The sequence below is a fragment of the Variovorax sp. Sphag1AA genome (assembly GCF_014192575.1).
Classification (GTDB): domain Bacteria; phylum Pseudomonadota; class Gammaproteobacteria; order Burkholderiales; family Burkholderiaceae_C; genus Variovorax.
The window spans coordinates 55,156-111,941 of the sequence record NZ_JACHYC010000010.1 but is presented as its reverse complement, the minus strand read 5'-3'; the positions used below and the strand labels follow the sequence as shown (position 1 = coordinate 111,941).

Genomic DNA, 56,786 nt, shown 5'->3' with positions numbered 1-56,786 from the left:
GACTTTCCCATGTTCGTTCAGATGCTTAAGAAGCTAGGAGTGCAACCCGCCGAACACCAGACACGGGCCGACGTGCTGCTTACGTTCGCAATGGACATTGCCGCCATCAACGAGCGCGTGCAAAGCCTTCGCGAGGTCTACCCGCAGCAGTTTTATGAACTTTCCTCGATCTTTACAGAGTTCGCTTTGAAGTCGATGAACCGCGACTGGAGCGCGCCTCATAGCGTTGAGGAGCAATTCCATCCAGGTGAGGAGGCGCTGCACAGCGCAAAGCTGTGCGAAACGTGGGAGCAGATCCGTCGGTTCATGATTGGTAAGGGCCTCAACCCACATGCGATGTCAGCCATCGCCTGATCTTCCGTGTGAGTCCGCGAAATTGAAGCAGCCGACGCTTACCCTTTGGCAAGATGAATGCGAGCGCTGACACGGTTCCACACAACAGCGAACGCTGTCGGCATTGATCGCCCGCTTTGGAACGGTCCGACAGTCGGCTTCGGGCATCTATGCGACGTCCCGCAGGGTCACCAGACGCGGGTGAAGGAAGTGACTGCAGCACGGGAGTTTCCGGACTTCCGCACTCACCACATTGAACGTCTGCAACCGCTGCCAAGCCGCTCACGCGCTCCCCCTAACTACGAGTGAAGGCCCCGACGTACAACCAGGGGTGGCCGCGAAACAAGGCAGAACTGGTTGGGCAGAAGGCTCCGTTGAAAACAAGCGTGTGCGCGACCCTAGCTAGCCCGGCGGCAGGCCTTCCTTTTTGAGCCGGTAGGCCAGTTGCGGCCGCGTGATGCCGAGCAGCCGCGCGGCCTGCGAGAGGTTGCCTTTGGCGCGCTGCATCGCCATCTGCATCAGGCGCTGCTCCAGCGAACCGATGTCGATCTTCTGGTCGAGCAGCTTTTCGCAGAACCCGTCGAGCGAGCCGTCGCCTGTTTCCACTTCCCCTGCCGGGCTGTTCGAAGCATCCGGTGGCGTGATCCACAGATGCGCGGCCTCGATGTCGGCATGGTCCGGCGCCAGCAGCACCGCGCGCTCGATGACGTTCTCCAGCTCGCGGATGTTGCCCGGCCACGAATGGCGCATCACTTCGCGCATCGCCTTGTCGGTGAGGCCCCGCAGCTTCTTGCTGTACAGCGCACTGAACTTGTCGACGAAGCGCATCACCAGCGGCGGAATGTCGGCCGTGCGCTCGCGCAGTGGCGGGATGGTGATCGGAAAGGTGTTGAGCCGGTAGAAGAGGTCGCTGCGGAAGCGCCCCGCCTTCATGGCCTCCTGCAGGTTGACGTTGGTCGCCGCGACGATGCGCACATCCACCAGCGTCGGTTGCTCGGCGCCCAGTCGCTCGATCTCGCCCGTCTGCAGCACGCGCAGCAGCTTGACCTGGGTGGCCGGCGGCAAGTCACCGGCCTCGTCGAGGAAGAGCGTGCCGCCGTTCGCACGCTCGAAGCGGCCGGCGCGGGCATGGTGCGCGCCGGTGTAGGCCCCCTTCTCGACGCCGAAGAGTTCGGCCTCGATCAGCTCGGCCGGGATCGCCGCGCAGTTGACCGCGATGAAGGGCTGACGCGCTCGCGGTCCGTTGTCGTGCAGCCAGCGCGCGAAGATTTCCTTGCCGACGCCGGTCTCACCGAGCAGCAGCACGGTGATCGCACTGTCGGCCGCGCTGCGCAGCAGGTCGAAGGCGGCGCGAAAGCCCGGTGACACGCCGACCAGCTTCTGGTCGTATTCGCGGCGCGGCTGCAGGCTGCGCACGTGCTCCAGACCGAGGTTGAATTCGATGAGCTTCTGCGCGACGTGGTGCTGGCGGAAGTAGTCGAGGTAGTGCTCGTCCTGCCAGGCCTCAGCCGCCTGCCCGACGATGCGGCAACGGCTGTCACCCATGCTCGTGCACTCGATTTCCTTGAAGACGACCAGCCGGCCCATGAAGGCGCTGGTGTAGCCCGAGGCGTAGCCGATCTGCGACCAGCACTGCGGGTCTTCGCCGTAGCCGAACTCGGCCACGTGGGACTCACATTCCCAGGAGTTCTCCCAGAGGAACTCGCCGTAGAAGTGCTTCGTCGCGAGGTCCATGTCGATGTGGACCTTCTCGACGCTCACGATGCCTTCGATGGAGTGCAGCCGGGGGCCCAGCATGAAGGCGTCCTCGGTGCGAAGGCCGCTGCGCCGCTCCTTGACGGCCAGTTCGCCGTCGCGCTGCCCGGAAGCGAATCCCATCCGCACAAGCAGGCCGCGCGCGCGTTCGACGCCCAGCGAATCCAGCAACTCCTTGCGCAGTTCGGCAAACGCCCTCGCGTGCAGCAGCAACATGCGCTGCTCGTCGAGCCAGATGTGGCCCGATCCGGCGCTGAAGCGCAGGAGAGAGAGCAGTTCTCCCACGTTGTCTCCTTGGAATGATGGTGGCGGGACCGCACTGCAGGTGCGCCGGGAATCCTAGCACCGGGTGCATGAGCCCTGCGCTTCGAGGCGTAGCATGCCGCCTCGAAAAGGACGCATCGAACCATGGCCACATTCGAATGGATCATCATCCTGCTGCTCGGCGCGGCCTTGCTCGCCGCGTTGGCGCGCAAAGTGGGGGCGCCGTACCCGACCCTGCTCGCGCTCGGCGGTGCTGCCCTGGCTTTCGTGCCCGCCAGTCCGAACTGGACGCTCGACCCCGAACTCGCGTTGACGCTCTTCGTCGCGCCCGTGCTTCTGGATGCGGCCTACGACACCTCGTTGCGCGACCTGCGGTTGAACTGGCGTCCGATTGCCGGTCTCGTCATTGCCGCGGTCGGCACGACGGTGGTCGCGGTCGCATTCACCGTTCGCTGGCTGATCCCCGAGATGCCGTGGCCGGTCGCCATCGCGTTGGGCGCGATCGTCGCGCCGCCTGATGCCGCTGCCGCCACCGCAGTCATGCGCCAGGTCAAGCTGCCGCACAAGCTGCTGAAGATCCTCGAAGGTGAAAGCCTGCTGAACGATGCGAGCGCGCTCTTGGTCTACCGGCTCGCGATCATGACCGTGCTGGCCGGCCACCTCGGGTTCGCCAGCTTCGCACCGGTGTTTCTCCTCACGGTGTTCGGCAGCCTCGCGGCGGGCGTGGGATGTGCCTTCGTGCTGCGGCCGTTGACGTCGGGGCTGCGCGAGGTGCCGATCGCACTGATCGTGCAGTTCTCCCTCACCTTCGGCGTGTGGATCGCGGCCGAGGCCATTGGCCTGTCCGGCATCCTCACGCTGGTGGCGTATGCCATGACGGTCGCGCGTCGTGGCGGCACACAGATGCCGGCGCACATGCGCGTGCCGATCTTCGCGGTGTGGGAGACGGTGGTCTTCGTGCTCAACGCCTTTGCGTTTGTCCTGATCGGCATGCAGTTGCGTCCGATCTGGGAGCGGCTCGAAACCGGCGGCTCCCGCACCGATGCGATGGTCACCGCGGCGGTGGTGCTCGCCGTGACCATCGCGGCGCGCTTTGCCTGGGTGATGAGCTACAAGGCGCTGACGCATCGTCGCGCCAACAGCACCAGCACCGTCGAAACTGGCGATGCGCGGCCTCGTCCGGTGGTCGGCAGCGCCGTGGTGCTCTCCTGGGCCGGCATGCGCGGCATCGTCACGCTGGCGGCGGCGTTCGCCATTCCCGAGACCCTGACGAACGGATCGCCCTTCCCGTATCGCGACCTGATCCTGCTGTGTGCGTTTGCAGTGGTGCTCGGCACGCTGGTGCTGCAAGGGTTGACGATCGGTCCGCTGATCAGGCGGCTTGGCCTGACCGACGACGACCCGGTCGCCCGCGAGGTTCGGCTGGGGCGTGCGCATGCCTATGGCGCGCTGCTCGATGCCATCAAGGACGACGACACGCTTTCCGCGAAGCTGCTGCGCAAGGAGTACGGCGCCATCGTCGAGTTGAACACCAGCGAGGCGCATGAGGTACGCATCGACGATGTGCCGGGCGGCCCACTCAGGCGCCGTGCCATCGCGGTCGCACGGCAGCGTGCATTCGAGATGCGGCGCGACGATGTGATCGGCGATGACGCATTCCGCGTGCTGGTCCAGGAACTCGATTGGGCCGAGCTGAGCGCGGGCGGCGCCAGGCGGGATTGAGCGCGTTCTTCACGACGCGGCGCCGCAAACGCCGCGTACCTGGGCCTTGACCGGCTGGATCGGGCGTGCCGGCATGGCAGCCCCTGCGCGGCTGCTTGCGGTGTGGATCAGCAAAGCGCCGACCACCATCGCCATGCCCACCAGTTCGTTGCCCGCCGGAAACTTGCCGAGCGCGATGCTCATCAGCAGTGCGGAGACCGGAACGAAGTTCAGGAAAGCCGTGCTGGTGATCGTGCCCATCGTGCGCACGCCGAAGTTGAACGCGAGCACGGCCAGCGCGGAAGACACCAGGCCCACGTAGGCCAGTGCGTGCCAGGACGACACCAGGCCCGGTGTGGTCGGTAGCCCTGCCACGCCCGCGGCGGTCGCGACGACGGCACCGAGCAGAAGCAGCGGCCAGGAAGCGAGCACTGTCAGCGCGCTGTATTCCACGACGTCGAGCTTGTTGGCGAACTGCGCGGCGCCACGCGTGTACCAGACCCAGCCCAGCGTGCCCACGAAGGCCATCGCATCGCCGAACGCGGTGGATTCGCCCGCGCTCGCGCCATGCGACGAGAGCGCTCCCGAGACGATCATCACGCCCGCCAGCGCCAGCAGGCTGGTCAGCAATGTGGTGCGGGAGGGGCGAACACCGTCGAGCGCCCAGCGCAGCAATTGCGTCGTCATGGGTGTCGTGGCCATGATGATCGCGCCGTGCGAGGGCACGGAGTGCGCAAGTCCGGTCAGCATCATGACGCTGAACACGCCGAAGCCCGCGACGCCTCGCACCGCCAGCGGCAGCGCGTGCGCCCGCAGCTTGAGCCACGGCGCAGCGCCGCGCGGTGCGAGCAGCGCAACGAAGAGCACGGCAGAAAGGCTGTAGCGGATCAGCGTGAGCCAGAAAGGATCGACGTGCTGCAGCACGCCCTTGCTGACGAGGAACATGCCGCCCCATGCAGATGTGGCGAGAAGCAGCGCGGCAATGCCGAGTGGGCGAGATTGCGTTGTCATGGAATGCCTTGGACGTTGAATCGATGTCCGAAGCATGGGCGCCGATGGCGACGCCGACCATTCGTTTCTTTGGACGGGGCCCTCAGGATTTGCGAATGGCCGCCAAGGGCCAACGCACGCACAATTTGCGGCATGGAGCTCTATCAACTCAAGACCTTCGTCGCGATCGCCCGGGAAGGCAGCCTGACCCGCGCGGCCGAGCGCGTCTTCACGAGCGCACCCGCAGTGAGCGCGCAGCTCAAGGCCCTGGAAGACGAACTCGGCGTCAAGCTCTTCGAACGCACGCCACGCGGCATGACGCCGACCGAAGCCGGACTGAGCCTTCTCGAAGAGGCCGAGCGCACGTTGGCCTCGGCGACGCGCATGCGCTCGACGGCGGAGCAGCTCCGTGGCGCGGCGCAGGGCGTGGTCCGCTTCGGCACGGTGGTCGACCCGGTGGCGCTGCGGCTCGGCAATGTGCTGGTCAAGCTGGCCGAGCGGCATCCGCAAGTGACGCTGCAACTGCAGCAGGGCTTGTCGCACCAGACGCTCGAAGGCGTGCGGCGCGGCGAACTGGACTGCGCCTACGCGTTGAGCGACAGCGAGGACATCGACGGCCTGGCCGTCCAGCGGCTCGGCGTCGTCGATCTGGTCGTCACGCTGCCGCCATCGCTTGCAAAGGCGCACCCCTCGCTCAGCCTCGAGACCCTTACCAGCCTGCCGTGGGTGGGCACGCCGCCGTCATGCATCCTGCGCGCGCATCTCGACGGTCTGTTCGCGAGCATCGGCCGCGAGTACCGACCGACGCAGACCGCCGACAGCGAAAGCGCCATGCGCGCGATGGTTGCGAGCGGACTTGGCGCGGGGCTGCTGCGTCTCGATCAGGCGGAACAGGCCGAGCGCCAGTCGGAACTCGCAATCTGGCAAGGCTGGCGGTCGCACACCTGGCTGTGCTGGGTGGCGCCGGCCGGCGGCAGCCGGAACGCGGCGGTCGAAGCGGTCCGCAGCGCGGTGCTCGAAGCCTGGGCTTGACGATCAAGGGCTACCGGTCACGGGCGGCCCGAGGCTCGCGGGCTTCGGTGGCGGCGGGATCATCTTCGTCAGACCAAAGGCCGACAGCTCTTGCGCGGAGAGCCAGTTCACACCATCCGGCGGTGTTCGCATCATTCGTTCATGCAATGACTTCGGCAAGCCCATCTCTTCGAGGTACTGCCTCGTCTGCGCATTGATGCCCTCGTACTGGGCTTTCTTCGCCCGGGCTGAAGTCACGCCATCGTTGGGTAGGTAGGGGCGATGAATGCCGACCCGTCCACCCACGTATCGCCCCTCCCCCGCTGCCAGCAGATACACGCAGGCGCTGACACATGAAGCGCCGACCTCCACTCGTGTCATGAACGAATATTTCCGGATGATCCGGCCGATGGACATGGCCACCCAGATGTTGCCGCCGCGGCTGTCGAGGGTCACGTTGACAAGGCCATTCGGCATGAAGGTCGCGGCGTCCTGTCGCGCGGTCTCGGCGATGGTCGCAAAGGTTTCGATATCCGTCTGGACAAGGTCACCCTTGATGGAGATCTGTGGAGGCCGATTGCCCGCGGCGGGCCGGTAGACAACGCTGGCCGCGGCGGGAAGGAAGCAGGCGTATGCGCTCAGCAACAAGGTGGACGTGCGCCAAATCTTGAGCCTCTGCATGACTGTGAGATCCCTGATCGCGACCCACGCATTGGGCATCGCAACCGTCAACCCAGTCAACGCGCAACGCGGCAGCAGCGGACTTTCCAATACTCCAAAACCCTGATTGATTTAATTATTGATGGCAATAGCATGAACTACATCAAATCCACATCAAGCATGTCCGCCGCCCCCACCATCGCCGACATCGCCCGTACAGCCGGGGTGGGCACCGCCACTGTGGATCGGGTGCTCAACCGCCGCCCAGGAGTGAACGCCGAGACGGTCCAGCGCGTGCTGCAGGCCGTCGAGGAATTGGGCACCCCCCAGCAGCAACCCGGCCGCCCGCGCAAGAGCGCCAACGCGCGCTTTGCCTTCGTGCTGCCCGCCGAAGAGACCCCCTTCTTCGAATTGGTGGAGCGGCAGATCGCCCAATCCGCGAGCGACTTCCGCCATGCCCACATCACCGAAGTCACCCACCGTATCGACACCACGGATCCGGCGCGCTTCGCCGAACAGCTGGCCGAAGTGGGCGATTGCGAAGGCATCGCGCTGCTGGCGCCCGACCTGCCCCCGATCAAGCGCGCGGTAAACGAACTCGTGCGCGCCGGCGTACACGTGGTCACCCTCTTCTCGGACGTCGCGGGCTCCATGCGCGAGACCTACATCGGCGCCGACAACCGCGCTGCCGGACGCACCGCTGGCCTGTTGCTCGGGCGCATGGCCGGCCAGGAAAAGCGTCGCGACGTGCTCCTGCTTTCCTCGCAGGCGACACGGCTTTCTTCCGAGATCGAGCGGGGCATCGGCTTCGCACAGGCGCTGGAGGAGCGCTTTCCGGAACTGACCATGGTGCGCACCAGCGACCTGCCGCCCGATGACGACGATGCCTGCGAGGCACTGCTGAAGGTGCTGCGCGACGAGGTCGACCCCGCGCGCGTGGCCGGCATCTACAACGTGGGCTCCGCCAGCGCGGGCGTAGCGCGCGCTCTCTCGCAAGCGGGGCTCACGTCCCGGACGGGCGTGGTGGCGCATGACTTCACCGATGCGCATGCCTCACTGCTTGAGGCCAACAGCCTTTCCTACGTCCTCCACCAGGACATCCATTACTGCGTATCGACGGCGGCGCGCGTGCTGCGCGCCCTCTGCGAGAACGTGCGCGGCGCGCTCAACGTAGTGCAGCCGCGCATCGAGATCCTGACGGCCGAAAACCTTCACTGAGGAAATGAAGGCGCGGTTGCCCGGTAAGTGCCCCGAACCCGAACCTTTTGGAGACCTCCATGAATCTGCTCTCGAAAAAGATGTTGCCGGGGATGATCGCCCTGGCCGCGGTAGCTGCGATGGGCCTTGCAAGCACTTCGGTGCGTGCGCAGGACAAGACGATCACGTTGTGCTGGGCCGCCTGGGATCCCGCCAACGCGCTGGTGGAGCTGTCGAAGGACTTCACCGCAAAGACCGGCGTGAAGATGAAGTTCGAATTCGTCCCGTGGACCAACTTCGCCGATCGCATGCTCAACGAGCTCAACTCCAAGGGCAAGCTGTGCGACCTGATCATCGGCGACAGCCAGTGGATCGGCGGCGCCGCCGAGCAGGGCCACTACGTCAAGCTCAATGACTTCTTCGCCAAGGAAGGCATCAAGATGACCGACTTCGCGCCCGCCACCGTGGTGGGCTATGCGGAGTGGCCGAAGAACACACCGAACTACTGGGCGCTGCCCGCGATGGCCGATGCGGTCGGCTGGACCTACCGCAAGGACTGGTTCGCCCGGCCCGAGCTGCAGGCCGAATTCAAGAAGCTGCACAACCGCGACCTGGCGCCGCCCAAGACCTGGGCCGAGTTCAAGCAGGTGTCGGAGTTCTTCCAGGGCAAGACCATCGACGGCAAGAAGGTCTACGGCGCCTACATCTTCACCGAGCGCGGCTCCGAAGGCATCACCATGGGCGTGACCAACGTGCTCTACCCCATGGGCTTTAAGTACGAAGACCCGAAGAAGCCATACGCCATGGACGGCTTCGTGAACTCGCCCGACGCAGTGCGCGGCCTGGAGTTCTACAAGGCGCTCTACAAGGGCAGCACGCCACCGGGCCTCACCAATGCGTACATGAGCGAAGGGCTCGATGCCTTCAAGTCCGGCCAGGTGGCCATGATGATGAACTGGTTCGCCTTCTTCCCCGGCCTCTACAAGGACCCGAACGTAGGCGGCGACAAGATCGGCTTCTTCACCAATCCGTCGGACAAGACCAAGGGCGTGCAGCTCGGCGGCCAGGGCATCTCTGTGGTGTCGTACTCGGCCAACCGCAACGAGTCCCTGCAATACATCAAGTGGTTCGCCAGCCCCGAGGTGCAGAAGAAGTGGCAAGCCATCGGCGGATCGTCGGCGGCCAAGGCAGTACTGGACGACCCGGGCTATCCCAACAGCTCGCCTTTCGCGCAGGCCTTCCTCGACTCCATGGGCATGGTGGTGGACTTCTGGGCCGAGCCTTCGTATGCGCAGTTGCTGCTGTCGATGCAGAAGCGCGTGCATGACTACGTCGTCGCCGACAAGGGCACGGCCAAGGAGGCGCTGGATGCCCTGGTGGTGGACTGGCGCAAGGTCTTCAAGGACGACGGCAAGGCAGCCAAGTAGGCGAGCAGGCCGTGAGCGCCATCCCCCCACCGATGATGAAAGGCCCGCCCGCGCTCGCCACCCGCGCGGCGCAAGCCACGCCGCCGGGCGTGGCGCTGCGGCTGCGCGGGCTGTCGGACAAGGCGCTCGCCTGGCTCTTCGTGGGGCCCACGATGCTGCTCCTGCTGGCGATCAACATCTTTCCGCTGATCTGGACGATCAAGCTGTCCTTCACCAACTACCGGGCCAACCGGCCCAACGCTGCGGTGGTCGACGTGGGCATCGACAACTACGTCTCGGTGCTTACCGACCCGGACATCTGGGCGGCCATGCAGGCCACCGCGCACTTCCTGTTCTGGACCATTGCCCTGCAGACGCTGATCGGGTTCACGATGGCCTACCTGATCGACCGCAAGTTCCGCGGTCACGGCTTCTGGACCACGGTGATCCTCATCCCGATGATGTTGTCGCCGGCCGTGGTGGGCAACTTCTGGGCCTTTCTCTATCAGCCGCAGACAGGGCTCTTCAACTATGCGGTGGCCTTCCTCGCGGGCGTGCCGCCTTCTTCCTTCGAGATGATCGGCTCTGTGAAGCTCGCACCGTGGGCAATCATCATCGTCGACACCTGGATGTGGACGCCCTACGTGATGCTGATCTGCCTCGCGGGCCTGCGGTCCATTCCCGACTACATCTACGAGGCCGCCGAGGTCGATCGCGCCTCGCCATGGCGGCAGTTCTGGTCGATCACGCTGCCGATGGTGCTGCCCTTCATCATGCTGGCGGTCCTGTTTCGCGGCATCGAGAACTTCAAGATGTTCGACATGGTCAACCTGCTCACCTCGGGCGGTCCGGGCTCGGCCACCGAGCTGGCATCGATCACGCTCAAGCGCGAAGCCTTCGAGAAATGGCGCACGGGCTATTCGTCCGCCTTCGCGATCATCCTTTTCGTCGCGGTGTTCGGCCTGGCCAACATCTACGTGAAAGCGCTCAACCGTGTAAAGAGCCGCTGAGATGAGGAGACCCGCATGACCCGCCAAGGCATCAGCACTGCGCATTCGGTGGTCGAACCCCGCAGCGGCACGCGCCTGTTCGCAGGCACCGTGGTCGTGCTGTATGCGCTGCTGACGATGATCCCGCTGGTGTGGATCATCCTCACCGGCTTCAAGACACCGCCGGACTCGATCAGCTATCCGCCGAAGATCCTGTTCACGCCTTCGCCGCAGGGCTACTGCAACCTCTTCACCACCCGCTCGCGCCAGACGCCCGAGTACATCGCGGCCCTGCCTCCCGCCACCGACACCTGCGACAAGGTCGCGCGCGCGGACAACATGGTGATCGCCGGCCCGTCGAACTACGTGCCGCGCTTCATCAACTCGCTGATCATCGCCTTCGGCTCCACCATTCTGTCGGTGGGCTTCGGCGTGATGGCGGCCTATGCCTTCTCGCGCTTCAAGGTACCGCTGAAGGACGACCTGCTGTTCTTCGTGCTGTCCACGCGCATGATGCCGCCCATCGCGGTGGCCATTCCCATCTACCTCATGTATCGCGAGCTGGGCCTGTCGGACACGCGCCTGGGAATGATCCTGCTGTACAGCGCGGTGAACGTGTCGCTGGCGGTGTGGCTGCTCAAGGGTTTCATCGACGAGATCCCGCGCGAGTACGAAGAGGCCGCCATGGTCGACGGCTACACGCGCCTGCAGGCCTTCCGCAAGGTGGTGCTGCCGCAGGCCACCACCGGCATCGTGGCCACGTCGATCTTCTGCCTGATCTTCGCGTGGAACGAATACGCCTTCGCCGTGCTGCTCACCTCCGGCGCGGCGCAGACGGCGCCGCCCTTCATCCCGATCATCATCGGCGAGGGTGGACAGGACTGGCCGGCCGTGGCTGCCGGTACCACGCTGTTCCTCATTCCCATCCTGGTGTTCACCGTGCTGCTTCGCAAGCACCTGCTGCGCGGCATCACTTTCGGAGCGGTACGCAAATGAAAAGCTCACGCCGCTGGCCCCGCTGGCTCAGGCGCGGCCCCATGGAGATGGTGGCCTGCGCGGTGATCGCCGTGGGCCTCTTCATGATGCTGCAGCCGCTGGCCATGGTGCTGTTCACATGGTCGTTCCTGACCACGCTGGCGGGCACGGCGCTGTTCATGGTTGTGTCGAAGTTTCCGGAGTAGCCATGTCGGAGATCCGAGTCCACCACTTGCACAAGGCCTTCGCGGACTTCACCGCCGTGAAGGATTCCAGCTTCGCGGTGCGCGATGGGGAGTTCTTCTGCCTGCTCGGCCCTTCGGGCTGCGGCAAGACCACCACCTTGCGCATGATCGCCGGACTGGAGCTCCCCACGTCGGGCCAGATCTTCCTGGGCGACGAGGACGTGAGCTTCAAGCGCGCCTCGGAGCGCGACATCGCCTTCGTCTTCCAGATGTTCGCGCTCTACCCGCACATGAACGTGCGCCGCAACATCGCCTTTCCGCTGGTGTCGCAAGGCATGGGCCGCGCCGAGATCGCCCGCCAGGTCGAATCGGCCGCGAAGACGCTGCGCATCAGCCATCTGCTGGACAAGCCGGTGTCGCAACTCTCCAGCGGCGACCGCCAGCGCGTCGCGCTGGGGCGCGCCATCGTCCGCCAGCCCAAGGCCTTCCTGATGGATGAGCCGCTGGGCGCTCTCGACGCGGAGTTTCGCGAACTCATGTGCCGCGAGTTGCGCGCCCTGCACGATCGCCTGGGCGCGACCACGGTGTACGTGACGCACGACCAGATGGAGGCCATGGCCATGGCCGACGTCATCGCCGTGATGAACGAAGGCATGGTCGAGCAACTCGGCCCGCCACGCGAGGTCTACGAATGCCCAGCGAGCGTCTTCGTGGCCGACTTCATCGGTGCGCCCGCCATGAACTTCCTGCCCTTCGAGGCCGCTCTTGCACGTGGCGAGGAGGCGATCCGGATCGGCCCCGCGTGCCTTGGCGTGCCGCAGATTCGCGAAGACGTTTCGGCACGCCCGCTGCTGGCAGGTGTGCGACCCGAGCATGTGCGCTTCGCCGACGATTCGCCTCTGAGGGCCGAAGTGCTGGGCACCGAATACCTCGGCACGCGCACCGTGGTGACGCTGGCCACCGCCCAGGGCGCGACGCTGCGTGCCAAGGTGGATGCCGCGACACCTGCGCGGCGCGGCGACCATGTTGGTCTCGCATTCGACGCAAGCGCGGTCTCGCTCTTTGACGCAGCCAGCGGCCGCGCGCTTCGCACCGCGCGAGACGACGCCCTGCAATCCATCCAGCGCCAGGGAGCCCGACATGGCTGACCTTCGCCTCACCGGCATCAGCAAGCGCTTCGGCGCCGTGCAGGCGGTGGCCGACTTGCAATTGGACGTGGCAAGCGGCGAGTTCTTCGTCCTGCTGGGACCGAGCGGCGCGGGCAAGACCACGACCCTGCGTCTGGTCGCGGGGCTGGAACAGCCCGATGCCGGCCGCGTCTACATCGCCGGCCACGATGTCAGCACGCTGGCACCGGCCCTGCGGGACGTGGCCTTCGTCTTCCAGCAGTACTCGCTCTATCCCCATCTGAGCGTCTACGACAACCTGGCCTTTCCGCTGCGCTCGCCGCTGCGCCCCACGCCGGAGGCGCAGATCCGCGCAAAGGTGACGGAAGTGGCACGGCTGCTGCGCATCGAAGACAAGCTCAAGAATCCGGCAACGCGCCTCTCGGGCGGACAGATGCAGCGCGTGGCCATCGGCCGTGCGCTGGTGCGCGACCCGCAGCTGTACCTGATGGACGAGCCCCTGTCCTCGCTCGACGCCAGACTGCGCAACGACCTGCGGCTGGAGCTCAAACGCATCCAGCAGGACCTCGGCTCCACCATGCTCTATGTGACCCACGACCAGATCGAGGCCATGACCATGGCCACCCGTATCGGCGTACTCGAAAGCGGGCGATTGGTGCAGGTAGGCACGCCGCGCGAGATCTACGAGAACCCCAGCACCAGCCAGGTCGCGTCGCGGCTGGGCTCGCCGCGGATCAACCTGTTCGCGCGCGCATTGGTACCAGCGGTAGCTGCCCCAGCCGAGGCGGTGACGGTGGGCGTTCGAGCGGAACACCTGCGCATCCACCGGCAGTCGGACAACGACGCGCACCGCGCCGCCCGCGTGCGCCGCATCGAACGCTTGAGCGACCTGCATCTGGTGCATGTGGCGCCGGAAGGCAGCGACCAGGAGTGGATCGTTTCCGCTCCCGGCGGCGAAAGCTTCGAGCCCGACGACGCAGTGCGCGTCGAACTGCTGCAACCGCTCTGGTTCGACAGCGGCGGACGCCGCGTCGGCACGAGCGCCTGACCCAACACCCGGGAGATTCCCTTGAAACCGAACACCCCCGACCTGATCCGCCGCGCCACCCAGACGCTCATCGATCATGTGGACGAGCTCACCGCCCTCGACCAGGCGATCGGTGACGGTGACCACGGGCTGAACATGCGACGCGGCGCACTGGCCATCCAGGGCAAGCTCGATGAACTCGCGGGCCAGTCGCTCAACGAGGCGCTGCGCACGATGGGCATGACTTGCATGTCGACCATCGGCGGCTCATCGGGACCGGTGTTCGGGACCTTGCTGGTCACCCTCGGCAAGCAACTGCCCGACCCGCCGGATGCGGCGGGCCTGGCCCACGCGCTCGACGCCGCAATCCAGGCGCTCACCCGCCTGGGCAAGGCACAGGTCGGCCAGAAGACATTGCTGGACGTGCTCGACCCGGTGCAGAGGCTTCTCGCCGGAGGCGGCCAGGGGCTCGCCGAGCGCGTGCGCGCCTGCGCTTTCGACGCAGCCGACGCGACTGCGGCGATGGACGCCATCAAGGGCCGAGCCTCATTCCTGGGCGACCGGGCACTGGGCCATGTGGATCCGGGTTCGCGTTCCACTGCATTGATCATCGGAGCGATCTGTGAAAGTCTTGATGCTCCCGCGAGCGCACGACCCTCTTCGCTCTCCGCCTGAATGAAGCCCACTCTTTCCGAAGGCCCAGCACCATGAAGAAGCTCATCAACGACGTCGAAAACATGCTGTCCGAATCGCTGGACGGCTTTGCGGCGGCGCACGCCGATATCGTGACTTTGGGTGAGGCCGGTCAGTTCGTGCGCCGCCGCACACCCAAGCCCGGCAAGGTGGCTTTGGTCTCCGGCGGAGGCTCGGGTCACGAACCACTGCACACCGGCTTCGTCGGCCACGGGATGCTGGACGCGGCGTGCCCGGGACAGATCTTCACATCGCCCACGCCGGACCAGATGCTGGCAGCGGCGCAAGCAGTGAACACCGGCGAGGGTGTGCTGTTCATCGTCAAGAACTACTCCGGCGACATGATGAACTTCCAGATGGCGGCGGAGATGGTCGACTGCGACAACGAGACCGTGGTGGTCAATGACGACGTCGCGGTGGAAAACTCCACCTACACCACCGGCCGTCGGGGAGTGGCCGGCACGCTGGTGGTCGAAAAGATCATCGGCGCCGCCGCCGAACGCGGCGATCCGCTCCGAAAGCTCAAGCAACTGGGCGACGCGGTGAACAAGGCGACCGCCTCGATGGGTGTCGCGCTCACCTCGTGCACCGTTCCGGCAGCAGGCAAGCCCACCTTCCAGATCGGGGCGGACGAAATGGAGATGGGCGTGGGAATCCACGGCGAACCGGGTCGGCGACGCATCAAGCTGGCCACCGCCGACGATATCGCGCAAGAACTCACCGGCTCCATCCTCAAGGACCTGTCCCTCAAGGCCGGGCAGGAGGTGCTGCTGCTCGTGAACGGCTTCGGCGGCACGCCCATGCTGGAGCTCTACCTCATGGTCAACGCGGTGCACAAGGTGCTCGCCGGCCATCAGGTGAAGGTGGCGCGGCACCTCACGGGCTCCTATGTGACGTCGCTCGAAATGGCGGGCTGCTCGGTGACGGTGAGTGCGCTCGACGCCGCGCAGTTCGCCCTGTGGGACGCGCCTGTGCATACCGCCGCCTTGCGCTGGGGCATGTAGAAGGGCGATGCAGTGTCCGGCAACCAAGATGCGCTTGCCTTGATCCAGATCGAAGAACGCGCCGGCAGATCCGCCTAGAGTGCCTCCAGGGTCTCAGCAGACTCCGGAGGTTTCACGATGACGAGCCAGATCGCGCAATGGCATGCCGAGCACGGCAATTTCTCTCTGCTTCTCAGCATCCTCGAAGAACAGGTTGCCCAGTTTCGCGATGGCGAGAGTCCGGACTACAACCTGATGCTCGAGATCGTCTCCTACCTGCGAGAGTTTGGAGATTGCTATCACCACCCACGCGAGGATGCCGCTTTCAACATCCTCGTGGCACGCGATCCGCAATTGCGGCTGCCGATCAACCGCCTGCTTCAGGAGCATCGCGTCATTGCGGTGGCCGGTGAAGAACTCGTCGCGCGCCTGAACCAGGTCATCAGCGATGCCTACGTGCTGCGCGCGACGGTGGAGGCAGCCGCGGCGCTCTACCTGGCTTACTACAGGCACCACATCGCCACCGAGGAAAGGCAGATTCTTCCGCGCGCGAGGCTTCTGCTGAATGCGCGGGACTGGGAAGTGGTGGCCCGAGCCGCACCATCGTGTCCGGATCCTGTGTTCGGAAAATCGCCGACCGCGGCCTACTCGAGACTGACCAAGCTGATGGCAGCGCGAGCTTCACCAGACTTGGCACACGCGACGCAATAGCAGGAACGGGAAGACAATGGGCGCCGCCGCATCCACTCGATCGGAGGAATCCCATGTCGATCCAGACTGCGCTCACGAAGCGACTCGGCATCCGCCACCCCGTTCTGCTGGCGCCGATGGATGTGGTCGCCGACGCCTCGCTCGCCTCGGCCGTGAGTGGCGCCGGGGGGCTCGGGATCCTGGGCGGTGGCTACGGCGATGCCGCATGGCTGGAGCGCGAGATCGCGCGCATCAAGGAAACGCAGGTGCGCTTCGGCATCGGCTTCATCACATGGAGCCTCGCGAAGCAGCCGCGCCTGCTCGATCTCGCACTGGAGAGCGGGCCCGCGGCGGTCATGCTTTCCTTCGGTGATCCGGCGCCTTTTGCCGAACCGATCAAGCGCTCGGGCGCAGCGCTGATCTGCCAGGTGCAGACGATCGACATGGCGCGCGAGGCAGCCTCCGTGGGCGCGGACATCCTGGTGGCGCAGGGCACCGAAGCCGGCGGGCACGGCGCCACGCGCTCGACCTTGACGCTGGTGCCGGAGCTCATCGATGCCATCGGGCCGGACGTGCCCGTGGTTGCCGCCGGTGGCATCGCGGATGGGCGGGGGCTAGCCGCGGCGTTGATGCTCGGCGCGTCGGGGGTGCTGATGGGCACGCGCTTCTATGCCACGAAAGAGGCGGCCATTGCGGCCGAAGCCAAGGCCCGCGTCCAACGCGCGACGGGTGACGAGACCGCTCGGGGCGTGGTCTTCGACATCGCGCGAAAGCGGGTTTGGCCTGCGCCGTTCACGGGGCGATGCCTGCGCAACGATTTTCTGGAGCGGTGGACCGGCCGCGAACTCGAACTCGTGCGCCGCGCCGAACAGGAGCACGCGGGCTACCTCGCGGCCCGGGAGGCAGGCAACTTCGACATCGCCGCCGTGATTGCCGGCGAGGCCGTCGGGCTCGTGCGCGACATTCCTTCGGCGCGCGAAGTGGTCGTGCGTGTGAGCCAGGAAGCCGAGGCGCTGCTCAAGGGCGCGACGCAGCGTCTCTCGGAGTGACCTCACTCGATCGGCACGCTGGCCTCTTTCAGCACCCGCAGCACGAAGTGCGACTTGCTGTGGCGGATGCCCGGAATCTTGTAGAGCTTCTCGCGCAGCAGCCGCTCATAGTCGCGCGTGTCGCGCACCGCGATGCGGATGTAGTAGTCGTAGTCGCCTGACACAAGGTAGGCCTCCAGCACCTCGGGGATGGTCGCGAGCACCCGACCGAACTCGTAGAGCGTTTCGTCGGTGTGGCTTTCGAGCGTGAGGTGCACGATCACCGAGTCGCGGTAGCCAAGGCTCGCAGGATCCACGTCGACCGTGTAGCGCCGGATCACGCCTTCGGCTTCGAGACGCTTGATGCGGCTCCAGCAACTGGTGGCCGAGAGCCCGACCTCGCTACCGATGTCCTGCAGCGAACGCCGCGAGTCCTGCAGAAGGATGCGCAGGATCGCCATGTCGATCTTGTCAAAAAGTTCTTCGTCAGATCTCTGGTTTTTCCTTTGAATCTTCAAGGAAACCTCCTTATTCATCGAATTTCCGAAGCACATTCTGCGGCAAAGCCAGAAGAATCGTGGCATGGAAATCGCCACGACAGACCCGGCTCCGCCCGGCACCCAGGAATTGCCCGCAACCCTCCGCAGCGGCGCCCAACTGCTGCTCGACACGCTGGTCGCATGCGGCATCGACACCCTGTTCGGCTACCCCGGCGGCGCAGCCCTTCCGCTGTATGACGCGCTCCACGGAGAGCCCCGGCTGCGCCACATCCTCGTCCGCCACGAACAAGCGGCCGTGCATGCCGCCGAAGGCTATGCACGCACCACCGGCAAGGTCGGCGTAGTGCTGGTGACGTCCGGCCCCGGTGTCAGCAACACCATCACCGGCTTGCTCGATGCGATGAGCGACTCCGTGCCGGTGCTGGTCATCAGCGGGCAGGTCGCGACAAGCGTGATCGGCACCAATGCCTTCCAGGAGAGCGATGCGCTGGGCATGTCGCGTCCCGTGACCAAGTGGAGCTTTCAGGCGCGCAATCCCGGGCAGATCCCCGGGGCGGTGCGGCAGGCACTCGCCATCGCCAGGAGCGGCCGGCCGGGTCCGGTGCTGCTAGATGTGCCCAAGGATGTTCAGCTGGCCCAGAGCGAGTGCGCGCGAACCACCGATGCGATGCGCGCACGTGCAATTGCAGCGCATCCGGCCGCGCATCGAGGCAGCCTGCAGCGCGCGGCCGACCTCATCTCCACCGCGCGTCGTCCGGTGTTCTATGGCGGCGGCGGCCTGGTGAATTCAGGCCCCGATGCGTGCGCCGCTTTCACGCGGCTTGTGCGCGGGACCGGGGCGCCTTGCACGCTCACCCTGATGGGGCTCGGTGTGTTCCCCGCGTCCGATCCGCAGTGGCTCGGCATGCTCGGAATGCACGGCACGCTCGAAGCGAACCTCGCAATGCACGAGGCCGATCTGGTCGTCAACGTCGGAGCGCGCTTCGACGACCGGGTCACCGGCAGGCTCGATGCGTTCTGTCCGCATGCGCGCAAGATCCACATCGACATTGACCCGAGCAGCATCCACAGGACGGTGCGGGCCGACGTGCCGATCGTGGGTGATTGCGGTGAGGTGCTGAACGGTCTGCTGGACCTGCCCGAGCTGCAAGGCCTCGCGCCCGAGCGTCTCGCGCCGTGGTGGCAGCGCATCGCGCGCTGGCGTGAAGAGCGCTGCCTGGACTTCGCCCTGCGACCGGACGAAATCGTGCCGCAGCAACTCATGGTCGCGCTGCAGTCTCGGCTGCAAGGTCGCGACGCCATCGTCTCCACCGACGTCGGGCAGCACCAGATGTGGGCCGCGCAATACCTGCAATTCGATCGACCCGCGCGCTGGCTGACCTCCGGCGGCGCGGGCACCATGGGCTACGGTCTGCCGGCCGCGATCGGCGCGCAGGTGGCGCATCCCGATGCGCTCGTCGTCTGCGTGAGCGGCGATGCGTCCGTCCTGATGAACATCCAGGAGCTCTCGACCGCGGTGCAGCACCGCACGCCCGTCAAGCTTGTGCTCAGCAACAACGGCTACATGGGCATGGTGCGCCAGTGGCAGGAGCTGAACCACGGCAACCGGCTGTCGCACAGCTGGAACGCGGCGCTGCCGGACTTCGTGGCGCTGGCGAAGGCCTTCGGCTGGGGTGCGCGCCGCGTCGCCGATCCGCGTGAGCTGGACGACGCGCTCGCCGAATGCCTGGCCTTCGATGGCCCGTTCTTCCTCGACGTGCAGGTGGCGTCGCAGGAGAACTGCTTTCCGATGATTCCGGCGGGTGCCGGCCATCACGAGGTGATGCTGTCCAAGGATCGCTGGCACCAGGAAAAGGAGCCATCACCGGGGACGCCAGCGGTCGCCTGAGCGGACAAGCGGTCTGGCGTTGCTGTTATCTTTGGTACTACATTTTGAGCACGCCCAGCTTCTTCAGCTTCCGATACTTTTAGGGGGTGCCATGAGAATTCAGTCGAGCTCGCGTTCCCCGCAGACGGAGCGCGTTCAGTTCAACAAGCAGCCAGCGGACATCAGGGACCGGTACGACTGGACGCTCAGCTATCTGGAGCAGGAATATCCAGTCATCGACCCCGATTCGAGCGAATACGACGAGGAGTTGATGTTCGAGGTGTATCGCCGGCTGAAGGCGCTCGTCAAAACCGGCCTGCCCCCCGCGCGTGCGTTAGAGATAGCGGCCTCTGGAGTGCTTCGGCCGTACTCGCACTGATCCCGGTCGCCGACGGTGATTAGGGTAAACCCTCGTTAATTAGGGTTTACCCTGTACAATGGACCCCTAACCGAAGGAAAGTCCAAATGATCACCACCATCCTCTGCCTCGTCGCTGTTTTCGGAGTCTGCGCTTTCGGGCTTGCGAAGCTCGGTATCAAGGAAGCCCAACAGCGCCTCTAAGCCGTCCGCCGCGACCCGCGGCAACGCACTCCCCGATCCCCTGCAAAGCCGCCCTCTCTCGAGAGGGCGGTTCCATTTCCGACACGCAATCGGCTAGCGGCCGCGCTTGGCTTGTCGTCGACTCCGAACCGCGCTCGCGAGTTCGTCCAGGACCGGAACCGTCTGCCTGAAGCTGATGCAGGCATCCGTGATCGATACCCCGCGCTTGAGCGCCACGCCGGGAATCAGATCCTGCCGGCCCTCCTCCAGATTGCTTTCAATCATGATGCCGGTGATGCGCCCGTCGCCCGCGGAGACCTGCTGCGCCACGTCGTGCGCCACCTCGATCTGGCGATGGTGTTGCTTGCTGCTGTTGGCATGCGACACATCGATCATGACCTGCTCCCTGAGGCCATTCGCGCGCAGCGCTTCGCAGTTGGCCGCCACGTCCTCGGCCGAGTAGTTCGGCTTCTTGCCCCCGCGCAGGATCACGTGGCAATCGTCGTTGCCGCGCGTCTCGAAGATCGCGGCCATTCCCATCTTGGTCATGCCCATGAAGGCGTGCGGCGCCCTCGCGGCAAGGATGGCATCGGCGGCCACCTTGATGCTGCCGTCGGTTCCGTTCTTGAAGCCCACGGGGCAACTGAGTCCGGAAGCGAGTTGGCGATGGCTCTGGCTCTCGGTCGTCCGGGCTCCGATGGCACCCCATGCGATGAGATCGGCGATGAACTGGGGACTCAGAAGATCGAGGAACTCGGTGCCCGCCGGAAGCCCCAGCAGCGTCAACTCGAGAAGCAGGCGACGGGCGCGCTCCAGACCCTCGTTGATGGCGAAGCTGCCATCCAGGTGCGGATCATTGATGTACCCCTTCCAGCCCACGGTCGTGCGCGGCTTCTCGAAGTAGGTGCGCATGACGATCAACAGATCGTCCTCGAAATTGCTGGCTTCCTTCTTCAGCAGGTGGGCGTACTCGATGGCCTGGTCATGGTCGTGGATCGAGCAGGGCCCGACCACGACGATCAACCGGTCGTCGCGGCCATGCAGGACATCGGCGATCGCCGAGCGGCCAGCCTCGACGAGAGCGAGGGTGTCGTCCCGAACGGGAACTCGCTCCTGCAGAAGTGCCGGCGTCATCAGGGGGCGAACCGCGCTGATGCGAACGTCATCAATGCGGGTCGTGTCGATCGTGCTGTCGCGGGAGCCGATCTCGGCGTCGTGGAGCGGGTCGTCGAGCTTGGTCATGTTCTTTCCGATGGATTGCCTCGGCATTTTCCTTCACCGACATGGCGACCCGGGAAATCCCTCCCTTCTTCTTGATTGAGTTCCGCAATGTGTTGTTGATAATGCGTATTACCACCCAGCTAATACGCATCAGCAACACATGCCCCCAGCGCGCCGCCTGACTCAGCAAGACATCGCCCGACTCGCCGGCGTCAGTCAGGCCACGGTGTCGCTGGTGCTCAACGGCGCAGAGAACGCGCTTGCGCGCATCCCGCCCGAAACGCGCGAACGGGTGCAAAAGATCATCCGGGAGACCGGCTATGTGCCCGACCCGATCGCCCGTCGGATGGCACGGGGTTCCAACCGGATCCTGGGCGTGTTTACCTACGAGCCGGCGTTTCCGAATGCGCACGCCGACTTCTTCCTGCCCTTCCTGTTCGGCATCGAGGAAGAAGCACAAGCGCGCGGCTACGACCTGCTGCTCCTGACCGGCGCTGGCGAAGGCACGCAGCGCAAGATATTCGCGGAGGAAGGACGCCTGCGCATTGCCGATGGCTGCATCGTCCTGGGCAAGACCTTCGACCGGACCGAGCTCGCGCGGCTGGTGGCGGGCGACTATCCCTTCGTCGCCATCGGCCGTCGCGAGGATGCTGGCGGGTCCGTGCCCTTCGTCGGCGGCGACTACGCGACCGCCACCGCCGCGCTCGTGCAGCAGGCGCGCGAACTGGGGCATCGGCGGCTCGCGTATCTCGGATCGATCGGCCCGGCGGAGTCGCCGCTCGATCGCTGGAAGGGCTTCACGAGCGCGCTCGGCAGCGACCTGGAACTGGTCCTGCAATTGCCGGACACGCCTGCCGACGACCACCAATTGCTCGATGCCTTGCTGGCCAGCGGCGCGACCGCGGCCTTCTGCGTCGAGTTGGCCGACGCGGTGCGCCTTGAGCGTGCGGCGAAAGCGCGCGGGCTGAGCCTGCCGGCGGATTTCTCGGTGCTGGCGCTCGGCTCGCACATTCGCACGGAGGGCAGCGGCACGCGCTTCGCGTCCTTCGCCATTCCACGCGAGGAGATGGGCCGACAGGCCACCGCGATGCTGGTGCGCCGCGTCGAAGGCGGCATGTCGCAAGCGGTGCAGCAGGTGCTCCTGCATTGCGAGCCGATCCGCGGCGAAACCCTCGGCCCCGCGCAGCGGCGTTGACATCGAATCACCCACACGAACGAACAGGGACGACAAAGCATGCGCGAAATGAAGACGGACATCCTCGTGGTCGGCGGTGGGCTGGGCGGCGTGGCCGCGGCGCTGGGTGCGCTGGAAGCCGGCCGTTCGGTCGTGATGAGCGAGGAGTACGACTGGATCGGCGGGCAGCTCACCAGCCAGGCGGTGCCGCCGGACGAGCACAGCTGGGTCGAGCAGTTCGGCGTCACGCGCCGCTATCGGGCGCTGCGCGACGGCATCCGGCGCTACTACCGCGATCACTACCCGTTGACCGCAGCCAGCCGCGCGTGGGATCAACTCAACCCCGGTGCGGGATGGGTGAGCCGCATCTGCGCCGAGCCACGCGTGGGTCTGGCGGTGCTCGAAGCGATGCTGGCGCCCTACCGGGGCGCCGGCCGGCTGACGGTGTTGCAGCCCTACCGCCCCGTCGCCGCCGATACGGATGGCGACACCGTGCGCGCCGTGACGCTGCGTCATCGCGATACGGCTGAAGAGATCGCGGTGGAAGCCGCCTTCGTGATCGACGCGACAGAACTGGGCGACCTGCTGCCGCTCACCGGCTGCGAGTACGTGATCGGCTTCGAAAGCCAGGCCGACACCGGCGAGCCGAGCGCGCCTTCCACGGCGCAGCCGCACAACGTGCAGGCGGTGTCGATCTGCTTCGCGATCGATCATGTCGATGGCGACCACACCATCGACAAGCCCCGCAACTACGAATACTGGCGCACCTACCAGCCGCACTTCTGGGGTGGGCCGCTGCTGGGCTTCAAGGCACCGCATCCGCGCACGCTGGAGATCACCGAGCGCTCCTTCACACCCAATCCGGACGACGATCCACTGCTCGTCGATGCCGACCAGCGCAAGAGCGGCGGCGACCAGAACCTGTGGACCTTCAGGCGCATCGCGGCGCGGCGCAACTTCACTCCCGGCGCCTACGCCTCGGACATCTGCCTCGTGAACTGGCCCATGATCGACTACATGGAGGGCTCGATCCTCGATGTGTCGGAGGCCGAGAAAGCGCGCCATCTGCAATCGGCGGCCGAGTTGTCGCACTCAGTTTTCTACTGGCTGCAGACCGAAGCGCCGCGCGCGGACGGCGGCACGGGCTTCCCGGGGTTGCGTCTGCGCGGCGATGTCACCGGCACTTCGCACGGCCTCGCGATGGCGCCCTATGTTCGCGAGAGTCGCCGCATCCTCGGCGTGACGCGCATCGTCGAGCAGCATCTGTCGCATGCGGTGCGTGGCGACCAGGGCGCCGTGCGGTACCGCGACAGCGTCGGCGTGGGCATGTACCGCATCGACCTGCATCCCTCCACCGGTGGCGACAACTACATCGACGTGCCGTCCTGCCCTTTCGAGATCCCGCTCGGCGCCTTGCTGCCGCGACGCATGACCAACCTGCTCGCCGGCGGCAAGAACATCGCCACCACGCACATCACGAACGGCTGCTATCGGCTGCACCCTGTCGAATGGAACGTGGGCGAAGTGGCCGGCAGGCTGGCCGCCCATTGCCTCGACCAGTGCACCACACCGCATCAGGTGCAGGCCGACGACGCGCGACTCGCCGGCTTCCAGGCGCTGCTCGCGCATGCCGGCGTGGAGACGCACTGGCCCGACGTGCGCGCCTATTGAACAGAGACACAGAGCCATCCACCGAGGAGACATCATGTTCAGACGCAACAAGTCCTTCACGCTCCGCGCCATCACCGGCGGCCTGATCCTGTCGCTGGGCCTTGCGGCCGGCGCATCGGCCGAGACCAAGCTGCGCATGACCATCTGGAGTGCCAACGAAGCACACCTGAAGCTCTTCAACGGCATCGCCGAAGGATTCAAGAAAGAGCACCCGGACGTCACGGTCAGCTTCGAGTCGCTGCCGTTCGAGAACTACACGACCGCGCTGACCACGCAGATTGCCGGCGGCAACGCGCCGGACATGGCCTGGATCTTCGAGACCAGCGCGTATGACTTCGTCAACTCCGGCGCGCTCGTGCCGCTCACCAAGGCACTTGCAGCCACACCGGGTTATGAAGTCGGCGAGATCAGCCCGTCCGCCACCGAACGCTGGTCGAAGGACGGCACGCTCTACGCCTACCCGTTCTCGACCTCACCCTTTGCGGTCTTCGTCAACAACGACCTCATCCGCAAGGCCGGCGCCAAGACGCCCGCTGAACTCATCGCCGCCGGGCAGTGGACCTGGCCCAACGCGATCGCCACCGCGCAGGCCGTGGCCCAGAGTGGCAAGGGCGGGCTGGTGGTGCGCGACTTCAACTACCAGGCATGGCAATACCTCTCCTCCGTGTGGAACGCCTGGGGCGCGGCACCGTGGAGTGCCGACGGCAAGCGCTGCACATTCACCGACAAGCCGATGGTCGACGCACTGGGCTTCATCCACAACGCGATCTTCGAGAAGAAGGCCATCCCCGGACCCGGCCAGAACGTCGACTTCTTCGCCGGCGACGCCGCGATGACGATCACGCAGATCAGCCGTGCTTCGCTGCTACCCAAGGACAAGCGCTTCGATTGGGACCTGGTGCCCCTGCCCAAAGGCCCAGCGGGCGACTACGCGATCGTCGGTCAGGCCGGCATCGGCGTGCTCAAGGCAGGCAAGGACGCAGCGATGGCCACCACGTTCGTCGCCTACATGACCAGCCCCGAGAACTCGGCGAAGCTCGCGCAATTCTTCCCCTCGGCACGCAAGTCGCTGCTCAACGCCGACGTCCTCGGCAAGACCAATGCGCTGCTCTCGCCAGCCCAACTCGACAAGGTGGTGGTCTCGGGTATCTCGACCGGCAAGGTGATGCCGGCGCACACGGATTTCGCGCGACTGCAGCAGATGGTGCGTTCGGGCCTCGATGCCGTCTGGCAGCCGAAGGCCGACATCCCGGCGGCGACGCGTGCGATCTGCGCGCAGATCGGCCCGCTGCTCGCGCAGTAACGCACGACAACGCGCAGCACCAATCACTGTGGCCCGTTCACCCGATCCATCGCGTCCGTTCTGGACGATTGCACGGCGTGACAGCGTGGCGGGCCTGCTTTTCGCCGCGCCGCAACTGGCGGGCACGCTGGTCTTCGTGCTCGCGCCGCTGGTGCTCGTCTTCTGGTATTCGCTGCACGAATGGAACGTGCTTGCCAACAGCTTCAACTACACCGGCATCCAGAACTACCAGCAGTTCCTGAACGACCCGACCTTGCCCGGCGTGCTGCTGGCCTCGGCGTTGTTCTCGGTGGGCCTGGTGGTGCTGAACATGAGCCTCGCGCTGCTGCTGGCCGTGCTGCTGAACCAGAAGCTCGCGGGCATCACGGTGTTTCGCACGCTCTTCTTCTCGCCGGTGGTGGTCTCGCTGGTCGCGTGGACCATCGTCTGGGGCTTCCTGCTGCAGAACAACGGCGGCATCAACGGCATGCTCAAGCTGATCGGCATCGAAGGGCCCAACTGGCTGCGCACGCCCGCCACCGCGATGGTCTCCGTGATCGTGGTGCAGGTGTTCAAGAACGTGGGGCTGAACATGGTGCTCTTCCTTGCCGCGCTGCAGGGCGTGCCGCGCGAGCTCTACGAGGCTGCGCGCATCGACGGTGCGCCGCGCTTCAAGCAGTTCCGGCGCATCACGCTGCCGCTGATCAGTCCTACGATCATGCTGACGTCGATCATCACGATCGTCGGCTCGCTGCAGGTGTTCGCGCAGATCGCGGTGCTCACGCAGGGCGGGCCGGGCGTGTCGACCACGGTGCTCGTCTACTACCTCTACCAGCAGACTTTTCAGTTCCATCGCTTCGGCTATGGCTCGACGCTGGCGATCGTGCTGTTCGCGATCGTCGCGCTGCTGACGCTGGCGCAGTGGCAGATGCGCAAGAAGTTCGTCTTCCATGAACAGTGAAAGCTCCCCGCGCATGAGAGTCGTGCTCTACGGGCTGCTGTGCGTGCTGCTGATTCCCTTCGTGTTCCCGACCTGGTGGATGGTGACCTCGTCGCTCAAGCCGATCAGCGACATCTTCGTGTTCCCGCCCGAGCTCTTTCCGTCGAACCCGGACTGGAGCACCTACAAGCAGGTGTTCGCGATCCAGCCCTTTGCGCAGCAGTACTGGAACTCGGCGTGGATCGCAGCAGTGGTGACGATCGCCACGCTCGCGATCTCATCGATGGCCGGCTATGCCTTTGCGCGCATCCGCTTCCCCGGCGCGAACGTGCTATTTATCGTCGTGCTGACGGGCTTGCTGATTCCATCCGAAGTGACCATCGTGCCGCTCTTCCGCATGTTCCTGAAGCTCGGCTGGGTCAACACGCATTGGCCGCTGGTGCTGATCCCGGTCTTCGGCGCACCCAGCGTGTTCGCGACCTTCGTGATGCGCCAGTTCTTCATCGCGCTGCCGCAGGAGCTGGAAGAAGCTGCACGCGTGGATGGCCTCGGGCGCTTCAGGATCTTCCGCACCATCGCGCTGCCTCTGGCAAAGCCTGCGCTGGCGTCGGTGGCGATCTTTACGTTCCTCCACAGCTGGAACCTGTACCTGGAGCCGATCGTGTTCCTGTCGACGCCATCCAAGTTCACGCTGCCACAGGCGCTGACGCAGTTCACCGACGCTTACGGCGGGCCGATGTGGAACATCCAGCTGGCCGCGGCCACGCTCACGGCGTTGCCTGTGCTGGTGGTCTTCGTGCTTGCGCAGAAGCAGTTTGTCGAAGGCCTGGCTCACACGGGGCTCAAGGGCTGAGCTTCATATCCAGAACGCATACATGGCAGAAGTCCTTCTCTCCCAGGTCCAGAAGCGCTTCGGCGCCGTACAAGTCATCCACGGCATCGACCTGCACATCCACGATGGCGAGTTCGTGGCGCTGGTGGGGCCCTCGGGCTGCGGCAAGTCGACCTTGCTGCGCATGATCGCCGGGCTGGAGACTGTCACGCATGGCCGCATCCACATCGGCGGCCGCGACGTGACCGACCTGGACCCGAAGGACCGCGACATCGCGATGGTGTTCCAGAACTACGCGCTCTACCCGCATATGACGGTGGCCGCCAACATGGGGTTCTCGCTGGAGCACCGCGGCCGGCCGAAGGCGGAGATCGCCGAGCGCGTGCGCTGGGCGGCCGACATCCTCGGGCTCGCGCAGTTGCTAGATCGTTACCCGCGCCAGCTTTCCGGCGGCCAGCGGCAGCGAGTCGCGATGGGGCGAGCAATCGTGCGCAATCCACAGGTGTTCCTGTTCGACGAGCCTCTGTCCAACCTGGACGCGAAGCTGCGCATCGTCATGCGTGGCGAGATCAAGGGCCTGCACCAGCGGCTCAAGACCACGACGGTCTACGTCACGCATGACCAGGTGGAGGCGATGACGATGGCCGACCGCATCGTGGTGCTCAACGCAGGCAAGGTCGAGCAGGCAGGCTCGCCGCTCGATCTCTTCGACCGTCCCGCAAACCAGTTCGTCGCGGGCTTCATCGGATCGCCGGCGATGAACTTCATTCGCGGTCGATGCACCTCAGACGGTTTCGAGACCGCTGGCGCGCGGGTGCCGATCGCCCCGGCGGCCCTTATGCAGGAGTGGCGCGAAGTCATCCTGGGCATCCGGCCCGAGCACTTCGAGATCTCCACGGCAAGCGAAGGCGTGGCAACGCAGGTGCTGCTGGTGGAGCCCCTCGGGTCGGAGACCCAACTGACCCTGCAACTCGGCGATACACAGGTGATCGCGCTGTTCCATGAGCGCTTGACCGTGGCGCCTGGCGATATGCTTCACGTCCGCCCGAAGCCGGGCGCGGTGCACATGTTCGAGCCGGCCACCGGCATACGCATGGAGAGCCGACCACTCATTCCTTCTTGATCACTGCCCATGTCTTCTTCATCGTCGACCTCGCTGCCTCCTCTGCCCACGGATCCGCAGGCACTTCGCAAACTCAGCGCAGCGCAGTGGAAAGCCGTGCTGGAGGCGCCGCCGCAAGTCGCGATCCAATGGATGACGGCGGCCGCTCGCCAGGGCCATGCGGGGTCGCAGTCGGTGCTCGGGCAATGGTTGTTGGAAGGCCGCGGCGCCGCACGCAATCCGGGTGATGCCTTCGCCTGGTTTCTCAAGGCGGCTCAACAAGGCGACGACACCGGCATGAACATGACGGGGCGCTGCTATGAGAACGGCTGGGGGGTCGAGCCGGATCTTCAGGCGGCCATCCGCTGGTATCGGCACGCCGCCATCAAGGGCCTCGATGCCGGGCTCTACAACCTCGCCAACCAGTACGCGTCGGGCCAGGGAATCCCTCGCGACGATGCACAGGCGTTGGCCCTTTACACGCAGGCCGCGCAAATGGGTCATGCCAAGTCGATGACGAAGTCGGGTCGCTTTCATGAAGACGGACTCAGCGTCCCGCGCGACCTGGAGAAGGCGATGGACTGCTACCGCCGCGGTGCCGAAGGGGGCGACTTCCGTGGCCAGTACAACTATGCGCGCATGCTCGCAGAGCGCGGCGCTGTCGAAGCGTCGCTCGATTGGCTGCGCCGCGTGCCGCTCACGGCGACCCCGGACTTCCTCGAAGAAGCCAGCCGCCTGCTGTCCGATTCGCCCGATGCGCGTTTCCGCGCGGTCGCCCAGGAGATGCTGGCTCGCGCCGCGCAACTACGCGCAGCCCCTACAGCCGGCGATGGGAGCCAGTCAGTCGCGCAATGATCGTCGCGCGCACCTGATCGATGTGGTGCTCCATCGCTTCCCGGGCCGCGTTCGCGTCCCCGGTTGCGAGGGCATCCAGAATGGCCAGATGCTCGCTCATGACGATCCGGCGCCTTGAAGGAAACCGGCCGAAGCGAAACATCGAGGTGCGCGTGCGCAGCCCGAGGATCGTCTCCGCGAGCACGGGATTGCCTGCAGCGTCGGCGATCTTCCTGCAGCATGGGTGGAGGCCGTTGGCCAGGGCACGCCTGAGAGGCCCTACGGCCTGCACTGGTGGGCGCTGCCAGGGCGCCCCGGGTTCTACGCCTTCGGTGCGTTCGGGCAATATGCGTTCGTGCTTCCTGAACACGGCCTCGCGATGGCCATTACCGGTGCGGTGCCCGGGTCGATCAGCAGGCCTGACGTGGGCATTCCGCCGATCGTGTGGGCGCATCTGCCGGCCATCCTCTCCGGCGCGGACGCTGATGCTGGCTCCGCAGCGGCCCTTCTCGAACGCACTTCGGCTCTTGCGCTTGCCATCGCGCCGCCTGCGTCGGACACAGGATGTGCGGATCGGATCGACGGCACGCGCTTCGACGCATTGCCCAACGAAGACGGTATTCGCTCGATCACGCTGCGCTTTCGTGGCGCGAAGCATTGCCGACTCGCCATCGAAACAGTCACCGTTGTCCATACGATCGACGCAGGTCTCAATGGAGACTGGATCGAGGGCGAGACCAGCCTCCCCGGAATGGGTCTGCACCACGGCTACGAACCAGAGCGGCTGAGCACCGTCGCCGCCGCAGGATGGACGGCACCTCAAACACTCACCCTGAACTGCCAGTACGTAGAGACGGCATTTCGCGATCGCTTCGAACTGACGTTCGCGGACGATGCGTTGGTGTTCTCGCGAAGCGTCAACGTGAACGGCGGCCGCACGACGCTTGCGCCAATCCGGGCGCTGCGCGAGAAGACCAGTCAGAGCACGTAACCGCCATCGACGGTAAGACTCGCACCCGTCATGAAGCCTGAGGCGGGGCCGCAAAGAAACGACACGAGCGCCGCCACTTCCGAGGGATCGCCGAGGCGCCGCAACGGCACCAGCTGCTTCAGTTGTTCCGTCATCGCGGCCGTCATGTCGGTCTCTGTCGGCCCCGGCTGCACGTTGTTGACCGTGATGCGCCGCGGCGCGAGATCGAGCGCGATGCCCTTCACCATCGACGCGACCGCGGCCTTGGACATCGAGTAGGCACTGCTGCCCGGAAAGCCGCTTCGCACTGCGGTGTTGCTGCCGATCGTGACGACACGCCCGCCGTCTTGCATCTGCGCGACGGCCGCCTGGATCGCGAGAAAGACGCCGCGCACGTTCACGTCGAGCACGAGGTCCAGGTCTTCGAGACTGAAATCGTCGATGCTTCCTCGACGCAGGACTCCCGCGTTGACGACTGCAACACTCAACGGTCCGAGACGCGACACCGCCAACTGGACGGCAGACCGGATCGCAGCAGGGTCTGCGCTGTCGGCCTCGATGGCGATCGCCTGCCGCCCTTGGGCATGCACTGCGGTCGCGAGTTCGTCGGCCTTGTCGGGCCGCGATACGTAGGTGAACGCGACGTCGTAGCCGTCCGCCGCGAGCCGCTTGACGATTGCAGCGCCGATCCCGCGCGCGCCGCCGAAAACCAATGCCACCTGGCGCTTCTCATTCATACGATAGCTCCTTTTATTTGATCGATCGTTCCAGAATAGATAAAAAAACGAACTAGCTAAGAGCCTTCAGGGCCAGCTTCCCGAGGGCGCGCAGTTCCGCGTCGCCCGCACCACCGCGCGCGGCGAGCCGGATCGCCGCAATCTGGGCCTGGAGGAAGGCAGCGGCCTGACGCGCGCCGATGTCCGCAGACACGTCACCCTCGCTCTGCGCCCGCCGGACGCTGTCGACCATGGCTTCGCGCAGCGCATTGCCGGCGACTTCCCGGATCTTTGCGAGGTCTTCGTTCGCACCGCCGAACTCGCTGATCGACCCGATGCCAAGGCAAGGCTGCCGCGCTTCAGCAACGACGCGCGCGAGCATGCGCGCGATGCCGTCGATGGCCTTACCGCCCCTTCCAAGCGCCCCGATGTGCGCCCGGGTCTCGGCGTCCGAATACTGCTGCAGCGCTTCGCCGTAGAGCCGCCACTTGTCGCCGAAGGTGTCGTAGAGGCTCTGGCGGCCGATCTGCATGGCGGTGGTCAGCATCTCGGTCGATGTGCCGGCGAATCCGTGCTCGCGAAACACCTCGACCGCGGCATCGAGGGCGGCCTGTCGATTGAATTCTCTGGGTCTTGGCATGCGCGGAGCATACGTCATTCTGGATTGACCAGTCAACAATGCCTCAAATCACGTCAGGCCGGGAACTCATGGGCTTGCGCGGACAGGGCAGTTCAGGTGCGCGCGACGAAATGGTCGCCGGCGCCCTTGGGCAATCGCAAGGTGTCCAGCAAGCCGGCCAGCGCAATGACCGAGATGAGCAGGAACGCCATCCTGAACTGGATCGCGGGTGCAGTGAAATGAAAGCCCTCGGACAGCGCGCCCCCCAGTCGTACGGCCATCGCGCCCAGTGTGATGCCAGCAGCCATGCCGACCTGGGAGATCACATTGAACAGTCCATTGGCATCGGCCATCTGCCGGTCGGGCACGTCGGCGAAGGCGATGGTGCCCAGGCAGGTGAATTGCATCGAGCGCGTCATGCCGCAGAAGAACAGGATCGGCATCAGCACGCCCATCGGCATGGTGGGGCCGATCAGTGCGCAAAGGCCAAGGCAGGCAGCAGCCAGCAATCCGTTCCACAGCATCACTGGCCGGTAGCCGAATCGTCGAAGGATCGGCGTGGTCACCGCCTTCATCGACAGGTTGCCGGCAAAGACCACCAGGAGCAGCAACCCCGAGTGAAAAGCGTTGAACCCGAAGCCGATCTGGAACATCAGGGGCAGAAGAAAGGGCAGGCTGCCAATGGCCATTCGCATGATCGATCCGCCCACCATGGCCGCTCGAAAGGTGGGGATGCGCAGGGGCGTGAGCGTCAGCATCGGACTGGCCGAGCGCTGGAAGTGCACGACCGCGCCCGCAAGCAAGGTGATGCCACCCCCGAGCAGGGCAAGGTTGGCCAGGTTGGCATTCGCGACCAGCCCTTCAAGCGAGCTGAGCAGGGCGAAGATGCCCAGGCCGAACAATGCAAAGCCCAGCCAGTCGAAGCGACGGCGCGGCGCAGGCTCCAGCGCCGGAATCAGCCGAAGCGCCAGCACGAAGGCGATGAGCCCGAGGGGCAGGTTGAGAAAGAAGATCCAGTGCCAGCTCGCATGCTTGACGATGAAGCCCCCCAGGGGCGGCGCGATCACGGGCGCGGTGAGGGCGGGCCAGACCAGGTTCGACATCGCCGCCATTCGGCGTGACTGCGGCGTGTATCGCAGCACCAGCAGCCGGCCCACCGGCACCATCAGTGCACCACTGGCGCCCTGAAGAATGCGCAGCACGAGGAACAGGGGCAGATGGTCGACAAGGCCGCAAGCAACGGAAGTCAGGGTGAAACAGGCGATGGCCGAGGTGAACACGCGGCGCGGCCCGAATCGATCGGCGATCCACCCGCTCACGGGGATGAACACGCCCAGTGCCAACAGGTAGGCGCTGATGGCAATGTTCAACTGCAAGGCGTCGACCCCGAAGGAGCGGCTCATCTCGGGGAGTGCGGTGGCAATGATGTTGCCATCCAGCACTTCCATGAACATCGAACCCGTCACAAGGAAGGTCACGAGTTGCAGTCGTCGCCCTTCCAGTTGCTTGCCTGTATCCATTGCCAATTCGTCCGTGCAGTCTTGGCCTGCGAGCTTACTGTGCATGCAGGGAGTCGCCTCTGCGCTGGGGCGAAGAGGATGCTCAACGGCGCCATCGCGCCCCTGGACTAACTAGCCCGCGGAGCTTGCCGTCTACGCTGCCTCGAGTTCGACGGCTCGGTCGTCGTTGAAGGCTTGCCTTCGCTCACTCGTGCAGGAAAGCCCTCCAGCAACCAGTCGATGAACAACCGCAGGCGCTGCGTGGCATGTCGGGTTTGCGGATACACGACGTGGAAGGGGTATGGCGCCGGTCGCCAGGGTTTCAGGATTTCCACCAGCGAGCCGTCACGCAGTGACGATGCGGCTGCGTAGGCGAACGTCTGGACGATGCCCAGGCCCGCCAAGCAGGCCGCCAGGTGTGCATTGCTCTCATTGACGCCGATGCGATGCTCGACCTTGATCTCGGTCTTCTCGCCGTCGCGCTCGAAGCGAAACGGCACTGCCCTGCCCGAATGGCTCAATACATAGCTCACCAACCGGTGACCGTTCTTCAATTCGTCGGGGTAGGCAGGCGTGCCGTACTGCTTGAGATAGCTCGGAGTGGCGCAAGTGATCAGCGACGCCTCGCCCAAGCGACGGGCCACCAGCGATGAACTTTCCAGCGGACCGCCGCGAATGACGCAGTCGACGTTGTCGCCGATCAGGTCCACCGCGCGATCCGACACGCCCAGATCGATACGGATGTCCGGGTAGCGCGCCACGAAATCAGGGAGCAGCGGGATGAGTACGTCACGCGCAGTGGAGCCTCCGACATCGATGCGCAGATGCCCTCGGGGCTTGCCGCGCGCAAGGTTGAACGAAGCGTCGATGTCCTCCAGATCGCGCAGGATGCGCGTGCTCTTGGCGTAGTAGTCCTGGCCTTCCGGCGTCACAGTCACGCGCCGGGTCGTGCGCTGAAGCAGCCGCACGCCCAGATGGGCCTCCAGTTCCCGGACCAGCTTGCTGACCGTGGCGAGGGGCACGTCCAGCGAATCGGCCGCCCGTGTGAAGCCGCCTGATTCCACTACGCGGGCAAAGGCGCGCATCGCCAGCAGTTGATCCATGGACCGTTCCTCGTTGCAGGCCACCATTATCTACATAGATGGATAGTCATTTCATTCTTTGATCTTTTTCAATCAATGACCGAGGCCTAAAGTCACTCCCCATACCAACCCTCAAGTCACGAAACGGAGCTCATCATGAACAAGCAACTCGAAGGCAAGATCGCCCTGGTCACCGGCGGCAGCAGCGGCATTGGCCTGGGTGCCGCCAAGGAACTGGCGGCCCAGGGCGCGCGGGTCTTCATCACCGGGCGCCGCCAACCGGAACTGGATGCAGCAGTCGCCCAGATCGGTTCGGCCGCCACCGCGCTGCGTGCCGACGCATCGGTGCTGTCGGACCTGGATGCGGTCTATGCCCAGATCGCAAAGACTGCCGGTCGGCTGGACATCCTGTTTGCCAATGCCGGCGGCGGCGACATGTTGCCGCTGGGCGCCATCACCGAAGAGCACTTCGACCGCATCTTCGGTACCAATGTGCGCGGTGTGCTGTTCACGGTGCAGAAGGCGCTCCCGCTGTTGAGCAATGGCGCATCGGTGATCCTCACCTCGTCGACCACGTCCATCCAGGGCACAGCCAACTTCAGTGTCTACAGCGCCAGCAAGGCAGCGGTGCGCAACTTCGCTCGCTCCTGGGCACTGGACCTGAAGGATCGCGGCATCCGCGTCAACGCCGTCAGCCCCGGCCCCATCCGCACGCCAGGCCTGGGTGATCTGGTGCCCGATGAGGCGCGTCAGGGACTGTTCGACTATCTGGCTTCGCAAGTGCCGCTGGGCCGTCTGGGCGAGCCCGGCGAGATCGGCAAGGCCGTGGCCTTCCTCGCCTCAGACGCCGCCAGCTTCATCAATGGCATCGAACTCTTCGTCGACGGTGGCATGGCCCAGGTCTGACTGACCGGACGAGCGCCACCGGAGTGCTGCTCAGGGCGCGTTGAAGTAGCAGGTGAGCCCGTCCTCGTCACCCTTGATCCCATAGATCTTTCGATCGATCTCGCCCGCCTCGAGGTCGCGCTTCGAACTGAAGATGCGCCCGAAAACGGTCTGCATGTGCTTGGGCATCTTGTCCTGGGCGAAGTACCCATGCCCACCGAATCCGTTCATCGCGTTGGTGCAGCTGATGTAGCGCATGTAGGACTCACGGAAGCGATCCGGCGTGGGGTCCGTTCCGAGTTTGAGCTGACTGTTGCTCCCAAGGTCGAGGTCCGCGACGGCCGCGCCGGCCAGCACCGAGTCGCCCTTGTTGAAGGTCACGAAGAGCTGGCTTAGCGGCCGAATCTTGCCGATCCAGTTTCGGTGATCGCTGGCGCGCACGCACGGCGCAAGAAGCGCAACATTCCGGGCTGTAGCGAGAGACTCCGCAACGACCGGAATGTCCAGCGAGTACTGAAGGAACTGGGCTCCCAGGCTGTGAGCGGCCAATGTGAACGGCTGCGCGTTCGCATCCAGTCGTGCGGCAGCCACCATCCGCAGGAAGCGCGCGAGAGCGTCGACCGAATTCTTACCGTTGAGGACTGCCTGGTGGTATCGATGAATCATCGACTGAATGGGCGATTCCCTTCGATTGCCGGCGTTGACCGCACTCAGGTCGTTCTCGTCGCCAGAATCCGCGCTGGGGATGACGCCCGGCCCCAGCGTGCCGTCGGCCTGGAAGCCCTCCGATGGCCATGAGAAGCCAACGACCTGCACGCCGTACAGCGACTCAAGCTTCAGGCAACGCTCGAAGCACTTCGCCGGCGTATTGTTGAAGCCGTGGATGTAGATCAGGACCGGCGCCGCTCCCTGGAAGATCGGAACGAGCGCCTGCTTCGAGTCGGCATCGTTCACATCGGAATCGATGTCTGCGACAGACCACCCTTTCTTGCCCTTTCTGGCCACCGTCGCCATTCCAAGGATCTCGGAGCCCTGACTGAAGCCCGCCCCAAATGCAGACTCGTCAGAACTCGCCTGCATCGTGCGATTCGTGAATATCAGCATGGCTCCTCCAATCGTTTGGTGTGAATTCTCAATCTCGGCTCGCGATCGCAGACCGCGGCGGACTCGAATTGACAACGGAACGCACGGGATCTTCGTCCCCAATGGAGAGGAGAAAGACGGGTCACGTCCGCGGCCGGCGACGCCAATGCCGCCCAACCCACAAGTACACACCGCTGCCAAGCACCGCAATGGTGATCAGGTCCAGCGTCGCCCAAAGGACTTTCATCGGCATGGCGCCGTAGTCTCCGAAGTGCAGCGGCCGCGCCAGCTGCACTGCGCTCAAGTACCACGGCACATGGCCAATGCTCGAAAGCTCACCGGTTGCCGCATCAACCAAAGCGGGCTGGAAAAGTCGCGATCGAAGCGGACTGTCGCCGATGGCCCAGACCAGGTAGTGATGTGGACTGCCCAGTTCGCCGTCCGGATAGCGCACGCTGCGGATCTTCATGCCGGGCAAGGCCCGGGCTACTGCATCGGCGGCCCCCTGCACGGACGCGAGTTCCGTGGGCATGGGCTTGCCCGCGTACGGCTTCAGTAGATCCCGGATCGCGGTCTCGCGCCAACGGCCGTAGAGCGGTTCGGAAACCTCGTTGAGTACCCCCGTCACGCCGACAACCAGAACCCAGGCCACCGTCGAGATGCCGAGCAGATTGTGCAGATCCAGCCACCGCACGCGGCGCCCCTTGTGCTGCCGAACGGTTCCGAAATCGAGCTTGCGCATGAACGGTGCGTACAGAACCACGCCCGACACCGTCGCAACGAGAAAGAGGATGCCCATCGCACCCAGGAACAGTTCGCCGACCTCACCGGCCAGCAAGCCCTTGTGCAGCCAGAACATGACCGCGATGAAGTCGGGCCTTGCCTCCGCTGCGGAGCGGCGCTGCTCGAGAACGCGCCCGGTACGGGCATCGAACCGGACGACGTGATTGAGCTTCCGATCCGCGTCATATGTCGGCGCGAGCGCGATCCAGATTTCGGAGCGATCGTCCTCCAGACTGATCCAGCGCACTGTCTCCGAAGGGAAGAGACCGTTGGGACCGCGTGCAGCCGCCACCAGCATGTCGAGATCGGCATGCCGTGCGTCGGCGCCTGCAGCCGAAGGCGCGACGGCCTCGGCCTGCCAGGTCTCGATCTCGTCCCTGAAGACGAGCGGCAACCCTGTCACGCACAGCAGAAGCAGGAACAACGTGCAGACCAGGCTGCTCCACTTGTGGACTTGGTACCAGCCTCGGAAGCCGGCCGCCGACGCCATGTGCGCCTTCCGTCAGAAGTCAAACGTGGCGGACAACTGCAGCGTGCGAGGAGAGCTCTGAACGAGATAGCCGTCGACTGCGGCAGCCCAATAGCTCTTGTTGGTCAGGTTCTGGACGTTGAGGCGGATCGTGGTCGGTGTTCCGTTCCATTGGGTTCGGTAACGCACACCGGCGTCGTAACGGGTCCATGACGGGATCGGCTGCAGATTGGCGAGATCCAGGTATTGCCCGTCCGTGTAGATGGCGCGCGCGGAGAAGGTCAGGCCTTGAATGCCCGGGATATCCCATTCGCCTCCCAGGTTGAACTGGACCTTGGGCGCACCGGTGACTTGCTTGCCGTCGTTGATGCCGCCCGCCGTCGCCGTCTGCTTGGCGTTCACGAAGGCAACGCCGCCGAGCAGCCGAACGCCTCGCGTGATCTCGCCGAAGGTGTTCAGCTCGAGCCCGCGCGTACGCTGCTCGCCGTTGATGCCATAGACCAGGGTTTTGGGGTCGGTGAAGCCGTTCGGCGTCGTCAACTGATACGCGCCCAGCGTGGTCGCGAAGCCCCCGAAGTCGACCTTCACGCCGGCTTCGTACTGCTTGGAGACATAAGGCGCAAAGACCTCACCTGCATTCGACGATCCCGCCGCCGCGGTGGGGCCTTGCTGGAGCCCCTCGATGTAGTTGGCGTACAGCGAAACATTGTCCGCGGCCTTGAACAACACACCGACGCCGGGCGTGGTCACGGACTTGTCGTAGCTGGTGAGCGTGCTGCCGTTGGTGGGGCTGAAGTTCTCGGACTTCACGCTCTGGTACCTCAGGCCCAGCATCACCTGCAGCCTGTCGTCCATCATCGACAGCGTGTCGGCGACCGCGAGCCCGGAAGCGGTGGTTTCCCCCGTCTTGGGCACATCGGATGGTCCGGCCAAACCAGCAATGCTCGGTTGCGCAATGAACACCGGCGCGTAGATGTTGGTATAGGTGTTCGCGAGATTGTTCAGGATGATCCCATTGCTGACCCACAGGCCTGAAGCACTCACGACCCAGCTATGCCCGACCGTGCCGGTGACGAAGCGCCCACGCAGTCCGGTTTCGGCCGTCGAGCTGTCCCGATAGACCGGCCAGTACACCTGCCGCTGCAGCAGGTTCCCGTTGGCCGCGTACAAGATGGAGTTGGCGAACAGTTCTTCCTCGCGCATCCGGGATGCACCGACGGCAGCGTAGGCCGTCAGGTCCGGAGAGATGTCGACCTCGCCGCGCAGCGTGCCCATGAGCGACTCGGTGTTGTCATAGGACCAACGCTGCTGCCAGTTCTGGCCCGAGGGGGGTGGTGCCGGAATGGGAAAACCGGACAGCACGTAAGTCGTGCGCGAGGGAGACTGCGCATCGTTCTTTCGATATCCCAAGTCCGCCGACAGCCGAACGTTGTCTTTGCGGTAGTCGAGCGCCAGAGCGCCCATGGCGATCTTCTTGGACTGGCCCTCCGTCGCCGTGTCGCCGTCGCTATAGGCGCCGTTGAATCGCACGCCCAAGCGCTCGTCTTCGCCGAAACGCCGGCTCACGTCGGCACTGACACCGAACTGCGAATCGGAGATGTAGCCTGTCGACAGTCTGGTGAGCGGCGTGCTCGTCGCACGCTTGGGAACCAGGTTGATGCTGCCGCCGACGCCGCCGATCGGGCCCAGGCCATTGAGCAAGGCATTGGCGCCAGTGATGACCTCGACGCGCTCCAGTGCTTCCACGCCCGGAGAGGTCAGGCCGTAGAGGCCCCCGTAGGCTATGTCGAGCGCCTTCACCTTGTTGCCCCGGACGGTGAAATCCGTCGTGACGTCGTTGTCCGGATAGATGAAGCGGAACGCAGGGTTGTTGTCGACCACATCCGCGATGGTCCGAGCCTGCTGGTCCTGGACTGTCTGGGCCGTGTAGGACGTCACGCTGAACGGCGTGTCCATGAAGTCCTTGTTTCCCAGCAACCCGACCCGTCCGCCTCGTGCGACCTGGCCGCCGCTGTAGGGCGCTGGCAGGTCGCCGGGCGATTGCGCCAAAGCGGTCACCACCACCTGCGGCAGACTCGAGACCGAATCCGCAGCCTCTGACTCCGCTGCGGACAGCTTGCGCAGGGCATAGTTCCCGCCACCGACAGGCTCGGCCTTCCAGCCACTGCCGCGCAGTAGTTGTGAGAAACCCTCTTCCACGGAGTAGAGACCCTGAAGTCCCGGCGACTGCAGGCCCTTGAGGTCCGCCGAGCTGAATGAGATCGCCACGCCGGCCGCGCCCGCGAAGCGGCTGACAGCTGGTGCCAAGGGACCGGCGGGGATGTCGAAGCGGCGCGCTGCAGAGGCGCTCGCAGCCGGAGCGCCGGATGCCTGTGCCTGGACGAAGCCCGGCGCGGCCGCCAATGTGCCCAGCAGCACGATGTGAGCGGCACGGGCGATGAGATGTACGGAGAACCCGGCCTTGGTCAGCGCGGAGAACGATGCGGAGCGAGCGACAGTCATGAAATCGAAATCCCTCAGGTTTGGAGCGTCTGAGCGACGCCTTCGGGAGGGAAGTCGAATGAGCCGCGCCAAAAGTGCACGGCGTCGCGAAAAAAATTGCTCGCTCAGCGGGGCATGACCCGCACCCAGTAGCGCGTGCGGGTTTCGATGCGCACCGGCAGCCCGGTCGCCAGCACCGCGAGTGCGCGATCCGTGTCGGGAACGGGAAAGGCGCCGGAAACCGGCAGGCCGGCAATGCTCGGGTCACAGCTCAGCACACCACTGCGGTAGCGGCCGAGTTCCGACAGCAGCTCGGCGAGCGGCATGTCGTTCGCGACGATGCTCCCCTGGCGCCAGGCATCGGCCACCGGATCGGCAGCCACGACCTCCCCGACGCCCCCCGGACCGAAGCGCAGTTGCTGGCCCGCCCGGAGCAGGATGGGCGAATCCGAAGCGCCTCCTGCTGCAGACCGAACCTCGACCGCCTTATCCAGGACCGTGACCCGCGTGGCATCAGCATCGGTGCGCACCAGAAAGCGTGTGCCGAGCGCACGGATGCGGCCATGCGCCGTATCGACCAGGAAAGGCCGCGCACCACCCGATGGGACCATCTGAGGATCCGGCGCGGTTTGCACAAGGATTTCACCCGCATGCAGCAACAGCAGGCGCTGGGAAGCGTTGAAGGCCACGTCGACGGCCGTGCGCGTGTTGAGCACGAGCCTGGAGCCGTCAGCGAGCTTGAGGTCCCGCAACTCGCCAACGCCCGTGCGCAGATCCGCCATCCACTCCTGTCGAGCCGGCTGGCGCCAGCCCCACCAAGCCAGCGCGCTGGTACCCAGCACCACGGCAACGCTGCGCAGCACGACGCGGCGCGTATGGGCTTCGGCATGGACCGCGGCGTTCAAGGCTGGAGCGGCAAGCGCACCGGGCACTGCGGCCAGCCGGCGCTGCATGGCTCCGACACGCTCCCAGGCGGCAGCGTTGAGCGACTGCGCTGCGTGCCAGGCCTCCCAACGTTGGCGGTCCTGATCGGTGGCGGTGCCGGAACACAAGTGCGCATACCAGGCAGCCGCCTCTTCGATGGCCCGTACTTCCGAGGCGGCGCGGATGGGAGGTGCAGACATTGCCGTCAAGGCTGCATGAGACAGATGTGCGCGACAGCCTGCGCCATGTACTTGTTGACTGTCCGCAAACCCATGTTCAGGCGCTCGGCGATCTGAGCGTAGGTCAACCCCTCGAGCTGAGAGAGGATGAAGACCTGCTTGAGCCGGCTTCCCAGGCCATCGAGCATGGCGTCGATTTCATAGAGAGCCTCCAACAAGATGGCGCGCTCCTCGCACGACAACGCCAGAGGTTGGGGCCAGTGCGCCAAGGCTTCGAGATACGCGCGCTCGAGCGCTTGACGCCGATAGTGGTCAACCACCACCCGACCCGCAATAGTGGCCAGATAGCTGCGCGGCTCGCGGATCAGCTGGGCGTTGCGGTCGACCAGGATCCGAACAAAGGTGTCGTGCGCGAGGTCGGCCGCATCGAAGGCACTGCCGAGCTTGCCGCGCAGCCATCCCTGCAACCAGCCGTGGTGGTCACGGTAGAGGAACTCGACACTGTGATGGGAGGCAGGGTCCAACGCGGACATGAGCTGAATGGCCCCCCAGCAATGGCTGAAGAGTCAATCTAAATGCGAATTAATCGCAATTGTAGATCACGATCGCGTCGGGCCTAGGCCGACTGTCCTTCGTGGTCGCCGGGATCCTCTCCTCCATGCTCTTCAGTTGAAGAGTCCGGTGGAACCTTGTTTTCTCGAGCCTGCTGGTCCAGCCACTCAGCGGCACTTGGCTGTACCTTCGCCTCCTCTTGGGATAGCGCTTGAATGGTTGCTACAAGCTCGTCTCGCCGGGACATGATTCCGTTATACGGGTCTCGATGAAGCGATTTGTAGGCGCATCGCAGGTTGCAGCAGTCGCTGAGGCTGACGTGGCATGGCTGCCGACTATTTGGGTGTCCCCGTCTTTTCCTTCGGGTTCGTTGGCACATCAGGACGCTCGCCCTTGACGCCGGCTTGCGGCTTGAGCTCGCCACTGCTGGGTTTCACCTCCGCTCGACCCATTGCGCCCGTGGGCTGAGGAGCATTTGGCTGATTGTTCGTCATCGTCGAAGGTTCGCCTTTGGGCACCGTGGTGTTTGCGGGGCTGCGGTTCTCTGCGCGAGCTTCAGACTTCACCGCCTCGCGCGAAGCCGGGTTGCTTCCATCGGGCCGCTGCGTAGGATTCGCCACGCCGGCGGGCGTCTTGGTGCTCGCTTGTCCTCCCTTTGCAGGATCGGGAGCAGCTGGCACCGCAGTCGTCTGGGAAAGACTCGCACCTGCAAAGCTCAGCAGCCCAACGACCACCGCGAGTGCAGAAAGTCCAGGTTTCATGGTGTTCTCCTACTCTTGTCGAGAAGCACCAATCTAGAGTGCGTCCAAGCGGGCCTTGTGAGGCGCCGACATGAAATCACGTAGGTCGTTGGGGTCCCGCGTTGGTTCAACGCGCTTCGACGGCCCTCACGCTCATGCCCTGGCGCGGTAGCAGCAGCGCCAGCGCCAGGATCACCCCGCTCATCGCCAGCATCACCACGAAGGTCAAGTGCAGCGACGAGCCGACAGCCAGACGCAAGCCCGCTTCGCCGACGTTGGAAGCGGCAGTGCCCTGTAGCAGGTCGCGCAACTGCTCCTCCGGCACCGAGATGCCACCGTTGTGGCGGACGAGTCCGAAGTTGAAGACGGCGCCGAAGAAGGTGGCACCGAGCGCGCTGCCGAGGTTGCGGGAGAAGATGTTGGAGGCGGTGGCGCTACCGCGCTGCGCCATGGTCACCGACTCCTGAATCAGGATCAGCGAGCACAGGCTCAGCAGGCCCATCCCGAGGCCCATGAGGAAAGAGCCGATGCCGGCGGATGTTGGCGAGCCATCCGAATGCAGGAGTGCGAAAACTGCGGCGCCGGACGGCACCAGCATCGATCCGATCAACATAAGCCGCCTGAGGCCCACACGCATGAAACTGCGCGACGCGATGGTGGCGCCGATCGGCCAACCGAGCATCACCATCGTGAGCGCCAGGCCGGCGACCACTGGCGATTGCCCCAGCACCACCTGCACGTACATCGGCAGGAAGCTGGTGACGCCGATCAGCGCCATGCCGGTCAGCAGCGCCGAGCCGTTGACGGTGGCGATGATGCGTCGGCTCCAGAGCTCGAACGACACCATCGGGTCGGCGACGCGGCGCTCCTGGAAGGTGAACAGCACTGCGACAACGACGAAGACGCCAGCCCAGCTCCAGGCTTCCGTGGTGTGGCCGAGGCCGCTTTCCGTCAGGCAGATCATCAGCGAAGCGATGCCGGCGGTGAACAGCAGGGCGCCTGGGAGGTCAATGGAAGCTCGTCGCGTCACTGGCGCCTCGCGCAGATGAATCCAGAAGCCAGCCGCGGCGGCCAGCCCGATCGGTACGTTCATCCAGAAGATCCAGCTCCACGACAGCCGTGTGACGATCAGCGCTCCGAGCATCGGCCCGAGCACCGCCGACACTGCCCACACGCTCGCCAGGTAGCCCTGCACTTTGCCGCGCTCCTGCACTGGATAGAGATCGCCGACGATGGTCAATGAGACCGGCTGGATCGCGCCGGCGCCGATGCCCTGGATGAGCCGGAAGGCGATCATTGCCGGCATCGACCAGGCGAACCCGGCCGCAACGGAACCGATCAGAAAAATTGCGATGCCGACGAGGATCACGGGCTTGCGGCCATAGATGTCCGACAGCTTGCCGAAGACGACCGTCATCGCTGTCTGCGCCAGCAGGAACGAGGCGAAGACCCAGCTATAGAGGCTCAGGCCGCCGAGCTGCGAGGCGATCTGCGGCATCACGGTGGCGACGATCGTCGCTTCGATCGCGACCATGGCCATCGAGGCCATGACGGCCAGGATGACCATCGGCCGGTTGGTGCTTGTGGGAGTGCTGGAGATGGCAGACATCGGTGCAAGGCGCAGGACTTGGAGCCACGCGCCGGAAGATGGCGCAAAGGACTCGGGGAAAACGTCGCATGCTAGCGGTGCCGGCGCATTCCTGCTGGGCGCGGGCCAATCGTGCCCTGCCCTTGCCACCTGGCCTGTTCCATCAGGCCAGGCGCTGCGCGACTCGGCGAGCCGTTCGGAATCGCGCCTGCTTGATAGAGGCGCAGACGCGAGCTATTCGCTGTGGGCAGCTGTTGAGATAGTCGCTGACACTATCCGAACGCATCAAAGCGGCGTAGAGTTCAGGCGGGTCTTCCGGTGCGCCTCTCACGTAGGCAATTGCAGCCTCTCGCAGGCAAACGCAGCATGACGGGAGTCCCGGTCCGGCGGCACGTTGCCGCCGGACTCCTCGCCTTCCCAAGCGCCGAGAGCCTCAGAGTGCCATCGATGGGTGCTGCGCCATCGCCAGGCGCCAGCGCTGCAGGTGTGGACGCGTCTCGTCGACCCTGACCTTCACCACTCGCGCGAAGTCAACTGCCACGACCGCGGTGATGTCCGCGATGCTGAAGCGATCGGCCGCAATGAACTCATGCTCCGTCAGGCGCGCGTCGAGCGTGTCGAAGAAGCGCTGGACCCGCTCAAGGCCACGCGCTGCCAGTTCCGGGATCTGCGCGTAGTCCACCGGGCCGGGCAGCGCGCGATTGACGAGCCCCGGGGAGCTGTTGCGCAAGGTTTCGGCGATCGCGAGCAGGCCTTCGAATTCCACGCGCCAGTTCCAGCTCGCAATCGCGGCCTTTTCCTCCGGTGTGGTTCCCAGCAACGGCGGTTCAGGGTAGCGGGCCTCCAGGTAGGCCGTGATGGCTGCGTTGTCCGTCAGCCGAAGTCCTTCCTCTGTCTGCAGGACGGGCACGGTGCATTGCGGGTTGACCTTGCGAAACGCCTCGCCGAGCTGCTCGCCGTTGCGCAGGTCCACTTCGACCGTCGTGTGCGCAATGCCCTTCTCGGCGAGAAGGATGCGCGCGCGGCGGGGGCTCGGCGCCGTGGCGCAGTCGTAGAGGGTGATCACAGCTTGTCCTCCGTGCGCGTCTGGAAGTCCGCCGCATCATGGCGCTCGTGCAACTGGCTGGACGGCTGGCCCCAGGTGCGATTGACCATGCGACCCCGCTGCGCCGCCGGCCGCGCGGCGATCTCGTTGGTCCAGCGCAGCACATGGGTGTATTCCTGCACCTGCAGAAATTCGCCGGCCTCGTAGAGCTGCCCCTTGGCCAGCGCGCCGTACCAGGGCCACACGGCCATGTCGGCGATGGAGTACTCGTCCCCCGCCAGGTAGGCGCTCTCCGCGAGGCGCCGGTCCAGCACGTCGAGCTGGCGCTTGACCTCCATCGCGTAGCGATCGATGGCGTATTCGATCTTGTCCGGCGCGTAGGCGTAGAAGTGCCCGAAGCCGCCGCCGAGGAAGGGCGCACTGCCCATCTGCCAGAACAGCCACGACAGGCACTCGGCACGCTGCGCGGCATTCGCCGGAAGAAAGGCATCGCTGAACTTCTGCGCGAGGTGCAAGAGGATCGCTCCGGACTCGAACACGCGAACAGGCTGCGGCCCGCTGCGATCCATCAAGGCCGGGATCTTCGAATTCGGATTGGCCGCGACAAAGCCGCTGCCGAACTGCTCGCCCTCGTTGATGCGGATCAGCCACGCGTCGTATTCCGCACCCTGGTGGCCGAGTTCGAGCAGCTCCTCGAGCATCACCGTGACCTTCACGCCGTTGGGCGTCGCGAGCGAATAGAGCTGCAGCGGGTGCCGTCCCACCGGCAGCTCGTGATCATGGGTCGCACCGGCGATCGGGCGGTTGATGTTGGCGAAGCGCCCACCGCTTGCCTTGTTCCAGGTCCAGACGGTGGGTGGCGTGTAGGGCGTGGCATCAGTCATGCGGCGGTCTCCGGCTTCCTTGGGTGGTGAGATCGGCGCAATGATGTCAGACCTCACGCTTCATTGATCATCGTCAAGATCCTCTTCCGGCGGGCGTACTAGCCTCTGACCACAGCCACGTGGGAAAGGAGCACCGCATGTACTCGGATCAGGAGCCAATGGCCATTCGCACGATTGCGCCTTTCCCGCCGCCTCCGCAAGCCGTCACCGAGGAAGAGGTGATCCGCCTCGTGGAAAGCTTCTATTCCAAGGTCCGCAACGACGAAGAGCTGGCACCGGTCTTCGAAGCCTACCTGGCGGACTGGGACCAACACATCGCGAAGATGATCGACTTCTGGTCGTCGGCGCTCCGGGGCACCGGCCGGTACAAGGGAACCCCGATGCCGAAGCACGCGGCACTCCACGGCCTGACGGCGCAGCTCTTTCATCGGTGGCTCGCGCTGTTCTGGAAGACCACCGCCGAATCGGGCAACGCCGTGCTGCAGCAGCGCGCAGACGATCTCGCACGTCGCATGGCTGGCGGACTCTGGCACGGCTACCAGATGGCTCGCGCCGAAGCCGCCGACACCGCATCCGGTTCGTAGGCGACGGGGCCAGAGAGCCTCTGCCTGCACCATGGTCGGCCGGAAGTCAGGAAATCGCTGGAAGCTCGGCGCCAGGAAAATCTGCTTCAACACTGGAGAAACACCATGGGATTGCTCGATTTGCTACAGCAGGCGATAGGCGGAAATCCGGAGGCCCACTTCGATCAGGTCGTGCAGAACGCATCGACCGACCAGCTCGGTGCAGGCCTCGCCGCCGCGATGCGCTCTGACCAGACGCCACCTTTCAGCGACTTGGTCGGAAAGCTCTTCAACGTGTCCTCTTCGTCGCAGCAGGCAGGCATGCTGAACCAGATCCTTGCCACGCTGGGCCCGGCCGCGGTGTCCGCGGCAGCGGGCGGCGCGCTGGGCCGCGTTCTTGCGCCCGGCCAGACCCAGCTGACACCCGATCAGGCTTCGCAGCTGACGCCCGGGCAGGTCACCGAGATCGCCGCGCACGCCGAGCAGGCGCATCCGGGCATCGTCGACGAAGTGAGCCAGTTCTATGCGCAGCACGCCGGACTCATCAAGATGATCGGCGGCGCCGCCCTGGCCGTCACGCTCGCGAAGATGAAGGAACACGCGACCCAGCGCTGAGTTGGTTCAGGGCGCCGTCGGCGACTTGCCATCGGGGCCGCCGGCTCGGAGAATTCCTCCCCAGCACGGCCCTTGTGGCCGGCTGACGCGATGAACCCCGACCCCGCCCCTCCCGTCGCACTGGTCGTCGACGATGAGCCGGTAACCCGCCTGATGGTGAAGCGGGCGCTGGAGAAGCTCGGCTGCGCACCGGTGCTCGATGCACCCGACGGCATCGCGGCGCAGAAGATCCTGCGCGAGCACCCCGAAGTCGCGCTGGTCCTGACCGACATCATGATGCCCCGCATGGACGGGCTGGAATTGCTGCGCTGGGGGCGCGAGGCCGTGCCCGACGCCATGTGGATCGTGCTTTCAGGCCTTGAAACCTTCGACTCGGCGGTGACCGCGATCCGGCTGGGCGCCTTCGACTTCCTGCCGAAGTCGCCGCATTCGGAAGAGATGGCCGTCGCGGTGCGCAACGCGCTGGAGCGGCGGAACCTGCTGGCCGAACGCGAACGGCTTCATCGCGAGCTGCAACGCAAGGTGCGCCAGCTCGAGGAGACCTCCGAGGTGCTGCGGCGCGATCTCGAACGGGCCGAGGTGATCCAGCGCGCACTGCTGCCCCGCAGTCCGCCGCCCATGGAGGGCTATTGCATCCAGGCGCTCTACAGGCCGGGGCAGCACGTCGGTGGCGATCTCTACGACGTGGTGCGAATCGGCGATCGGCATCTTGCCTTCTACCTGGCCGATGCCACCGGGCATGGCGTGACCTCGGCGATGCTTTCCGTGCTGTTCAAGCAGCGACTGGTGCTGGTGGACCCTGCGACGGGCATCGCGCTGCCGCCCGCCGAGGTGCTGGCCGCGGTCAATCGCTCGATCTGCGAGGCGCATGCCGCGCCGGGCCTCTTCCTGACCGCCGTCTTCGGGTTGCTCGACACGTCGGAGTCGAGCCTCACACTGGCTTCGGCGGGGCATCCGCCGGTGATGCACGCGCGCGAAGGCCGCGAGACGCGCCTGATCCGTCGCACCGGCCCCGCGCTCGGGCTGGCGCAGGACGCGCATTTCGGCCAGGAGCGCCTGCAGCTCCTCGCGGGCGACCGGATCCTCGTCTATACCGACGGACTCCTGCCCTCGGGCTCGGAGCGCGAGCTGGACCTGTTGCAGCAGGTGCTCGCCAGGCCGCTCGCCAGTGCGCAGGAAGTGATGGCGGATCTGCATCGCGAAGCGCCGGCGGGTGCCGACCGCGACGACGTGACCATCCTCCTCATCGACGCGCACGCGGGCGCCTCATGGTTCGACAACGGCGCAGAGACGGAAACGGAAACGGAGACGCCCGCAGTCGACGCGCATGAAACGCTGGCGTCCGAGGATGAGGTCGTCTTCTGCGGCGAGACGAACCACGCCGCCTATCTGGCGCTGCGCGGTCGCGCCTCGTGGATGCAATGCGATGCCTTCCACGAGGCGGCGCTGACGGTACTGGACGGCGGGCGGCCCTTGGTGCTGGACCTGTCCGCGTGTGAGTACATGGACAGCACCTGTCTCGGCACGGTGCACGAGCTGGTCGCACGGGGTGGTGTGTCGCTCACCACCGTGAGCCCAGCCGTGCGCGGCCTCTTCGAGGAGCTGAGCATGGAACAGGTGCTCGCCGCGATCCACGAAGACCTGCCTGCTGCGCCCGAACTTCGCGCGCTGGGCGCAGGGCGCGATCACGCGCCCTCGCAGCGGCGGATCCTTCAGGCGCACGAAGCGCTCTCCGCGCTGAGCGAACGCAATCGCGAAGAGTTCAAGGACGTCGTCGATTCGCTGCGCAGCGAACAGGGTGGACCAGGATGAGCACTGTCATTCGCGTACTGCACCTGGAGGACGACGCGGCCGATGCAGAACGCATCCGCGACGGATTGCGGGGCGACGACGTGTCGTTCGAGATCATGTGGGTTCAGACGCGGGAAGACTTCGCCGCCGCGCTGCAGCGGCAGGCCTTCGACCTGGTGCTTATCGACTACGAGGCGGGCGGTATCGAGCTGCTGCGCGGCGTGCATCAGCAGCACGCCGAGACGCCGCTGATCATGGTTTCCAGGCACCTCCTGACCGAGGAAGAAGCGCTCGACTGCATGAAAGCCGGAGCCACGGACTATGTGCTCAAGGAGCGGCTGCGGCGGCTCGGCTTCTCGATGCGGCGCGCGTTCGCAGAACAACAGCAGCGAGCGGCGCTGCGACAAGCGGAAGAGGAACTGCGTGCGCTCAACACCGACCTCGAAGCGCGCGTGCACCAGCGCACCGCCGAACTCGAAACCGCCAATGCGTTCCTGAACTCGGTGCTCCACCACATTCCGTATCACATCCTTGTCAAGAACGCCGATGACCTGACGATCGTGCGCGTCAACCGCGCCTTCGAGCAGTTGAACGCACGCAAGCAGGAGGATCTGGTCGGCAAGACGGTCCACGACTTCGTGGTCTCGAAGGAAGAGGCCGACTTTTTCGCCGCCAAGGACAAGGAAGCCATTGCGTTGGGCCGTGAAGTGGACATTCCCGAAGAGCCCCTGCATGCGCGCGACGGCACCGTGCGTGTGCTGCACGCGAAGAAGGTTCCGATCCTCGACGAGTCCGGCCGGGCGCGCTATGTGCTGACCCTGTCTGAAGACGTGACGGAAAAGAAGCGGAAGGAGCGCGAGATCGAGCGGCTCAACGCCGCCCTCGCGCAACGCAGCGAAGAGGTAGAGGCCGCCAATCGCGCCAAGGGCACCTTCCTGGCCACCATGAGCCACGAGATCAGGACGCCCATGAACGGCATGCTGGGCATGCTGGAGCTCCTGAGCCTGACTGAGCTCGATGCCGAGCAGCGCGAGACGCTCGGCCTGGTGCGCGAATCGAGCCGCTCGCTGCTGCGCGTCATCGACGACATCCTCGACTTCTCGAAGATCGAGGCCGGCAAGCTGGAAGTGCGCCCCGAGGTCGTTTCGGTCAAGCGCCTGATCGAGGAGGTGCACAGCATCTATCTCGGCAATGCCAGCAGCAAGGGGCTGATCGTGCGACGCATGGTGGATACGCGCATCAGTCCGGCACTGCGGGTCGATCCGGTGCGGCTGCGGCAGATCCTCAACAACTTCGTCAGCAACGCGATCAAGTTCACCACGGAGGGTTGGATCGACATCAACGTGCAATGGCTCGGGCGTGGGGACGGACAGGAGCGACTGCGCTTCGAGGTCAAGGACACCGGCATCGGCATCTCGCCCGAGGACCAGGAGCGGTTGTTCCAGCCGTTCACCCAGGCCGAAGGCGACGCTGCCCGCAGGCGGCCGAGCGGCACCGGGCTGGGGCTGGTCATCTCCCGGCAGCTGGCGCAACTGATGGGCGGCTCGATCCGCCTGGAAAGCGAACACGGCAGGGGCACGACGCTCATCCTGGAACTGTCCCTCCCCATCGCCGAACAGCCGCCCGGCAGCGGCGACGGGACCATGGGCGCGCACGCGGTCGATACCGCCACGCGCCGAGCGGCGCCGAGCACCGCGCAGGCCGAGACGGAAGGAACCCTCGTGCTGCTCGTGGACGACCACCCCGTGAACCGCATGCTGCTGATGCGTCAGGTGCGGGCCCTCGGCTATGCCGCCCAGACCGCCGATGACGGCGTGCAGGCCCTGGAGATGTGGAAGTCGGGGCGGTTCGGGCTCGTCATCACCGACTGCCACATGCCGCACATGGACGGCTACGACCTCGCGCGCAGCATCCGCAGGCTCGAACCCGGCGTGGGTCGCGAACGCGTGCCGATCGTCGCCTGCACCGCGAATGCGCTGCAGGGCGAGGCCGAGTCGTGCCTCGCCGCCGGCATGGACGACTTCCTCGTCAAGCCGGTGGAACTGGCACAACTCAGCGAGAAGCTGGATCGGTGGCTGCCGCTGGCACGCACCGGCGAGGCATCCGCTGCGCCTCTTCAAATGAGCGGCAGCGACGCGCCCTCCTCCAGCCCGATCGACGAGGCGCTCCTGAGCGCGAAATGTGCTGGCGATGCATCGATGGTGGCCGAGGTCGTCGCGGCCTTCCGACGAACCTGCGAGGACGATTCGACCGCGCTCAGGCTCGCGGTGACGGCCGACGACGTCGCGCAGGTCACCCAGTTCGCCCACCGCATGGCGGGAGCCGGCAAGATGGTCGGCGCGCTGGCATTCGCGTCAGCATGCGAGAACATCGAGCGCGCCAGTCGCACAGGCCAGTGGAAGGCCGTGGTCACCGGCATGTCGGCGTTCGAACAGGAACTGGCGCGCCTCGGCGTCTACTTCGAGCACCACGCGCAACAGTAACAGCAGATGCTCTCCTGAGTGCCGGCGGTCACGCCAGCCATTGCACGTCGAACACGTGATGGCCCCAGGGCGGCATGTCGAGGAACAAGCCACGTGCAAGCAGGTCGTCTCCCGGCCGATCGAAGACCGCCGGGCCCATGAGGTCCTGCAACCTCAGCGTGCGCCCGGCCATCTCCGGGAAGGGAAGTCGCACGAAGCACTGTGATTGCTGCGGCGAATAGTTCACCGCCACGAACAACCACTCGCGCGCCGGCGATTCCCATCGACAGGCGATGAAGTTGTCTGAAGTCGCGTTCCCGCCCCACGTCGGCATGCATTCCAGCAGCGACCAACGGCCATCACGAACCACCGGCCGACGCAACACCGCGATCAGGTGGTCGTAGAACTGCGCCAAGACGCTGTCCACCGGCTCCTCCGGCGCACGAACCAGATGCGGCGAGATGCGCACGCGCCGCCCCTCGAACTGGCCTTGATGAAAGAACCTCAGCCCCGGCGAGAGGAAGGTCACCACGGCAGCAGCAGGATGGACCTCGGGCGCGAAGGCCGATGCGGCACGCGGCTCGTCGTGGTTCTCCAGGAAGCGCGCCAGCCTGTCCTGGTAGTTCATGTCGGCGCACAGGTGCTCCCGCGCGGGTCGCGCGCGCAGTTCGTGCAGGCGGTCATACAGGCGCTTGTCGTAGGCGTAGTCGAATCCTTCCTGCTGCAGCGTCCATTCCATGTCCCAGTAAGCCTCCGCCATGAACAGGAACGAGGGATGCAGGCCGCGCACTGCACCGATGGCCTTGTGCCAGAAAGGCTCTGCCTTGAGCCCCCAGGTGCGCTCGAAGACTTCCGGCAGGACAAGCATCGCCATGTCGCAGCGCACGCCATCGCATTGGCCAGCGATCCGTTGCAGCTCGCCGACCATCGCGTCTTGCAGCCTGGGGTTGCCATAGTCGAGTTGCAGCGTGTCGGGCCAGCCGTCGAAGTACGGGTCGCGGCCATAGGCGAGCACCGAGGGTCCGCTGCTGGTGGTGACGCGACAGTAGTTCTGGGGTGCACGCGCCAGATCGGCTTCGGTGCCATGGACGAAGTAGTCCGGGTGGTCCTCCACCCACGGATGGTCGGGTGCCATGTGGTTCGGCACGAAGTCGAGCATCAGGCGCAAGCCCCGCTCGCTCATGCGCGCACGCAACCGCGCGAGGGCGTCATCGCCACCGAGGGCCCGATGCACCGTGTAGCCCGCTATCGCAAAGCCCGAGCCCGCAATGTCCTCTTCGCGCAGATCGGGCAAGGTCTGCTCGAACTCGCGCCTCCACTGCGGATTGCTACGCGAAACGCGTTGCGCGGCGGCGCCGGTCTGCCACACGCTCAGCAGCCATAGCCAATCGAATCCCAGCTTTGCGAGTCGATCGAGTTCGGCGTCCGTGATGTCGTCGAGCGTCGCAGCACGGCCCAGCGAGCGCGACAGGTCGGTCAGCGCGACCCGCGTGTTGATCTGGTACAGCGCGGGATAGCGAGGCGTATCCACGACATCACCGCGCTGCGAGTTCGGCACTCAGGTCGCCCTGCAGTGCCCGGGCCGCCGCGGCCTCGGCGCCCGGCATGAGCAGCAGCTCCTTCGTCAGTAGCGCATTCGTCTGGATGACGCGCGCCACGCAGCCGGTCCAGCCAGTCTGGTGGCTGGCGCCGATCCCCGCCCCGGTGTCGCCGTGGAAGTATTCGTAGAACAGCACCAGATCGCGCCAGTGCGGATCGTCGCGGAATTTCTGCGCAGCACCGTGCGCCGGTCGCTGGCCCTTGCCGTCACGAAGGAAGAGCCGGCTGAGGCGCTCACCCAACTCCTCCGCCACCTGCAGCAGGGTCATCATCTGCCCCGATCCCGTCGGGCATTCGACCTTGAAGTCCTCGCCGAAGTACGCGTAGAGCCGCACCAGCGATGTGTAGAGCAGGAAATTGATCGGCATCCAGACGGGACCCCGCCAGTTGGAATTGCCGCCGAACATTCCCGAGTCGGAGTCGCCCGGTACGTAGGCCACCGTGTACGACTGTCCCCCGTGCTCGAAGACATAGGGGTGATCGCGATGGACACGCGAGAGCGCACGAATGCCGTGTGGGCTGAAGAACTCGTTCTCGTCCAGCATGCGCGCGAGGATGCGCCGCAGCTTCTTCTGGTTGACGATGGACAGCATCCGGCGATGGGCCACGCCAGGCTCCTGCGGCAGATGCACGTTCGCCGCGAGTTCGGGATGCCGCATCAGGAACACGCGCGCGCGTTCCCGAAACCTCGGCAGCCGCTCGATGATGTTTTCCTCGAACACGGCAACGGCAGCCAGCGGCAGGAGCCCGACGATCGAGCGAACCTTCAGGCGTATGGCGTTGCCGTCCGGCAGGCGCAGCACGTCGTAGAAGAAGCCGTCCTCCTCGTCCCACATCTCATCCTGGCGCTCGCCGACGCGATCCATCGCGCCGGCAATGAACAGCGTGTGCTGGAAGAACTTCTCGACGAATTCCTCGTACAGCGGTTCGCTCAGCGCGAGCTCGACCGAGATGCGAAGCATCTGCTGGCTGAAGAACACCATCCATGCCGTGCCGTCGGCCTGATCAAGATAGCCGCCCGTGGGCAACGGCGCGGAGCGGTCGAACACGCCGATGTTGTCGAGGCCGAGAAAGCCGCCCTCGAACACATTGGCACCGGTGCGGTCCTTCCTGTTGACCCACCAGGTGAAGTTCACCAGCAACTTGGAGAAGGCGTACTTGAGGAATTCGATGTCGCCGCTGCCGCCGCGACGCTCCTTGTCGATCAGGTAGAGCTGCATCGTGGCCCACGCGTGCACCGGCGGATTGACGTCGCCGAAGTTCCACTCGTAGGCCGGCAGCTGGCCATTCGGATGCAGGTAGTCGTTGCGCAGCATCAGGTCGAGCTGCTGCTTGGCGAAGTCGGGGTCGACCATCCCCAGCGGGATCATGTGGAACGCGAGGTCCCATGCGGCGTACCAGGGGTACTCCCATTTGTCCGGCATCGAGATGATGTCGTCGTTGAACATGTGGCCCCACTCGTCGTTCCGCACCTGGCGGCGCTCTGACGGTGCCAGCTGGAGGCCCGCGCCGTGCTCCCCGAGCCAGAGTTCGAGGTCGTAGTAGAAGTACTGCTTGGTCCAGAGCATGCCGGCCAGGGCCTGGCGCATGACGTTCGCGCGGTCCGCGTCGTTCCGCACTGCAGGCGGCACCAGCGCGGCGTAGAACGCATCGGCTTCCTTCAGGCGCGCTGCAAAGACGGCATCGAAGTCGTCGAACGGCGCCTGCAAGGTCTCGGGCGCCCGGGTGGTCAGGCGCAGTCGCACGACCTGCGACTGCCCCGGGCCGACGTCCGATTGGCAGTGGCACGCCACCTTGGTGCCCTTCCCTTCGGGATTGATCGCGGCCCCATCGCCATGAATGATGAAGTTGTGGAACGCGTCCTTCACGTAGGCAGAGGCATTGGTGCCACCGAACAGCCGCGCGTTGTTGGTTTCGTTCTCGGTGAAAAGAAGCGGCGCGTCGCCATCGCAGTAAAGGTAGTACGTGTCCAGCGATTCGAGGAACAGCGGATCGGTGTGGCGGGCACGGACGGCGGCCATTCCGGTGGATGTCAGGCGCTCGATGACCGGCTTCGAGCCACCACCGGACTGCGTCCATGTGTTGCGGAACCACAGTGTCGGCAGCAAGTGCAGCGGCGCCGCGTCGGGACCGCGATTGAAGGCGGTGATGCGCACCAGCGTGTCCTCGGGCGAGGCCTTCGCATATTCGACGAAGACGTCGAAATAGCGGTTGTCGTCGAACACGCCGGTGTCCAGCAGCTCGTACTCGGGATCGTGCTTGCCGCGGCTGCGATTGGTGGTGACGAGATCGTTGTACGGGTAGGCCGCCTGCGGGTACTTGTACAGGTACTTCATGTACGAGTGCGTCGGCGTCGAGTCGAGATAGAAGTAGCACTCCTTCACATCCTCGCCATGATTGCCTTCGCTGTTCGCAAGGCCGAAGGCGCGCTCTTTCAGGATCGGATCGCGCCCATTCCACAGCGCGAGCGCAAAGCAAAGAATCTGATGATCGTCGCTGATGCCTCCCAGGCCGTCTTCGCCCCAGCGATAGGCGCGCGAGCGGGCCTGGTCGTGGGTGAAGTAGTTCCACGCGTCGCCGTTGTCGCTGTAGTCCTCGCGAACCGTGCCCCATTGCCGCTCGCTGAGATACGGCCCCCACTTCTTCCAGGCCGCGCTGTGCGAATGCGCGTCGTCGAGCCTGCGCTTTTCTGCCGTTTCAGTGCTCATGGAGGTGCTCCTGAAGAGGCACGATTGGGCCTCAATTGGGCATGGTTGATCAAGACTGAACCGTTTCGCCGTTTGCGGGAATGAACCGTCTCCACGAGGCTGCGAATGACCCCAGGAACATCTTCGAAGACACCGGTGGCGATGAGGTACGAGGAGTACAGTCCGCTGCACGCTCCCTCTCAAGAGCCTTCCATGCCCAGCATGCCCCTCGATGCCGCTCGGCCGCAGGACGAGGGAACGGCCTTGGCCGACCGCGTCGACGCGGGACTGGTCCGCCGGACCGCCGACGGCGAACTGCAGGCCTTCGAGCAGCTCTACCGCGCCTACCACCCGCGACTCACGCGCTTTCTGGATCGCCTGACGCGCCGGCCCGGACTCGTCGGCGAACTGCTCAACGACACGATGCTGGTCGTCTGGAACCGGGCCGCAAGCTACAACGGCCAAAGCAAGGTGTCGACGTGGATATTCGCGATCGCCTACCGCAAGGCCATGAAGGCGCTGAGTCGCCTGGACGAGCCGCTGCCGGACGAGCCCGACGACGATCAGCCCGCGCCGCCGGAGGCCAGCCCCGAGTACCACGCCGCGCAGTCGCAGATTCGCGAGGTGCTGGCGCAAGCGCTGGACCGTCTCTCCTTCGAGCAACGCGCGATCGTCCATCTGACGTACTTCCATGGCATCGGCTGCCGCGAAGTCAGCGAGATCGTGGGCTGCCCCGTCGACACGGTGAAGACGCGCATGTTCCACGCCCGGCGCAAGCTGAAGCAACTCCTGGCCGGACGTCTGGAGGACTGGCTATGAGCGGGCGCGTCGTTCAACTCGGCGCCGACCTGCATCAGAAGGTGCAGGCCCTGCTGCCCTGGTACGTCGGCGAGGGCCTCGACGCAGAGGAACGCGCCAGCGTCGAAGCGCACATCGCAGAGTGCCCGCGTTGCCAGGCCGAGCTGGCCTGGGAACGGGAAGTCCATGCCCTGTACGCGCAGTCGACGCCCGCTGCCAGCGGCGACGCTGACCAGGGATTCGCGGCGTTGCGCGAGCGCATCGCCGCCGATGCGTCCCCGCCACAGGGCGTCGGCCTCCTCGCGCGGCTGAAGGCCCGCTGGCAAGAAACCCCGGTCTGGACGCGCTGGACATTGGCTGGCCAGTGCCTTGCCGTCGCGGTGTTGAGCAGCGTGGTCCTTATCGCGCTGGCGCCCGACCCGGGCTTTCGGGCGCTCGGATCTGCCACCGGCGCGGGCGCCGCTGGCGGGGGCAATCTGATCGTGCGGTTCCGGCCCGAGGCCACCGAGCAGGAAATGCGGCGCGTGCTGCGCAACAGCGAAGCCCGGCTCGTCTACGGACCGACCGCCACCGATGCCTATCTGCTGGCGGTGCCGGCCGGCCTCGAATCCGAGGCGGTCAAACGGCTGCGCAGCGAACGCGCCGTGCTGCTCGTCGAATCGCTGAACGGCCGGGCGGCGCCATGAAGCGGCTCCTGCTTCTGAGCGCATGGGCCGTCGCCCTTGCCGGCTCGCAGGCGCCGGCTCTGGCTGCACCGGACGAACAGACCGCAACAGTGGCCGCCGCGGCGGTATC

At 65.3% G+C, this 56,786-nt stretch carries 53 protein-coding genes (2 of these 53 only partly in view); 32 read left to right on the top strand and 21 right to left on the bottom strand.

What is annotated here, in order from left to right; translation table 11 throughout:
- A protein-coding gene (locus FHW64_RS31345) for a hypothetical protein (protein WP_184532827.1) crosses the window boundary here: on the top strand, positions 1–354 show its 3' end. The gene continues 639 nt to the left of window position 1, outside the view; 354 of the gene's 993 nt are visible here — the last part of the coding sequence; its start codon lies beyond the left edge, outside the window; its stop codon occupies positions 352–354.
- Positions 355–735: 381 nt separating this feature from the next.
- Here the strand turns inward: FHW64_RS31345 and FHW64_RS31340 are convergent, their stop codons facing one another.
- Positions 736–2,373, bottom strand: a complete 1,638-nt coding sequence (locus tag FHW64_RS31340; protein WP_184532825.1) for a sigma-54-dependent Fis family transcriptional regulator — start codon at positions 2,371–2,373, stop codon at positions 736–738.
- 123 nt (positions 2,374–2,496) lie between these two features.
- On the opposite strand from FHW64_RS31340, the gene FHW64_RS31335 reads away from it, so the two are divergent.
- Positions 2,497–4,074 carry a sodium:proton antiporter gene (locus FHW64_RS31335; protein ID WP_184532823.1) on the top strand — a complete coding sequence of 526 codons (1,578 nt, stop codon included), beginning with the start codon at positions 2,497–2,499 and terminating at the stop codon, positions 4,072–4,074.
- 9 nt (positions 4,075–4,083) lie between these two features.
- On the opposite strand, the gene FHW64_RS31330 is transcribed toward FHW64_RS31335, so the two are convergent.
- Entirely contained in the window at positions 4,084–5,064 is a 981-nt protein-coding gene (locus FHW64_RS31330; protein WP_184532821.1) for a DMT family transporter, read from the bottom strand.
- Between the two features lie 132 nt (positions 5,065–5,196).
- Here FHW64_RS31330 and FHW64_RS31325 point away from each other — a divergent pair, with 132 nt between their 5' ends.
- The gene (locus FHW64_RS31325) at positions 5,197–6,075 is read left to right on the top strand and encodes a LysR family transcriptional regulator (RefSeq protein ID WP_184532819.1); all 879 of its coding nucleotides are present in this window, start codon (positions 5,197–5,199) and stop codon (positions 6,073–6,075) included.
- Positions 6,076–6,078: 3 nt separating this feature from the next.
- On the opposite strand, the gene FHW64_RS31320 is transcribed toward FHW64_RS31325, so the two are convergent.
- Positions 6,079–6,735, bottom strand: a complete 657-nt coding sequence (locus tag FHW64_RS31320; protein WP_184532817.1) for a hypothetical protein — start codon at positions 6,733–6,735, stop codon at positions 6,079–6,081.
- Between the two features lie 132 nt (positions 6,736–6,867).
- Between FHW64_RS31320 and FHW64_RS31315 the strand changes: the two genes are divergently transcribed.
- The 11 genes from FHW64_RS31315 to FHW64_RS31265 all read left to right on the top strand — a co-directional run bounded on the left by FHW64_RS31315 (position 6,868) and on the right by FHW64_RS31265 (position 17,035).
- Entirely contained in the window at positions 6,868–7,932 is a 1,065-nt protein-coding gene (locus FHW64_RS31315) for a LacI family DNA-binding transcriptional regulator (RefSeq protein WP_184532815.1), read from the top strand.
- Positions 7,933–8,024: 92 nt separating this feature from the next.
- Positions 8,025–9,338, top strand: a complete 1,314-nt coding sequence (locus tag FHW64_RS31310; RefSeq protein ID WP_409350664.1) for an ABC transporter substrate-binding protein — start codon at positions 8,025–8,027, stop codon at positions 9,336–9,338.
- Positions 9,339–9,370: 32 nt separating this feature from the next.
- Entirely contained in the window at positions 9,371–10,327 is a 957-nt protein-coding gene (locus tag FHW64_RS31305; protein ID WP_184532927.1) for a carbohydrate ABC transporter permease, read from the top strand.
- Between the two features lie 15 nt (positions 10,328–10,342).
- A complete protein-coding gene (locus tag FHW64_RS31300) occupies positions 10,343–11,302 on the top strand; it encodes a carbohydrate ABC transporter permease (RefSeq protein WP_184532813.1) in 960 nt (319 codons plus the stop codon).
- On the top strand, positions 11,299–11,487 hold the full coding sequence (locus FHW64_RS31295; protein ID WP_184532811.1) for a hypothetical protein: 189 nt from the start codon (positions 11,299–11,301) through the stop codon (positions 11,485–11,487). Before FHW64_RS31300 ends, FHW64_RS31295 begins: the two co-directional genes overlap by 4 nt.
- 2 nt (positions 11,488–11,489) lie before the next feature.
- On the top strand, positions 11,490–12,614 hold the full coding sequence (locus FHW64_RS31290; RefSeq protein WP_184532809.1) for an ABC transporter ATP-binding protein: 1,125 nt from the start codon (positions 11,490–11,492) through the stop codon (positions 12,612–12,614).
- Positions 12,607–13,641 carry an ABC transporter ATP-binding protein gene (locus tag FHW64_RS31285; RefSeq protein WP_184532807.1) on the top strand — a complete coding sequence of 345 codons (1,035 nt, stop codon included), beginning with the start codon at positions 12,607–12,609 and terminating at the stop codon, positions 13,639–13,641. The genes FHW64_RS31290 and FHW64_RS31285 overlap by 8 nt, the downstream gene beginning before the upstream one ends.
- Positions 13,642–13,662: 21 nt before the next feature.
- Positions 13,663–14,295 (top strand): dihydroxyacetone kinase subunit DhaL, encoded by a 633-nt coding sequence (gene dhaL, locus FHW64_RS31280; protein ID WP_184532805.1) that lies wholly within the window; start codon positions 13,663–13,665, stop codon positions 14,293–14,295.
- A gap of 32 nt (positions 14,296–14,327) precedes the next feature.
- On the top strand, positions 14,328–15,317 hold the full coding sequence (gene dhaK, locus FHW64_RS31275) for a dihydroxyacetone kinase subunit DhaK (RefSeq protein WP_184532803.1): 990 nt from the start codon (positions 14,328–14,330) through the stop codon (positions 15,315–15,317).
- Positions 15,318–15,434: 117 nt separating this feature from the next.
- Entirely contained in the window at positions 15,435–16,007 is a 573-nt protein-coding gene (locus FHW64_RS31270; RefSeq protein WP_184532801.1) for a hemerythrin domain-containing protein, read from the top strand.
- Positions 16,008–16,060: 53 nt separating this feature from the next.
- Positions 16,061–17,035 carry a nitronate monooxygenase family protein gene (locus FHW64_RS31265; RefSeq protein WP_184532799.1) on the top strand — a complete coding sequence of 325 codons (975 nt, stop codon included), beginning with the start codon at positions 16,061–16,063 and terminating at the stop codon, positions 17,033–17,035.
- Between the two features lie 2 nt (positions 17,036–17,037).
- Here FHW64_RS31265 and FHW64_RS31260 read toward each other — a convergent pair whose 3' ends face one another.
- Positions 17,038–17,475, bottom strand: coding sequence for an Lrp/AsnC family transcriptional regulator (locus FHW64_RS31260; RefSeq protein WP_184532797.1), 438 nt, complete (start codon positions 17,473–17,475; stop codon positions 17,038–17,040).
- A gap of 121 nt (positions 17,476–17,596) precedes the next feature.
- On the opposite strand from FHW64_RS31260, the gene ilvB reads away from it, so the two are divergent.
- Both ilvB and FHW64_RS31250 read left to right on the top strand, forming a co-directional pair.
- The gene (gene ilvB, locus FHW64_RS31255; protein WP_184532795.1) at positions 17,597–19,402 is read left to right on the top strand and encodes a biosynthetic-type acetolactate synthase large subunit; all 1,806 of its coding nucleotides are present in this window, start codon (positions 17,597–17,599) and stop codon (positions 19,400–19,402) included.
- A 91-nt stretch (positions 19,403–19,493) separates the two neighbouring features.
- On the top strand, positions 19,494–19,760 hold the full coding sequence (locus tag FHW64_RS31250) for a hypothetical protein (protein ID WP_184532793.1): 267 nt from the start codon (positions 19,494–19,496) through the stop codon (positions 19,758–19,760).
- Positions 19,761–20,035: 275 nt separating this feature from the next.
- On the opposite strand, the gene FHW64_RS31245 is transcribed toward FHW64_RS31250, so the two are convergent.
- A complete protein-coding gene (locus tag FHW64_RS31245) occupies positions 20,036–21,163 on the bottom strand; it encodes a 3-deoxy-7-phosphoheptulonate synthase (RefSeq protein WP_184532791.1) in 1,128 nt (375 codons plus the stop codon).
- Between the two features lie 139 nt (positions 21,164–21,302).
- Between FHW64_RS31245 and FHW64_RS31240 the strand changes: the two genes are divergently transcribed.
- From FHW64_RS31240 to FHW64_RS31210, 7 genes are all read left to right on the top strand, one after another.
- Entirely contained in the window at positions 21,303–22,337 is a 1,035-nt protein-coding gene (locus FHW64_RS31240) for a LacI family DNA-binding transcriptional regulator (RefSeq protein WP_184532789.1), read from the top strand.
- Between the two features lie 48 nt (positions 22,338–22,385).
- Entirely contained in the window at positions 22,386–23,987 is a 1,602-nt protein-coding gene (locus FHW64_RS31235) for an FAD-dependent oxidoreductase (RefSeq protein WP_221210567.1), read from the top strand.
- Positions 23,988–24,021: 34 nt separating this feature from the next.
- Positions 24,022–25,290 carry a sugar ABC transporter substrate-binding protein gene (locus FHW64_RS31230; protein ID WP_184532785.1) on the top strand — a complete coding sequence of 423 codons (1,269 nt, stop codon included), beginning with the start codon at positions 24,022–24,024 and terminating at the stop codon, positions 25,288–25,290.
- 85 nt (positions 25,291–25,375) lie between these two features.
- Positions 25,376–26,230 (top strand): carbohydrate ABC transporter permease, encoded by an 855-nt coding sequence (locus tag FHW64_RS31225; protein WP_221210566.1) that lies wholly within the window; start codon positions 25,376–25,378, stop codon positions 26,228–26,230.
- Positions 26,220–27,062 (top strand): carbohydrate ABC transporter permease, encoded by an 843-nt coding sequence (locus FHW64_RS31220; RefSeq protein ID WP_184532781.1) that lies wholly within the window; start codon positions 26,220–26,222, stop codon positions 27,060–27,062. The genes FHW64_RS31225 and FHW64_RS31220 overlap by 11 nt, the downstream gene beginning before the upstream one ends.
- A gap of 22 nt (positions 27,063–27,084) precedes the next feature.
- The gene (locus FHW64_RS31215; RefSeq protein WP_184532779.1) at positions 27,085–28,164 is read left to right on the top strand and encodes an ABC transporter ATP-binding protein; all 1,080 of its coding nucleotides are present in this window, start codon (positions 27,085–27,087) and stop codon (positions 28,162–28,164) included.
- Positions 28,165–28,173: 9 nt separating this feature from the next.
- Complete coding sequence (locus tag FHW64_RS31210; protein ID WP_184532777.1) at positions 28,174–28,998, top strand: tetratricopeptide repeat protein; 825 nt, start codon at positions 28,174–28,176, stop codon at positions 28,996–28,998.
- Here the strand turns inward: FHW64_RS31210 and FHW64_RS34610 are convergent.
- Positions 28,961–29,269 carry an FCD domain-containing protein gene (locus FHW64_RS34610; RefSeq protein ID WP_311733414.1) on the bottom strand — a complete coding sequence of 103 codons (309 nt, stop codon included), beginning with the start codon at positions 29,267–29,269 and terminating at the stop codon, positions 28,961–28,963. The two genes, FHW64_RS31210 and FHW64_RS34610, sit on opposite strands and share 38 nt — an antisense overlap.
- Between FHW64_RS34610 and FHW64_RS31200 the strand changes: the two genes are divergently transcribed.
- Entirely contained in the window at positions 29,222–29,968 is a 747-nt protein-coding gene (locus FHW64_RS31200; RefSeq protein ID WP_184532773.1) for a hypothetical protein, read from the top strand. The two genes, FHW64_RS34610 and FHW64_RS31200, sit on opposite strands and share 48 nt — an antisense overlap.
- On the opposite strand, the gene FHW64_RS31195 is transcribed toward FHW64_RS31200, so the two are convergent.
- From FHW64_RS31195 to FHW64_RS31180, 4 genes are all read right to left on the bottom strand, one after another.
- Entirely contained in the window at positions 29,956–30,684 is a 729-nt protein-coding gene (locus FHW64_RS31195; RefSeq protein ID WP_184532771.1) for a 3-oxoacyl-ACP reductase family protein, read from the bottom strand. The two genes, FHW64_RS31200 and FHW64_RS31195, sit on opposite strands and share 13 nt — an antisense overlap.
- Before the next feature lie 52 nt (positions 30,685–30,736).
- A complete protein-coding gene (locus FHW64_RS31190; RefSeq protein ID WP_184532769.1) occupies positions 30,737–31,303 on the bottom strand; it encodes a TetR/AcrR family transcriptional regulator in 567 nt (188 codons plus the stop codon).
- 92 nt (positions 31,304–31,395) lie between these two features.
- A complete protein-coding gene (locus FHW64_RS31185; protein ID WP_184532767.1) occupies positions 31,396–32,802 on the bottom strand; it encodes an MFS transporter in 1,407 nt (468 codons plus the stop codon).
- Between the two features lie 107 nt (positions 32,803–32,909).
- Entirely contained in the window at positions 32,910–33,884 is a 975-nt protein-coding gene (locus FHW64_RS31180) for a LysR family transcriptional regulator (RefSeq protein WP_184532765.1), read from the bottom strand.
- Between the two features lie 135 nt (positions 33,885–34,019).
- Here FHW64_RS31180 and FHW64_RS31175 point away from each other — a divergent pair, with 135 nt between their 5' ends.
- Positions 34,020–34,769, top strand: coding sequence for an SDR family NAD(P)-dependent oxidoreductase (locus tag FHW64_RS31175; protein WP_184532763.1), 750 nt, complete (start codon positions 34,020–34,022; stop codon positions 34,767–34,769).
- A gap of 30 nt (positions 34,770–34,799) precedes the next feature.
- Here FHW64_RS31175 and FHW64_RS31170 read toward each other — a convergent pair whose 3' ends face one another.
- The 9 genes from FHW64_RS31170 to yghU all read right to left on the bottom strand — a co-directional run bounded on the left by FHW64_RS31170 (position 34,800) and on the right by yghU (position 45,476).
- The gene (locus FHW64_RS31170; RefSeq protein WP_184532761.1) at positions 34,800–36,008 is read right to left on the bottom strand and encodes an alpha/beta hydrolase; all 1,209 of its coding nucleotides are present in this window, start codon (positions 36,006–36,008) and stop codon (positions 34,800–34,802) included.
- A complete protein-coding gene (locus FHW64_RS31165; RefSeq protein WP_184532759.1) occupies positions 35,974–37,104 on the bottom strand; it encodes a PepSY domain-containing protein in 1,131 nt (376 codons plus the stop codon). Before FHW64_RS31165 ends, FHW64_RS31170 begins: the two co-directional genes overlap by 35 nt.
- Positions 37,105–37,116: 12 nt before the next feature.
- The gene (locus tag FHW64_RS31160) at positions 37,117–39,585 is read right to left on the bottom strand and encodes a TonB-dependent receptor (RefSeq protein WP_184532757.1); all 2,469 of its coding nucleotides are present in this window, start codon (positions 39,583–39,585) and stop codon (positions 37,117–37,119) included.
- 104 nt (positions 39,586–39,689) lie between these two features.
- Positions 39,690–40,688: a FecR domain-containing protein gene (locus tag FHW64_RS31155; RefSeq protein WP_184532755.1), complete on the bottom strand. Its 999-nt coding sequence runs from the start codon at positions 40,686–40,688 to the stop codon at positions 39,690–39,692.
- A gap of 5 nt (positions 40,689–40,693) precedes the next feature.
- A complete protein-coding gene (locus FHW64_RS31150; RefSeq protein ID WP_184532753.1) occupies positions 40,694–41,200 on the bottom strand; it encodes a sigma-70 family RNA polymerase sigma factor in 507 nt (168 codons plus the stop codon).
- Between the two features lie 354 nt (positions 41,201–41,554).
- Positions 41,555–41,980: a serine/threonine protein kinase gene (locus tag FHW64_RS31145; protein WP_184532751.1), complete on the bottom strand. Its 426-nt coding sequence runs from the start codon at positions 41,978–41,980 to the stop codon at positions 41,555–41,557.
- A 106-nt stretch (positions 41,981–42,086) separates the two neighbouring features.
- Positions 42,087–43,559, bottom strand: a complete 1,473-nt coding sequence (locus FHW64_RS31140; RefSeq protein ID WP_184532925.1) for an MDR family MFS transporter — start codon at positions 43,557–43,559, stop codon at positions 42,087–42,089.
- 421 nt (positions 43,560–43,980) lie between these two features.
- Positions 43,981–44,613: a glutathione S-transferase family protein gene (locus FHW64_RS31135; RefSeq protein WP_184532749.1), complete on the bottom strand. Its 633-nt coding sequence runs from the start codon at positions 44,611–44,613 to the stop codon at positions 43,981–43,983.
- Positions 44,610–45,476: a glutathione-dependent disulfide-bond oxidoreductase gene (gene yghU, locus FHW64_RS31130; RefSeq protein ID WP_184532747.1), complete on the bottom strand. Its 867-nt coding sequence runs from the start codon at positions 45,474–45,476 to the stop codon at positions 44,610–44,612. The genes FHW64_RS31135 and yghU overlap by 4 nt, the downstream gene beginning before the upstream one ends.
- 137 nt (positions 45,477–45,613) lie before the next feature.
- On the opposite strand from yghU, the gene FHW64_RS31125 reads away from it, so the two are divergent.
- From FHW64_RS31125 to FHW64_RS31110, 4 genes are all read left to right on the top strand, one after another.
- Positions 45,614–46,060 (top strand): group III truncated hemoglobin, encoded by a 447-nt coding sequence (locus FHW64_RS31125; protein ID WP_409350663.1) that lies wholly within the window; start codon positions 45,614–45,616, stop codon positions 46,058–46,060.
- A gap of 105 nt (positions 46,061–46,165) precedes the next feature.
- Complete coding sequence (locus tag FHW64_RS31120; RefSeq protein WP_184532745.1) at positions 46,166–46,654, top strand: hypothetical protein; 489 nt, start codon at positions 46,166–46,168, stop codon at positions 46,652–46,654.
- Positions 46,655–46,744: 90 nt separating this feature from the next.
- The gene (locus FHW64_RS31115) at positions 46,745–48,466 is read left to right on the top strand and encodes a SpoIIE family protein phosphatase (protein ID WP_184532743.1); all 1,722 of its coding nucleotides are present in this window, start codon (positions 46,745–46,747) and stop codon (positions 48,464–48,466) included.
- Positions 48,463–50,928: a response regulator gene (locus tag FHW64_RS31110; RefSeq protein ID WP_184532741.1), complete on the top strand. Its 2,466-nt coding sequence runs from the start codon at positions 48,463–48,465 to the stop codon at positions 50,926–50,928. Before FHW64_RS31115 ends, FHW64_RS31110 begins: the two co-directional genes overlap by 4 nt.
- 28 nt (positions 50,929–50,956) lie before the next feature.
- On the opposite strand, the gene FHW64_RS31105 is transcribed toward FHW64_RS31110, so the two are convergent.
- Positions 50,957–52,438, bottom strand: coding sequence for an alpha-amylase family glycosyl hydrolase (locus FHW64_RS31105; RefSeq protein WP_184532738.1), 1,482 nt, complete (start codon positions 52,436–52,438; stop codon positions 50,957–50,959).
- 4 nt (positions 52,439–52,442) lie between these two features.
- Complete coding sequence (locus tag FHW64_RS31100; protein WP_184532735.1) at positions 52,443–55,214, bottom strand: MGH1-like glycoside hydrolase domain-containing protein; 2,772 nt, start codon at positions 55,212–55,214, stop codon at positions 52,443–52,445.
- Between the two features lie 192 nt (positions 55,215–55,406).
- On the opposite strand from FHW64_RS31100, the gene FHW64_RS31095 reads away from it, so the two are divergent.
- The 3 genes in view from FHW64_RS31095 to FHW64_RS31085 are tightly spaced (each overlapping or abutting the next) and all read left to right on the top strand, a layout consistent with a single transcriptional unit that may run on beyond the window.
- Complete coding sequence (locus tag FHW64_RS31095; protein ID WP_260306507.1) at positions 55,407–56,012, top strand: RNA polymerase sigma factor; 606 nt, start codon at positions 55,407–55,409, stop codon at positions 56,010–56,012.
- The gene (locus FHW64_RS31090) at positions 56,009–56,677 is read left to right on the top strand and encodes a zf-HC2 domain-containing protein (RefSeq protein ID WP_184532733.1); all 669 of its coding nucleotides are present in this window, start codon (positions 56,009–56,011) and stop codon (positions 56,675–56,677) included. The genes FHW64_RS31095 and FHW64_RS31090 overlap by 4 nt, the downstream gene beginning before the upstream one ends.
- Positions 56,674–56,786, top strand: partial view of a S8 family serine peptidase gene (locus FHW64_RS31085; RefSeq protein WP_184532730.1) — the 5' end (the start) only. The gene runs 1,156 nt beyond the window's last position; the window shows 113 of its 1,269 coding nt (coding positions 1–113); its start codon is at positions 56,674–56,676; its stop codon lies beyond the right edge, outside the window. The genes FHW64_RS31090 and FHW64_RS31085 overlap by 4 nt, the downstream gene beginning before the upstream one ends.

Coding starts and splice junctions, on each gene's coding strand:
- FHW64_RS31335 (WP_184532823.1), top strand. CDS start 2,497: ATGGCCACATTCGAATGGATCATCATCCTGCTGCTCGGCGCGGCCTTG.
- FHW64_RS31330 (WP_184532821.1), bottom strand. CDS start 5,064: ATGACAACGCAATCTCGCCCACTCGGCATTGCCGCGCTGCTTCTCGCC.
- FHW64_RS31325 (WP_184532819.1), top strand. CDS start 5,197: ATGGAGCTCTATCAACTCAAGACCTTCGTCGCGATCGCCCGGGAAGGC.
- FHW64_RS31320 (WP_184532817.1), bottom strand. CDS start 6,735: ATGCAGAGGCTCAAGATTTGGCGCACGTCCACCTTGTTGCTGAGCGCA.
- FHW64_RS31315 (WP_184532815.1), top strand. CDS start 6,868: ATGAACTACATCAAATCCACATCAAGCATGTCCGCCGCCCCCACCATC.
- FHW64_RS31310 (WP_409350664.1), top strand. CDS start 8,025: ATGATCGCCCTGGCCGCGGTAGCTGCGATGGGCCTTGCAAGCACTTCG.
- FHW64_RS31305 (WP_184532927.1), top strand. CDS start 9,371: ATGATGAAAGGCCCGCCCGCGCTCGCCACCCGCGCGGCGCAAGCCACG.
- FHW64_RS31300 (WP_184532813.1), top strand. CDS start 10,343: ATGACCCGCCAAGGCATCAGCACTGCGCATTCGGTGGTCGAACCCCGC.
- FHW64_RS31295 (WP_184532811.1), top strand. CDS start 11,299: ATGAAAAGCTCACGCCGCTGGCCCCGCTGGCTCAGGCGCGGCCCCATG.
- FHW64_RS31290 (WP_184532809.1), top strand. CDS start 11,490: ATGTCGGAGATCCGAGTCCACCACTTGCACAAGGCCTTCGCGGACTTC.
- FHW64_RS31285 (WP_184532807.1), top strand. CDS start 12,607: ATGGCTGACCTTCGCCTCACCGGCATCAGCAAGCGCTTCGGCGCCGTG.
- dhaK (WP_184532803.1), top strand. CDS start 14,328: ATGAAGAAGCTCATCAACGACGTCGAAAACATGCTGTCCGAATCGCTG.
- FHW64_RS31270 (WP_184532801.1), top strand. CDS start 15,435: ATGACGAGCCAGATCGCGCAATGGCATGCCGAGCACGGCAATTTCTCT.
- FHW64_RS31265 (WP_184532799.1), top strand. CDS start 16,061: ATGTCGATCCAGACTGCGCTCACGAAGCGACTCGGCATCCGCCACCCC.
- FHW64_RS31260 (WP_184532797.1), bottom strand. CDS start 17,475: ATGGCGATCCTGCGCATCCTTCTGCAGGACTCGCGGCGTTCGCTGCAG.
- ilvB (WP_184532795.1), top strand. CDS start 17,597: ATGGAAATCGCCACGACAGACCCGGCTCCGCCCGGCACCCAGGAATTG.
- FHW64_RS31250 (WP_184532793.1), top strand. CDS start 19,494: ATGAGAATTCAGTCGAGCTCGCGTTCCCCGCAGACGGAGCGCGTTCAG.
- FHW64_RS31245 (WP_184532791.1), bottom strand. CDS start 21,163: ATGACCAAGCTCGACGACCCGCTCCACGACGCCGAGATCGGCTCCCGC.
- FHW64_RS31240 (WP_184532789.1), top strand. CDS start 21,303: ATGCCCCCAGCGCGCCGCCTGACTCAGCAAGACATCGCCCGACTCGCC.
- FHW64_RS31235 (WP_221210567.1), top strand. CDS start 22,386: ATGAAGACGGACATCCTCGTGGTCGGCGGTGGGCTGGGCGGCGTGGCC.
- FHW64_RS31230 (WP_184532785.1), top strand. CDS start 24,022: ATGTTCAGACGCAACAAGTCCTTCACGCTCCGCGCCATCACCGGCGGC.
- FHW64_RS31220 (WP_184532781.1), top strand. CDS start 26,220: ATGAACAGTGAAAGCTCCCCGCGCATGAGAGTCGTGCTCTACGGGCTG.
- FHW64_RS31215 (WP_184532779.1), top strand. CDS start 27,085: ATGGCAGAAGTCCTTCTCTCCCAGGTCCAGAAGCGCTTCGGCGCCGTA.
- FHW64_RS31210 (WP_184532777.1), top strand. CDS start 28,174: ATGTCTTCTTCATCGTCGACCTCGCTGCCTCCTCTGCCCACGGATCCG.
- FHW64_RS31195 (WP_184532771.1), bottom strand. CDS start 30,684: ATGAATGAGAAGCGCCAGGTGGCATTGGTTTTCGGCGGCGCGCGCGGG.
- FHW64_RS31190 (WP_184532769.1), bottom strand. CDS start 31,303: ATGCCAAGACCCAGAGAATTCAATCGACAGGCCGCCCTCGATGCCGCG.
- FHW64_RS31185 (WP_184532767.1), bottom strand. CDS start 32,802: ATGGATACAGGCAAGCAACTGGAAGGGCGACGACTGCAACTCGTGACC.
- FHW64_RS31180 (WP_184532765.1), bottom strand. CDS start 33,884: ATGGATCAACTGCTGGCGATGCGCGCCTTTGCCCGCGTAGTGGAATCA.
- FHW64_RS31175 (WP_184532763.1), top strand. CDS start 34,020: ATGAACAAGCAACTCGAAGGCAAGATCGCCCTGGTCACCGGCGGCAGC.
- FHW64_RS31165 (WP_184532759.1), bottom strand. CDS start 37,104: ATGGCGTCGGCGGCCGGCTTCCGAGGCTGGTACCAAGTCCACAAGTGG.
- FHW64_RS31160 (WP_184532757.1), bottom strand. CDS start 39,585: ATGACTGTCGCTCGCTCCGCATCGTTCTCCGCGCTGACCAAGGCCGGG.
- FHW64_RS31155 (WP_184532755.1), bottom strand. CDS start 40,688: ATGTCTGCACCTCCCATCCGCGCCGCCTCGGAAGTACGGGCCATCGAA.
- FHW64_RS31150 (WP_184532753.1), bottom strand. CDS start 41,200: ATGTCCGCGTTGGACCCTGCCTCCCATCACAGTGTCGAGTTCCTCTAC.
- FHW64_RS31145 (WP_184532751.1), bottom strand. CDS start 41,980: ATGAAACCTGGACTTTCTGCACTCGCGGTGGTCGTTGGGCTGCTGAGC.
- yghU (WP_184532747.1), bottom strand. CDS start 45,476: ATGACTGATGCCACGCCCTACACGCCACCCACCGTCTGGACCTGGAAC.
- FHW64_RS31125 (WP_409350663.1), top strand. CDS start 45,614: ATGTACTCGGATCAGGAGCCAATGGCCATTCGCACGATTGCGCCTTTC.
- FHW64_RS31120 (WP_184532745.1), top strand. CDS start 46,166: ATGGGATTGCTCGATTTGCTACAGCAGGCGATAGGCGGAAATCCGGAG.
- FHW64_RS31115 (WP_184532743.1), top strand. CDS start 46,745: ATGAACCCCGACCCCGCCCCTCCCGTCGCACTGGTCGTCGACGATGAG.
- FHW64_RS31110 (WP_184532741.1), top strand. CDS start 48,463: ATGAGCACTGTCATTCGCGTACTGCACCTGGAGGACGACGCGGCCGAT.
- FHW64_RS31100 (WP_184532735.1), bottom strand. CDS start 55,214: ATGAGCACTGAAACGGCAGAAAAGCGCAGGCTCGACGACGCGCATTCG.
- FHW64_RS31095 (WP_260306507.1), top strand. CDS start 55,407: ATGCCCAGCATGCCCCTCGATGCCGCTCGGCCGCAGGACGAGGGAACG.
- FHW64_RS31090 (WP_184532733.1), top strand. CDS start 56,009: ATGAGCGGGCGCGTCGTTCAACTCGGCGCCGACCTGCATCAGAAGGTG.